Raw genomic sequence first — 57,671 nt, forward strand, 5'->3', positions numbered from 1 at the left:
AACAAATACTTACAAAGAGGAAAAGAGTCTCTGCTCTTTAGAGGTGACTTATCGAGTAGCAGCCTATTTAGATCACTCTTTGTCTTCTCATTCACTTCTCATTGTGCATAAGAATTTTTGAACTACAGAGTACATAGAGGCGCTTCGCGCTTCACAGAGAAAAACCAATACTTACAAAGAGGAAAAGAGACGCTGCGCTATATAGGTAAAAACTAATTGGCTTAACTAGTATCTCATTGTCTTCTCATTCACTTCTCTTTGTGCATAAGAATTTTTGAACCACAGAGATCACCGAGGCGCTACGCGCTGCACAGAGAAAAACAAATACTTACAAAGAGGAAAAGAGTCTCTGCTCTTTAGAGGTGACTTATCGAGTAGCAGCCTATTTAGATCACTCTTTGTCTTCTCATTCACTTCTCATTGTGCATAAGAATTTTTGAACCACAGAGGACACCGAGGCGCTTCGCGCTTCACAGAGAAAAACCAATACTTACAAAGAGACGCTGTGTTTTAGAGGAAAAGAACTAATTGGCTTAACTAGCATCTCATTGTCTTCTCGTTCACTTCTCTTTGTGAATAAAAATATTGGAACCACAGAGGTCACCGAGGATGCTTCATTTAATATAAGCATTCTTATCAAGGTGTTACGTTAACTATTTTTGATAATAAGAAACGATACATAGACAAATAATTGTTCCAAAGACCGAGATTAAGTGCGCAGCTCCAATAACTTTATCGATAGGCCGTGCGTACTTTGCTACAAAACGACCATCAAATAGTGGTGTTGGGATTCTTGAACGCTCAAAAAACATAGCAAATATATAAAACGAAACGCTTGCGCCGATGCCTTTATCCCAACCAGGCGGAGATACTCCATCTTTTTCCATATGCTTATCTATATACTTAACTGATACTCTATAAAACAGCACTCCTGAAGCAAAAGTAACTACTGTAAATATCAGTAATGAGTATCCAGCAAAATGAGATAAAGGCATTAAAATGCACCTTCAAATATAGGTTTCCTATCATAGATGTTTTCAGAAACTTTCTTAGAGAATTTGTTCATTTGTATGCTTGCAGTTAGTCCAGCAATTAAACTCAAGCCAATTGCAACCACCCAACCATAAGGTGTAAGTATTAAAACTGAGCTAAGTGCAGTTGTTAGAACTGTACCTGTGTAAATACCTACTGCTGTTGAAGCCCCAAAACTAGCTAGCTCTGTTGATAAACTTCGCTGCCAGTCCTTATTGTTTTTATAGTCGTTGTAAACTTTGTTAGCTCTAAACGCACCATCAAGTAAAATCATGCCATTTCCAAGCCAACGCCCGGTATTCTCAATTCGCTTAATTTTATTGAATTCAGCGGTGCTACTTATATCGAGCTTGGCAGAGTGCCTTGCTGATTTAGCGATATTGATTCCGCGATTCGGATTAGACCAAACCGTGCCACGACGGCTTGCACGGTTTACACTCATAAAACGTTGCAATTCTGCACGAAACTGACCGTTCAGCTCTTTGAATATACTGAATGCTTTTTGTTCTAATGCAACCATGTGATACTTGGGCATTCCTGATTTATGAGCCATGCGAATATCTCTTAAAGCGGCTTCATATTTGTTGGCATAAGTGGCGAACTTTGAGCTACGAGCCTGAATTGATGTTGCTCCAGCCCCTACAATTCCATGTGTGTTTTCAGCCAAAAATGGCATAACCTGATTTTGAAAATCAGAGATTGCCATAAGCGTTTCACTGCCAAAATCGCGAAGCATGTATGCAATGTTCCGGCGGGATTGCGCAGGTAATAAATCAAATTGACGAACTATACTTTGTTGTTCATTAGTAGGTGGAGTGTAAGAGTCTGAGTATTCTCTTCGCCATATATAAGGTGTGCCTGAAGTGATAACTTGGTTTTTTATATGGTTATTGTCTTTAGTAAAGGTGTCTTCTTTGTCTTCTTTACATTTCACAAATTCAGCTGTGACTGAATCAATACAAATTCTAATTTCTAATGCCATAAGTAGTATCCATACTAATTAATCATCCTTACTTGAAGGTTATCTTTATCACTGTAGTGAGTCAATGAAGAATAAATAAAATGGGTACATGTTATGTGGCAAATAATTTTAGCTAATGGTTTTTTCGTTCACTTCTTTTTGTGCAAAAAATATTGGAACCACAGAGGTCACCGAGGCGCTGCACAGAGAAAAACAAATACTTACAAAGAGGATAAGAGACGCTGCGCTTTAGAGAAGTAAGTTTTTATATCTCATTGTTTTCCTCTGTGCACTCTATGTCCTCTGTGGTTAGAGAAAATCTAATATTTCTATGAAAATATACTGGCAGTAAATACGATAACTCCTCAATGCCTTCTCATTCACTTCTCTTTGTGCATAAATAACCTACAGTAAATAAATGCCTGTTTGACACTATGTAAAACGGCAGCTACATATTTTCCCTATAGTTTTATACTTTTAACTCAACAACATTGCACAATTGGCAATTTACTAGCACTATTAAGTATTAAGAAGACTTTAGTCTGAGGTAAGCATGCACGACAAGCAAACTCATTGCCAGCCAACAGGTTGCAATAACTGTAAAGACAAATTAGAACTTGGTTTTGATTTTACAATGGCTTTTCAGCCAATTATTGATTGCACCGATAAACATATTTTTGGCTATGAGGCTTTAGTTAGAGGGCCTAATAATGAGTCGGCTTATTCTGTTATCTCACAAGTTAACGATGAGAACCGTTATACCTTCGACCAGCTTTGTCGTATTAAAGCTATTTCGCTTGCAGCTAAGCTGAAGCTTGATTCTATTTTGAGTATTAACTTTTTACCTAACGCGATTTACAAACCTGAGCGCTGTATTAGAACAACCCTTGAAGCTGCTAAGCAATATGACTTTCCGGTAGAACAAATTATGTTTGAGTTTACCGAGGTTGAAAAGGTTGAAGACAGTACGCACATCAAACGTGTTGTTGAGTATTACCAATCACTCGGTTTTATTACCGCAACCGACGACTTTGGCTCTGGGTATTCTGGTTTAAATTTATTGGCTGATTTTCAGAGCAATATTATTAAGCTCGATATGGAGCTGATACGCGATATTCACCTAAATAAAGCACGCCAAATCATAGTGAACCATTGCATTGCTATGTTTGAAGAACTTAACATCACCGCCCTTGCCGAAGGCATTGAAACAGTTGAAGAATATCAATGGTTACGCCAAGCCGGCGTGAGTTTAATGCAAGGGTATTTCTTCGCCCGCCCAGGGTTTGAGAGCCTGCCAGAAGTTGATTTTAGTAAGTTGGGGTAAGTCGATTAAGTCGTTAGATGTCAGGCATGCTGCGGGGTTGGTTAGTTCGAATGTTTTCTCTGCAATGACAACTCTGCAGGAGTTATTGTAGGAGGTACTTTAGTGCCGAATCGAACTTAAAAAAGAGCGGTCAGCTTTCAGCGATCAGGCGCGCGAAACAAGTTTCACGCCTACGGTGAAGACATTTGGTGCTAGGCTCTAGGACGCGATGTAAATTCGCTGGTTTCTTGTATCTCACATCTCGTCACTCGCACCTTTCCCCTTTACTCTTTCTCCTTAAAACTCGCTAACTTAAAACACTTCCCGGCTAAAGCCAGTCCTACGGGGGAAACATTTGGCTCTGGGTGCTAGGCTCTAGGACACGATGTAAAATCGCTGCTACCTGGCATCTCGTAACTTTACTCTTTCCCCTCGAAACTCATAACTCGCAACTTCCCCCACTTTTAGTACCGTTTTTGTGAAAAATAACGACTTATTCGTTGATGTAGTTACAATTTATCTGTAACTTGTGTCGCCCATTTCGCTACGCACGACTATAATATTAAGCGAAATCAACATTTTCATACTAAATACTAGGGATACACAATGAAAAAACTTCCTATTGCATTGGCTCTATGTGCTGCTTTTGTGTCTGCAAACACAATGGCAGAGGTTCGCATAAACGGCTTTGCTTCTATTGTTGGCGGTAAAGCCCTTGACGACGACGCAACTCTTTACGGTTACGATGACGATATTTCCTTTAAAAACGAAAGTATGTTCGCATTACAGCTTTCTGCAGATTTACAAGAAAAGCTAAGCGCTACTGCACAAATTGTGGCGCGTGGTAGTGATGATTTTGATGCTGAGTTTGAATGGGCTTATTTAACTTATGAGTTCAGCGATGAGCTACAAGTAAGTGCAGGTAAAATGCGTGTGCCGTTTTACCGTTATTCAGACTTCTTAGACGTTGGTTACACTTACCGTTGGGTTCGTCCGCCGCAATCGGTTTATAACCTTCCATTTTCAACGTATGAAGGCCTAAGCCTGTTACATAACACGCAATTAGGTGATTGGGATTCAACCGTTCAAGTTATTTACGGTAGCTTCGATGGCAACATTGCTGTGGTATCTGTTAATGGCGATACAGAGCTTAATGATATTGCTGGTATCAACTGGACGATGAGCTATGACTGGTTCAGCGCTCGTGCTGCGTACTTTGTAGCTGATACAACAATTGCAATTGAAAACGACACCGATGCAGGTGTTGCACTTAATGGCCTTGAGCAAACTCTTCGCGCTGCAGGCTTTGTTGATCAAGCTGATGATATTGCTGTAAACGAAGATGACGGTTCTTTCTTCGCTGTGGGCTTTTCAATTGATTACAACGACATTCTATTTGATGCTGAATACACTGAGTTTGAAGTAGAAAACAGTGCTCTTGCTAAACAAACTCAATACTACACGTCTGTTGGTTACCGTATGGATGAGTGGATTGTGCACTTAACTTACGAAAATAACGACGACAAACACGATAGCAACCGCTACAACGCACTACCTGCAGTACCAGCTTTAAACGCAGGTATTAATCAGGTGCTTGAAGGCGTTAGAGCAAAGAGCAACGTGTATACCATTGGTACGCGTTATGACTTCCACCCATCAGCTGCATTGAAAGTAGATTTCAGCCGCTTTAAAGATGACATTTCAGATACAGAAACCGACGTTGTTGCTGTTGCTGTTGATTTAGTTTTTTAATTGGAGTTAATAATGAAAAAATTATTAATCGCTACAGCAATGACTCTTTGCTCGCACGCTGCATTTGCTGAGGTTGCTGTTATTGTAAATCCTGCAAATGGCAATGCTATTGATGAAGGGACAATCAAAAAGATTTACCTTGGCAAGACAAAATCGTTTGACGATGGCACTAAAGTAAACCCGGTAAACCAAGACGGCAACAGCGTAAGCGATGAGTTTAACGATAAGGTGGTTGGTAAGTCAGGCAGCCAGCTTAACGCTTATTGGTCAAAACTGGTGTTTACTGGTAAAGGTACTCCGCCTGAGAAACTAGCAAACGATCAAGCTGTTATTGATTTTGTTGCAGCCAACGGCGACGCCATTGGTTATATCGATGCAGCAAAAGTAACTGATAAAGTTAAAGTAGTAGGTACTTTTTAAGTCCTTACTTTAGTTAATAAAAAACCAGGCAGTGCCTGGTTTTTTATTCGCTTAAATTACTCGACTTTAAATTTAGCTGTGGCGTCGAGTAACGAATCAGACAGGTAATGAAGGTTCTTCGCTACATCACGTACCGCCGACAATGAGTCCATTGTTTCTTCAAACGACATATGCATATTCGACACGTTATCAACAACCATACTAGCAACTGATGTTTGCTCTTCGGTAGCTGCGGCGATTTGCGAATTCATACCGTTAATTTCTAAAATCTGCTCAGAGATTTTATCAATCGACTGCCCTGTATTTTCTGCTGCTTCGGCATTGTTTGTGGCCATATCTCGGGCTGAGTTCATTGCATTTACCGCATGGCTTGCTGCGGTTGTCAACGTTGAAAGCAGCTCTCTGATTTCGTTGGTTGAGTGCGATGTTCTTGATGCAAGCTCACGTACTTCATCTGCTACAACAGCAAAGCCACGGCCTTGTTCACCTGCACGCGCAGCCTCAATAGCCGCGTTTAGTGCCAGTAAATTGGTTTGCTCTGCAATCGAAGTAATGACGTTTAAGATCTGAGTCACATTTTTAGTGTCATTTGCCAGCTGGTTAATTGTTGAAGCCGCTTGGTTTATTTCTTCACTTAATGTTTTTGACTCAGTAACAGAGCGCTGTATTTGCGTTCTGCTTTGCTCAACTTCGCGCTCGGCTGTTTGCGCAGCTTGTGATGCATTTGCCGCTGAATGTGAAATATCAGCAACACTTTGACGCATTTCTTCCATCGACTGCTTAACTATTTCGGCATCGGATGTTTGTTTCGTTGTAGCACGCTCAGCACGTTCCATACCTTGCACAAGTCGGGTTGAGTTCTCCATTAATGGTTCACACACAGCTATTACCTCAAGTACCGAGCCTTTTAATAGCTGAATAAACGCATTGAAGTTAATTGATACCTGACCAATTTCGTCTTTAGCGTGTACTTCAAGTTGTGTGCTTAACGAACCTTTACCGTCAGCTAATAAACGTAAGTTATCTGCCGCAGCACTAGCAGATGAGCCAATTCCACGGGCAATCCAAATTGAGGTAACCACCAATAAAATAAGTGATACAACAGACACAATAAGCATTAAGTTTAGTGCGTTGTCTGAACGGGCTTTAGTTGCTTGTACAAGTTCAAAAAAGCGGTCGTCTGCGCGGGTTTGTGCACGTTTAAATCCCGCTAAAACAGCTTCATATTGCTGTGTTTTTTGCTGTGCTTGCTGTTGAATTTTACTAAAGTCAGCGGTGCCGTTGATCATTGAAGTGGCAATACTCGACGAGGTTTGTGCATAAAGCTCTAATTGTTTTTTGGTATCGGCATGCACATAGCTGTCGTTGATACTGATGATATTTTGTAGATTTTCGTTAATCGCTTTATACGTTTGCGCAGCACTATCTACTAAGTCTGACTCACCAAAAGTGACTGCTTGAGTGTATAACTCATCTAGTTTTTCGAGTAATGCTACATTTTCTGAAGTAAGTTTTACTACCTGATAAGACGACTTTTCTAGCTCGTCGAGCGAGACCTTGTTGTCATTCATGGCTATAAAATTGGTTACTACTATGATCACGAATGCCGTTATGGCAATGCATGTTATGGCGTGTATTTTTTTTGTGATGCTCAAGTTATTGAATGAAATACTTGCAGACATTGAATCCACCTTTGCTGTCATATTACTTAGTATTATCGCCCGATTTCCCTAAAGTATTAACTATATTTATATATTTTCAGGTTTTTTTCTTATTTTGTGCCGTTTGTGGGAGGTCTTGTAGGAGGTACTTCAGTGCCGAACCAAAAATAAATAAGAGCCTTCAGCTTTCAGCTCTTAGACGCGCGAAACAAGTTTCACGCCTACGCATGAAACATAGGCGCTAGGACGCGATGTTAAATCGCTGCTACCTAGCATCTCATTACTCGCACCTTTCCCCTTTACTCTTTCTAACTCACTAACTTTCCCCTTGAAACTTTCTTTTTTAATAGCGTTATTAGGGGCTGATCTGTATAATCCGCGGCCTATTATTTACCCTATTGCTTGTTTATTTTCGCAGTTGCTGCGCCCATAACCCTGTCAGTATTTTTCTAGGAATAATTCGTTGATTTCAACCGCTAATATCACCATGCAGTTTGGTGCAGAGCCTCTGTTTGAGAACATTTCAGCTAAGTTTGGTAACGGTAACCGCTATGGTTTAATTGGCGCGAATGGCTGCGGCAAATCGACCTTTATGAAAATTCTAAGTGGTGCGCTTGTGCCAACGTCTGGCAATGTGTCGATTGCGCCGGGTTTAAAGCTAGGTACGCTAAGCCAAGATCAGTTTGCGTTTGAGCAATACACTGTGGTTGATGCGGTGATCATGGGTGATGCAGAACTTTGGAAAGTTAAACAAGAGCGCGACCGTATCTACTCACTACCAGAAATGAGTGAAGAAGACGGCATGAAAGTCGCTGAGCTTGAAAGCATTTTTGCCGAAATGGATGGCTACACGGCAGAAAGCCGTGCGGAAGAAATTTTGATCCAAGCGGGTATTGAGCAAGAGTTTCATTACGGCTTAATGGCAAACGTTGCGCCGGGCTGGAAGCTTCGTGTGCTTTTAGCACAAGCGCTGTTTGCAAATCCTGATATTTTGCTGCTTGATGAGCCAACCAATAACCTTGATATTCACACCATTACTTGGCTAGCTAACGAGCTTAACCAGCGTAAGTGTACGATGATTATTATCTCGCACGACCGTCACTTCTTAAACTCGGTATGTACACACATGGCCGATATCGATTACGGTGAGCTACGAATTTACCCTGGTAACTACGAAAAGTGGATCGAAGCTTCAAGCTTGCAACGCGAACAGCTGCTTGCTGAAAACGCAAAGAAGAGCGCTGAAATTGACGAGCTACAAGAATTCGTAAACCGCTTTGGTGCTAACGCATCAAAAGCAAAACTAGCGAGCTCTCGTGCTAAGCGCATGGATAAAATTAAGCTTGATGAAGTAAAAGCATCAAGCCGTATTAGCCCATCACTTCGTTTTGACGAAGGCAAAAAGATGTATCGCCAAGCATTAGAGCTTACTAAGCTAGGTCATGGCTTTGAGGGTGAAACCCTATTCAGTGGTGGTGACTTATTACTAGAAGCGGGTGCTAAGCTTGCGGTTATTGGTGAAAACGGTGTTGGTAAAACCACCCTATTACGCTGCCTAGTGAATGAATTACAAAGTAACGAAGGTGTGGTTAAGTGGTCTGAAAATGCCAGCATTGGTTATTGCCCGCAAGACAGCAGCAAAGAGTTTGATAACGACTTAACTCTATTTGATTGGATGTCGCAGTGGCGCACCGCTAAGCACAACGATTTAATGGTGCGTGCTATGTTAGGCCGTTTATTATTCACCGCAGACGACGCTAACAAAAAAGCACGTAACTGCTCGGGTGGTGAAAAAAACCGCCTGTTATTTGGTAAGTTAATGATGCAAGACATCAACGTGCTAATTATGGACGAGCCAACCAACCACATGGATATGGAAGCCATTGAAGCACTCAATAATGCATTAAAAGATTACCAAGGCACGCTGATTTTTGTGAGCCATGACCGTGAGTTTGTATCGTCTTTAGCGACTCGGATCATCGATATAAAAGATCAACAGCTTATCGATTTTCAGGGCACGTTTGACGAATATATGGACCATGTTGCGCAACAAGCGCAGTAACCCCTTCCAAGAAAAGGTGAGCAAGATAGCTCACCTTTTTTGTTTACGTTCAGTTACATATTCACTTTACTGAATTACCCATTTTAGGTAACTTAAATTTCTTTGACTTCAATAGAACAATAAATTTAAGGGACCTAAATGAAAAAGCTCCTCAGCGTATCGGCACTGACTCTGGCTCTAACAGCCTGTGGTGGCGGTTCATCAACAGACAAAAAACCAGATGTAAAAGTTGAGCAAAATACTGCGCCTACCCTCTCAGGCTCGCTCACTCTCTCAGCCAAAGCGCTTGAATCAGCTAATTTAGTTGTTGATTTAAAAGATGAGCAAAACGACAGTGTGACAACAACGATTATTGATAAGCCAGAATGGCTGACTGTAACCACCAGCAGTAATCAAGTAACTTTTAGTGCAGAGCCAAGCTTATTCGAAGTAGCCAACCACGCTTTTACTGTGGAAGTCTCTGATGGTAAAGCAAGTAACCAATATACCCTAACCGTTAATGTCGCTGAAAACCGTGCCGCATGGCAACCAATTGAGCTTAGCAATAGCGAAGTAATGGGGAATTGGCAGTCAAGCGATGGCAGCGTAGAGCTGGTATTTGCTACTGAAGATGCCGGGGTGATTGCTCAAAATGGTGAGCTAAGCCGTTTTGATTGGTCGAACCCTGATGTGATTGCATTAAATACCCAAGCGATTGATTGCTTGCATGAATGTAATCAACAAGCCCTTCTTGAAATGGAAGTGTTAGCTAAGCGCGATGACGCTATTCGTGTTGAGCTTTTTAATGTTTCAACCGATAAAGGCGAAGTAGTTACCCTTTATAAATCAAATACAGAGCTTAGCTCTGCGTATTATGTTGATATGGACGACAATACTTTTCACATGGTGAATCATTTAAACACCCAAGGTGAAGAAAGCTATTTTGAAGTATCGATAGCAAGCTATATTCCAACAGCTTCAGGCAGTACCACATCATTCCCTTATGCAGAGTTTTCGGCGACCTTAGAAGGTAAATCGTTAGCGATTAATGGCGACAAATTTATTACGAACAGCTATGCAAATCAGCTAAATAAAGAAGGCTACGAGGTGAATGTAGAGTTTGACCTTAACCTCGTTAATGCCGAAGTGGTTGCGCAGTTCGATGATTTTGCGGTGCTAAAACTGCAACATGTTCTTAGCTATCATGATGAAGCTGACGCTGCGAATATTGTTGAATCAGAAGAGCTAACTGAAGCTATGAAAGTGCAAACGTCGGTTGTTGCATTACAAAAACTGACACCGATTGCGGTACCTGAGCTTAAAGTGGGTAAAACGTATACTGGTCGCTTAAATAATAAAAATTCAGATACAGGTGAAGGATTAACGTTTCGCTATTTACCATCATTTTTCACTATCACTGCCGCCGACACTGCAACGGTAACATTCAATACGTCTATAAGTACCGACTCGTTCAAGTGGCATTACAACTTAGACAATAATGGCGACACCGTTAAGGTAACCGGCAATGGCCTAGATACCAGCTTACAATTTTTCACTCAACCTGATGGTAAAACTCTCATGGTGCGCGAGCGAAATAAAGAAGAGCGTCAGGCTCGCTTAGGGTATGAATTTTTAGAAGTGATTGATGATTCAACCATCACTCTTGATGACTATAAGCACCTATTTAGCTACTTACGTCAAGATTACACCAGCGGCAACCTGAAAACATACTGGTTTATAAATGATGATGGTAAAGGTAGCTTCTATTATGCTGATCAATATGGCCTTGAAAACAGAGCTAACTTTACGCCAAATACCTATTGGCAATTTGAAGCTGATAACAGTATTAGTTTTGCAATGATATCTCAGTGCCCAAGTGCATTTGATTACTCTAGCTGTAAGGATGAGGTGTTAGGCGATGATGAAAATTTATATGCCTCTTTAATTAATTTTAAAATTATTCATAAAGAAGCAGATAAATTCATTTTCGACCGCCTGTTTTGGCAGCGTATCTATAACTACAGCGATAAAGAAGTTGAAGAAAACATATACCAAAACAGTTTTTGGTTAGGGATTGAGAAGTAAAGGAGCTTGCAGCGGTCAGACGCGCGAAACAAGTTTCACGCCTACATGTAGCAGCGGGTTTATCCTGCGTCATCGGCACTAGGGTTTAGGTTCTAGGCGCTAGGACGCGATGTAAAATCGCTGCTACCTCGAATCTCGCATCTCGAACCTCGTAACTTTCCCCTTTCCCCTCGTAACTAAAAAAGGCCACACAGTTAAACTGTGAGGCCTTTGTACTTAACGGAATTTTAGATTAAATATCGAAGCGGTCGGCGTTCATTACTTTCACCCATGCGTCGACAAAGTCTTTTACAAAACGTTCGTTGTTGTCGTCTTGTGCGTAAAACTCTGCGTATGAGCGTAGGATTGAGTTTGAACCAAACACTAAATCAACGCGTGTTGCTGTCCATTTAGTTGCACCTGTGCTGCGCTCAACAATATCGTAAAGACCATTGCTTGTTGGCTTCCATGTGTAAGCCATGTCAGTTAGATTTACGAAAAAGTCTGTGCTAAGTGTGCCTACATTATCTGTAAACACGCCATGCTTAGAGCCGCCGTGGTTAGTGCCTAGTACACGCATACCACCAACAAGAGTTGTCATTTCTGGTGCTGTTAAGCCCATTAATTGCGTACGCTCTAGCATTAGCTCTTCTGCTGAAACCACATAGTCTTTCTTCAACCAGTTACGGAAACCATCGTGAATTGGCTCAAGTACGTCGAACGAGTCTGCATCTGTCATCTCGTCTGTGGCATCACCACGACCAGGCGCAAATGGCACGGTTATATCAACACCCGCCGCTTTTGCTGCTTGCTCAACCGCTGCAGAACCACCAAGTACAATTAAATCAGCGAGGCTTACTGGTTTGCTTAAACCCGCTTGTACTGATTCGAGTGCGCTTAATACTTTAGCTAAACGCTCAGGCTCGTTACCTTGCCAATCTTTTTGCGGTGCTAGGCGAATACGTGCACCATTTGCACCACCGCGATGGTCTGAACCACGGTAAGTGCGGGCGCTATCCCATGCTGTTGCGATTAAGTCTGCTTGGCTTACACCACAGTTAAGTAGCTTGGTTTTAAGTTCGCTAATTTCGCTGTCTGATAATGTATAATCAACCGCTGGGATCGGATCTTGCCAGATCAGATCCTCGCTTGGTACATCGGCACCTAAATAACGTGATTTAGGACCTAAGTCACGGTGCGTTAGTTTGAACCATGCACGTGCAAACACATCACTAAAGTATTCAAAATCATCGTTAAAACGCTCGATAATTTTACGATAGGTTGGGTCCATCTTCATCGCCATATCGGCGTCGGTCATAATAGGATTTAAACGAATTGATGGATCTTCTACATCAACTGGTTTGTCTTCTTCTTTAATGTCGATTGGTTCCCACTGCCACGCACCTGCCGGGCTCTTCTTAAGTTCCCACTCGTAGTTAAGCAGTAAGTAGCAATAGCCGTTATCCCACTTAGTTGGGTGGGTTGTCCATGCGCCTTCGATGCCCGACGTCATGGTATCGCGACCAATACCGCGTGAGTTGTGGTTGTTCCAGCCAAGGCCTTGCTCAAATACATCAGCGGCTTCTGGCTCAGGGCCTACGTTTTCTTCACTACCATTACCATGAGTTTTACCCACAGTGTGGCCACCGACTGTAAGCGCCGCAGTTTCTTCGTCATCCATTGCCATACGGGCAAATGTTTCGCGAACTTGTTCTGCCGTTTTAAGCGGGTCTGGATTACCATTCACCCCTTCTGGGTTTACATAAATTAAGCCCATTTGTACCGCTGCCAATGGGTTTTCCATAGTGTCTGGTTTGGCTACATTTGAATAGCGCTCATCACTTGGTGCTAACCATTCTTTTTCAGCGCCCCAGTAAACGTCTTTTTCTGGGTGCCAAATATCTTCGCGGCCACCGGCAAAGCCAAAGGTTTTTAAACCCATTGATTCATATGCCATATTACCGGCTAAAATCATTAAATCTGCCCAAGAAAGCTTGTTACCGTATTTCTTTTTGATTGGCCAAAGTAAGCGACGTGCTTTGTCTAAGTTAGCGTTATCTGGCCACGAATTTAATGGCGCAAAACGCTGATTACCTGTACCACCGCCACCACGGCCATCTTCTAAACGGTATGAACCCGCTGAGTGCCATGCCATACGGATCATTAAACCACCGTAATGACCCCAGTCAGCTGGCCACCACTCTTGGCTTTCGGTCATTAGATTTTTTAAATCGGTTTTAACGGCTTCAAGGTCAAGAGATTTGAAAGCTTCTGCGTAATTAAAGTCTTTGCCGTAAGGATTCGTTTTGCTGTCGTGTTGATGAAGAATGTCGAAATTGAGCGCGTTTGGCCACCAGTCGGTATTTGATTGAGCGGTGACAGTGTTACTACCATGCATTACCGGGCACTGGCCCGTTTTTCCATTACTCATTATGTGCTCCTCATAAGCTAAAAATATGACGAAATGCTAAAATGCGCTTTTATCCCTTTCGTCATAAAGAGAGATTTTCTAATAGTTATGAATAACTAATAGCGAATAAGTTCCTGTTGTTTAAAACTATAGGAGTTGTACTTTAATAAAGCTAGATCCAGAACATGGTTTTAAATCGATTGCACCGATAGAAAAATCTGATTTGATTCATTTTATAAAACCGTCCATTTTATAAGGGTATTTTTAAACAGCGAGTAGCCCTTATGAAAACCATTAATCCTGACGTTGCTAGACAACTAAGCATTAACTTTTTTATCGCCAATTTACCTATCTTGATGTTAACAGGGCTGGTCGTCGCATCGCTTGTGGGGCTAACCTTTAGAAGCTCGGTGTTGTTTTGGCTAGCGCTGTTAATCACACCATTGAGCATTAATTATTTATATTCTAAAAAACGCATAAAACAGTTTTGCAAAGACAACAAATGCACTGATATTTCTTGCCTTGCTAAGCAAACTGATTAATTTTTAATTTTATTACCCAGTCACCAGATTATTTAGTCAACAACTTGTATAAATATTAATTAGTTATGTGAGTTTTTGCGGCAATTTGAAGGTAACACTAACGCCGTTATCAGGTTTGCTATCGATGCTCACTTCGCCTTGCAGCGCTTGCGTTGCAAGGTTATAAACTATCGACATACCTAGACCACTGCCACCATTGCCTCGCTTGGTAGTGAAAAATGGCTCAAATACCTTGTACATTACATCTTCGGTCATGCCATGACCGTTGTCTTTATAGGTTATGGTGTAGCTATTGGCGTCGTTATCGATGCTTACACCTATATCTATGCGGTTTTGCTCACGGCCAACAAACCCGTGTACACAGCTATTATTTACAAGATTTAAGAATATTTGGCTAAGCGCCCCCGGAACGGTTATTAACGAAAAGTCATCAACACAGTTGATGTTTACTTCAACATTATGACTACGTGTAAGTGGCATTAAGCTATGTAGGATATTTTCAAAGTAATCTTTAATATTGGTTTCGAGTAAATTAAGCGATGATTGATCAACCGCCGTTTGTTTAAAGTCACTGATGAGCTTTGCAGCCCGCTCAAGGTTGGTAAACGATATTTTGATACACTCGTTTAAATGATTCATGCCTTCAAGTAGGGCCGCTTTTGTTAAGGTATTTGAATCTATGTGTTTATTAAGCGTATTTAGCTTATCTTTTGCCGAGCTATTTGCTGTGACTGCGATGCCGATAGGCGTATTTACCTCATGGGCAATCCCCGCAACAAGATTACCCAGTGAAGCCATTTTTTCGGCTTCAATGAGCTTTTCTTGCATTGCGGTGAGTTCTGATAAAGTTTTTTCAAGCGTACGAGTTCGTTCTGCAACACGTTGTTCTAGATGCTGATTGGCACGTTCAAGTTCAGCATTGATACGTTCATTTTCTTGTGCAGACAAGGCTCTGCCATAAAGATCTGCCAAAGCACCGATGAATGAGCATTCATCTTCTGTCCATTGCCGTTTACCACCTATATGCTCACAGCAAAATATACCGATCATTTTTCCTTTATAGCGAATTGGCGCATCGAGCATTGCACCTATATTAAGAGGTGTTAAGTAACTTTCGCTAAATTCAAAGGTGGCAGGGTCGGTATGAGCATCTACTGCGGTAATCGTACGTTGGGTGTCGAGTGCTTTGAAATAGGCAGGATATGCATCACGAGGGAGCACTAACATTTGGATTTCTTTGCCGTTTTCTCTATCGAGTAATAACCGGCATTCAATCTCCGTGTTTTCTTCATTTAACAGCCAGATCCCTGCACGGCCAATTTCTAGGCCATCAAGTACAGCATTCAGAATTAAGCGTTCAGCTAATTCAACATTGCCACTATCAAGATCAGAAGAAATCGATACTCCATACAGCAGTTGGACTAGTTGTTGGCGCATACTCTCACCTTTTAGTTTTACGACTCCTTAAGTCTAGACGAACATTGTGATTCTGACAGAACGAATATAAGTTTTTAAAAACTCATTAAGTATTAAGTAGTTGTTCAGATTAAAATGGGTATATTGTACCTAACTCCTGTTGATACCCCTTACGACTTTATGTTGTTTAAGCAGTTTGGCCAGCTCTCCCCCGAGCTGGTTTTTTTTTGCCTAGTCCACAATGCCCACGCATGTTACAGTTACCTCAGAAATCACTAAAAATTGATATGTCATGCGTTATACCTTAATTTTAATCACTTTTTTAATGAGCTTTAGTACATTTGCAGCAGCTCAAAATGAGCCAGAAAACCGCCCAGCTTTAACCGAAGCAGAGCAACAACAAGCTCTCGATAAGCTTCAAGAACCTATGTATAAGCCATTGTTAGAGCGCTATATTCTTGATGAATTAAAAGCTGTGCGCCAAGACCAACAAAAACTGCGCGAAGATGTGACAAAACAAGTTGCTCATACGCAACTTGATACTGCCGATCGAGCATTAACTTATACAACAGACACCATTAATAATGTGTTTTTCATTATCACGATTACTGCTTCAATTTTGGTTTTAGTTGGTTGGAATTCACTGCGTGATGTGAAAAACAAAGTAGAAGACATCGTAAACTCACGTGTAAGTGCGATTACACAAGAATACGAAGAGCGCCTAAAAGTACTTGAAGAAAAGCTACGTGAGCGATCTGAAGAGATCTTATTAAACCAACAAAAGATCTCAATCACCAATGAAGTTCATTCTTTATGGATGCGTGCCAATTTAGAAAGCGATGTCGCGAATAAGATTGAGATTTTTGACGAGATCTTAAAACGTAAACCAGAAGACGTAGAAGCCATTGCCTATAAAGCAGATGCACTGTTAGAGATAAACGAAACAGGTGAAGCTATCGAGCTTTGTAATCAAGCATTAGAAATTGATAGCGACTACGGCTACGCATACTGGCAACGTGCTTGTGCCTATGCGTTACTGCACAAACACGCCGATGCAATGGCTGATATTCGTATGGCTCTTGAGTATTCTCCTAACTTGCGTAACGAGCTATTACACGAAAGCGCGTTTGCCAGCCTACACGACAACGACAGCTTTAATTCGTTGCTAAGCGAAACGGCTTAGCCGAAACCCACGTAGCAGCGGGTTTATCCCGCGTCATAGGCGCTCGGGTTTAGGTTCTAGGATTTAGGCTCTGGGTTCTAGGTCCTAGGCGCTGGGACGCGATGTAAAATCGCTGGTTTCTAGTCTTTAGAGGTCAGATATTAGATGTCAGCCGAACTGCTGGGTTGGTTAGTTCGAGTGTTTTTCTCAGCATTCGACCTATTCACTTTCCAGGTAGGTTGGGTCGAGCGGAGCGACACCCAACATATAGAAGCCTTCAGCGGTCAGACGCGCGAAACAAGTTTCACGCCTGGTTTATCCCGCGTCATAGGCACTAGGGTTTAGGTTCTAGGACGCGATGTAAAATCGCTGCTACAGACTCGCACCTCGTTACTCGCACCTTTCCCCTTGAAACTCGCTAACTTGTAACTTTCACCCATAAAAAAGAGCAGCTGGGCTGCTCTTTTTTCTAACGGAAGAATAACACTTTGGTTATTTTTCCATTTTCTATTTTGTAGCTGGTAACGAACTCAGAGCGCTTGTCGACGACTTTTGGGTCTTGTGAACAGGTTTCTGACAGTTCATGATCAATCACGATGTTGCCAAGTACAATGCGTTTAATTGGCGATGATTTAATGCACTTTAGCTTTTTAAACATGATGCCGTATCGTGCAATAAGTTTTTCTTTACCGGTGAACATCAACTCATTCGGGAATGTATAAAACTCAACGTTTTCATCGTACATCTTGATAAAAGCATCAATGTTACGAGCATTATAAGCTGCAATCAGCTGTTCAATCACCGCCATCGATTCACGTGACTGACGTGCTTTTTCTTGCTGCTTCGCTGTTAGTGCTTCTTTAGCTTGGTTAACGGCTTTTTCTGCTTCTGCAACGGCTTGCTGTTTTTCGGCAACTGTTTTTGGTTGCTCTGCAGGTGCGGGAGTTTCTGTACCGAGTACCTTGCTATTATCAACTTCTGCAACCGCTTTTAAGGCTGCGGCTGTCGCTTTTTGTTCGTCGCTGCTTGTGGTTGTTTCACTCGTTGCCTTCGCAGCTTCTTCAGCTTTTTCTTCTACTTGAGCGGCTTCTGCAGTCGCTTTCTCAATTTCAGACGCTGATTTTTGCTCTGTAGCAGGCTTTTCTTCAATAAACTCTAAGCTAGGTACGTCCTTCTTTTCGGCTTTTTGTTCATTGCTCGTTTGAGGCTCAGTTTGTTCGGTGGTTTCGTCACTTGCAATTGACTGCCAAGAGAATAATAAACTGATTGCAAAAAATAACGGTTTCATAGTTTTCCTAAATGCATCATGCCTGATTTGGGCGCTAAGGTAGCAAATTCTAGCTGTTTGGCATAGTTTTTACCAATATTGCTCTACTGTGATCTGCCCAGGTTCACGGCGTCTGTTGCGGCTAAAACCAAGCTCTAGCAAAATAGCCGTAGTATCTTTTACCATTTGTGGGTTACCGCAAATCATAAATTGTGCGGTATCAGGTACAGTTGGGCGCCCTATTACATCAAATAAACGATGATCTTTAATTACGTCTGTGATCCGGCCATTAAAACCGATTGTGGCTGACTCTCGGCTGACTACCGGTGAATAACAAAGATTTGGGTACTGCTGCTGTAGCACTTTAATGCGCTCCTGATAACTTAAGTCCTCATTAAAGCGAACTCCATGCACTAAATGAACATGCTCAAACTTTTGCCACACTTCGCCCTGCTCTAATATTGAAATAAAAGGCCCAAGCGCAGTACCTGTACTCAGCATATAAAGCTGCTCACTGCTTGGTACTTCATCAAGGGTAAAAAAACCTGTCGCGCGGCGCTCTATAGTCACAGAGTCACCCGGCTTTAATTGTGCGAGTTGTTGAGAAAGTTGCCCGTCTTTCACATTAATAAGATAAAACTCGAGGTCGGGATTGTTCGGCGCATTCACATAAGAATATGCACGAGCTACACGTTTATCACCTACTTGCATAGCAAGCTTTGTAAACTGCCCCGCCGTGAATGGCTCAACATCGGCATTAACGATTAAGCTAAATAATGAGTCAGTCCACCATTTAACGTCTTTTACCTTAGCTTCAACCCAATTAGACATACACATCCTCAATTGTTGTTCCTCTATTAAAAGTGGCAACAATTAGTTGAATTTTCAAGTTTTAAAGGGCGGTTGCGAGATGCGGGCAGGATTTTACGCGAGGTAAATAAGTAGCTATAAAAAAAGCCGCATAAATGCGGCTTTGAGGTTAGTCTCACTTCACTTTGGGCGTGTTTCCAAATTTCAGTGAATACGTTACCAAGGAACTTATTTAAATTGATTCTAAAGCAATTTTAACCATTTCGTTAAAGGTGCTTTGACGCTCTTCACTTGGTGTCGCTTCACCAGTGATTACGTGGTCACTTACAGTAAATAGTGCCATCGCTTTTGCGCCATATTCAGCGGCTACGCCGTACATGCCAGCTGTTTCCATATCAACAGCAAGTACGCCTAGCTTGTCTAATTCTTGATAGAATGTGTTATCTGCTTGGTAGAATGTATCTGTTGTAAATACATTACCTACTTTCGCTTCAATGCCTAATTCTTTTGCTGCGTTTACGCCGTTAAGTAATAAACCAAAATCAGCAATTGCAGCAAAGTCGTAACCACGTACGCGCGCACGGTTTACGTTTGAATCTGTGCTTGCACCTTGTGCAAAGATAACGTCACGGATTTTGATATCGCTACCAATACCGCCACAGGTACCAATACGAATTAGATTTTTAACGCCGTAACTAACGATCAATTCACGGGCATAAATTGACATTGATGGAATACCCATCCCAGAGCCCATAATACTCACTGGTTTACCTTTGTAGGTACCGGTAAAACCATACATATTACGAACGCCTGTTACTTGTTTTGCGTCATCTAAAAAGTTTTCAGCAATGTATTGAGCACGAAGCGGATCACCCGGCATTAATACCGTTTCTGCAAATTCGCCTACATTGGCGCTGATATGAGGAGTACTCATTATTGGTTTCCTTTTTTGTTCGCTAATAGCTTGTCGTTAAAGCTATCACCGTATTCAAGTGCAGGAAGGTTAAACCACTGGGCAAGGGTTTGACCTATGTCTGCAAAACTAGCTCGTTCTCCAAGCGGGGTGTTTGTCATTCCCGGTTGGTATGCAAGTACTGGCACGTATTCACGTGTATGGTCAGTACCTGCTGCTGTTGGATCACATCCGTGATCGGCTGTGATAATTAACACATCATCACTATTTAGCTGATTTAAGATGGTCGGTAGATAATCATCAAACTCTTTTAATGCTTTAGCATAGCCAACTGCATTACGGCGATGACCGTACTTTTCATCAAAATCAACTAAGTTTGTAAAAATCAAACTATGGTCAGGTGCGCTTGCAATCACTTCTGAGGTTTTCTCAAGCAAGTTCATTAGCCCTGGCGCTTTGTGTTTTTGGGTGATGCCTTGGTGCGCATAGATATCGGCAATTTTACCAATACTGATCACTTCACCGCCGTCTTGCGATAATTTATCAAGCAAGGTTGGCGACGGTGGCAGCACCGAATAGTCACGACGATTGCCTGTACGGGCAAAATCGTCACGGCTCGAACCCAAAAATGGCCGCGCAATCACTCTTCCTATGTTCATTTCATCAAGCAGCGCCCGTGCGATTTCGCAAACCTGATAAAGTTTCTCCAGTCCAAATGATTCTTCGTGCGCGGCTATTTGAAACACGCTATCAACTGAGGTGTAGCAAATCGGCATACCGGTTTGCATGTGTTCTTCACCTAGCTGTTCTAAAATGGTTGTTCCTGAGGCATAGCAGTTACCTAAAATGCCAGGAATACCTGCGCGAGCAATTAGCTCATCAACAAATTCTTGTGGAAAACACGGCTGTGTATTAGGGAAGTAACCCCAATCAAATAACACAGGTACACCGGCCATTTCCCAGTGCCCTGAAGGCGTGTCTTTACCACTTGATAACTCTTTAGCGTAACCCCATGCGCCAATAGGTGCTTGGCGGTCACTAACTAAACAAGGCTCTTTGCCTGCGGCTTCGCATGCATCAGCTAAACCTAAACGGGTAAGATTAGGCAGCGATAAGTGCTCACCTGTTTCTTCTGCGTAGGCTTTAAGTAAATGAGCAAAGGTATTTGCGCCTACATCACCAAACTTCTCTGCGTCAGGTGCTGCGCCAATTCCTAGGCTATCTGCCATTAAGATGAGTGCTCTTGCCATGGGTACCTCGTTATCAATATGTGAATACTTTATATGCTCTTCGAATTTTTGGTACAGGACATAAGTCCTGTTTCATAAAACAGAAACATTATAAATTTGCATCTCTAAGCGAAGCAAAAGAGATTAATCGTGTCTTTTTTGCTATTGTGATCTACCTAACAATGTTTCCTTCTGTGTGGGCGAGAACTTTAGTGACACGAACAATTATAGCTATTGCTGGCGCATCTGCGTCGGGCAAGTCTCTTTTTAGCAAGACAATTTATAACGAATTAGTCAATGAGCTTGAACCGGGCGCGATCGCAGTGATCGAAGAAGATGCTTATTACAAAGACCAGTCGCATTTGCCGTTTGACCATCGAACGCAAACCAATTACGACCATCCTGATGCTTTCGAGCATGAGCTTTTGCATGAGCACTTACTTCAATTGCGCGCTGGAAAATCAGTAGACGTACCAACTTATGACTATGCAATGCATACCCGTAGCGATGAAACGCGTCGAGTGGCACCTGCAAAAGTACTTATCGTTGAAGGTATTTTGCTACTGAGTGATCCGGCACTTCGAAAAGAATTTGATATTAAGGTGTTCATTGATACACCGTTAGATATCTGCCTTATGCGCCGTATGCAACGAGATATGGAGCAGCGTGGCAGAACATTACAGTCCGTTGTTGATCAATATCAAGCGACAGTGCGACCTATGTTTTATCAGTTTATTGAGCCATCAAAGCACAAAGCTGATCTCGTAGTCACACGCGGCGGTATGAATCGCGTTGCCATTGATATAATTAAAAGTAAAATAAAATATTTACTGCAACAATAACAACGGGAAACAGTCAGTATGACAACATTTATGAGCTTAGTAGGCATTGTTGTGCTACTAGGCATTGCTTTTGCGGCTTCTACGAACCGTAAAGCAATTAATTTAAGAACTGTGGGCATCGCCTTTTTACTTCAAGTGTTAATTGGTGGCTTTGTCTTGTTCTTTGAAGTGGGCAAAAACGTACTGGCAAGTATGTCTCGAGGAGTCTCATCAGTTATTGGTTATGCCAATGACGGGATTAGCTTCTTATTTGGCTCACTGGCATCGCAAGATACTTTAGGGTTTATTTTTGCGATACAAGTATTGCCCGTTATCGTGTTCTTCTCAGCACTCGTTGCTGTGTTGTATCACATCGGGGTGATGGATTGGATAATCAAGATTCTAGGCGGTGGCTTACAAAAGCTATTGAAAACCTCGCGCCCTGAATCGCTTTCTGCAACCGCCAATATTTTCGTTGGCCAAACAGAAGCACCATTGATTGTTAAACCATTTATCGCCAGCATGACTAAGTCAGAGCTATTTGCGGTAATGGTAGGTGGCCTTGCTACCGTGGCCGGTTCTGTTATGGCAGGTTACGTAACAATTGGTGTAGAGCTTAAATACTTAATTGCAGCCAGCTTTATGGCAGCACCAGGTGGTTTCTTAATGGCAAAAATGATTGTGCCAGAGACCGAAACACCGAAAGAAGATTTAGCTGATTTAGACGTACAAGAAGAAAAACCGGTTAACGTAATTGATGCAGCCGCATCAGGTGCCGCAAACGGTATGCAACTAGCACTGAACGTAGGTGCGATGTTACTTGCTTTCGTAGCACTTATTGCACTTCTAAATGGGTTATTAGGCGGTATTGGTGGTTGGTTTGATCATCCAACATTAACGCTACAAGAAATTTTAGGTTATGTATTCGCTCCAGTTGCATGGTTATTAGGTGTACCGTGGAACGAAGCAGTAATCGCAGGCAGTTTTATAGGTCAGAAGGTTGTAGTTAACGAATTCGTTGCTTACCTCGACTTTATTAATTATCGCGATACGTTAAGTGCGCACACACAAGCGATTGTCACATTCGCGTTATGTGGGTTTGCTAACTTATCATCGATAGCAATTTTACTAGGTGGATTAGGCGGTATGGCGCCTAGTCGGCGAAAGGATATCGCACGCTTAGGGCTCAGGGCAGTGTTAGCAGGATCTATGGCTAACCTCATGAGTGCAGCAATTGCAGGTTTTTTCCTCTCGCTAGCTTAGAAACTTAATGAGATGAGCCGTAGTTGCAAAACAATAGGATAGGACTTTAAGGGGTTAAAGGTCTATCTGACTTGAACGATACTTCACCAAGGGCCGCAAGGCCCTTTTATCGTTTTATGTGCTAAGATTTAATTACTAAGTCCTTTTAAGTACATAAATGAACTATTTACGACTTTATTTGCTAATTCTTTTCTTTAGTTGGCCAGCACTGAGTAAGCCGACCCTAACCGTTGTGACTGAACTGTCACCACCTAACCAAACCCTAATCAATAACCAAGTTGCCGGTGAGAGCACCGAGCTGGTTAAAGCAATTTTTGCTAAAGCTAATTTGAACGCGAATATAGAGCTTTACCCTTGGGCCCGTGCTTACAATATGGCACTGAAGAAACCGAATATCTTTATTTATAGTATGGCGAAAACGGCTGAACGCGAAAAACATTTTCATTGGATTGGTGAAGTGGCAACCTACCAAATGGGCTTTGTTAAGTTGAGCTCTCGCAGCGATATAAACATCACTTCAAATGAGCAAGCCAAGCAATATAAGATAGCGGTACAACGTCATGACCTAGCAGCGCAGCGCTTAACAGAGCGTGGTTATACTGTGGTATATACCTCTGATATCAATAAGTCGTATCAACTGTTGATGTCGGGCAAGGTTGATTTAATCATTGATGATAAGAACTATATTGCGGCTATGGCTGAGCAATTAGCACTGGATGAAGCTCGTTTCAGCTTTGCTCATACTATCGACTTTTTAACTATGAAAGGCTATCTCGCAGCAAATATTAATACAGACCAGCGTTATATCGATGCCCTAAAAGCAGCCTTTAATGAGGTAATGAGAACACCAGAATACAATGCTGTGATGATGCTAGCACAACGTCCTTAATTCGCCTTATATTGCTCAATGTAAGTCTCTAATAGACCTTGCTTACTCAGCTTGTCATAACTTGCCTGTAACCGGCTTACAAGCTCTTCGGGTAATTCCTTATTTAACGCTAGAAAGTTACCAACCGTGCCATTAAGTGGCAACTCAACCAACTTAACCACTTCTCTACCTTGGTGACCATACTGCATTAATTGGTATTTAAACGACAGCTCCGAGCCAATAATGAGCTCTATTTTATTTTTGAAAAATAAATTAATACACTCGTAATAGTGACTCACTTTAAGAAGGTTTTTATCACCTTCAAAGCCAATGCTTTCTACAAACTTTTCGTAAATGCTATTTCTGACAACACATAAGCTATGATCTTTTACTTGCGATAAATCGATGGGATTAATGCGGTCATTTGATTGTAAACGATAAAAAAAGTTACGAGAGGAAGCCATTGGACCAATCCACTTGAATAAATCTTCGCGGTCGGGAATACGTGCTGTAGAGACCAAACCTGACAGCGGCTTTTGCTGGGCTAAGTGATACGCCCGAGACCAAGGTAAGAGCTCGAATTGACATTCAACGTCTGCATCAACACACATTGCTTTAACAAACTCGAGGTTTATGCCTTCTAAATGCCCTTTATTTGAGAAGTTATACGGCGGAAATTGCTCGGTGTAGATGGTGACACTATCTTTTGCCAATACTACAGGTGCAAAGCTTAGGCATGCTAACAACAAATATTTTAAGATAATTAATACACTCTAATGACATAGCTGCATTAAATATAGAAATATTCACTAGCTCAGTCAATTTTTAGGCATAAAAAAAGCAAGCCGTAGCTTGCTTCTTCTTAACTTTTACTAAAAGTAAAAATTATAACGGAGTGATGTTATCCGCTTGAGGACCTTTTTGACCTTGTGAAAGAGTGAACTCTACACGTTGGCCTTCAGCTAAAGTTTTGAAACCTTCGCTTTTGATAGCGCTGAAGTGAGCGAAAACGTCTGGACCATTTTCTTGCTCGATGAAACCAAAACCTTTAGATTCGTTAAACCACTTAACTGTACCTGATACGATGTTAGACATAGTATTATTCCTGATATAAAAAATTAAACATGCCCTGGTGGGCGGGTGTAGCAAAAAATGAGATGGTACTTAAAAACTTCAGGACGGTACTACAAGTATTACTTATACAACAACGAAATAAAGATTTATTAATTACACGCTTTCTTTCCAGCTGGTGCCCACTATATAGAGTTAGTTTGATAAGTCAAACACTATCGACATTAAAATTCAAACTCTAAAGCCAAGCGAAAGCTATGATCTTTGCCTGATTGGCTAAGCTCACTAATAAAACCTGCTTCCCATTTTAACTGGCGTTTAGGGCTAAATCTGTGTAAGCCAGTAAAGCCAGGACCTACTCCAATAAAGTCCTCACCCGCGTATATTTCGATCGATGGTTGAAAAGCCGAACGATAGCGATAACGATACTGTAAGCGAAACTCACTTTCCCACTCGTTTTCAATATCAGCCCCCCATTCATACACTAAAAATGCGTTCATAGTCAGGCTTGTACGGCCAAACTCTTTTTCCCATAAAAAGCCTGTCGTTGCTTCGTATGCATCAAGTGTATGCTGTTTTTCAAGCTCAAATAACGCTCCCCAATCGGCCCACAAGCGACCTTGTTCGACCAACTGCCAACGTAACTCCACTTCATACGAAGATAAACCAAAGTCACCGTTATCATCGCGCTCGCCAACTAAGTAGCCCTCAAGGCTCATGGTGTCGTTAATTGCGCCGCCAAAGCCTGCACGCTGTGCAAGCACATTGCCGCTATCTGTTTGTCTGGATACCAAACGCCACTCAACTTCACGCTCAAAAGGCAATACATAAGGGTGATACACTTTATCAACTACCATGCCATCAGCCTGAGCAACTTGGCTAATACTTAATAAAAACAAGCAACTTAAACTAACTATTAAGAACCGCATACTGGCTCCTTGGTCTTTTTAATTTTTAAAACGTGGGCTAAAGCGATAAACCCCAACGTAGCAATGATATACACCCATAGCGCGGTTTTGCTTGGCGTAGCTTCGTAACCTACTAAGGCTTTTAATACGCGCCCAAGCTCTGAGTTTTCAACTAAAAACCCACGCCAATCTAAATAATTTGAGGTCACATCGAGTAAATCGATCTGACTTGCTAAATCAAGAAATATCAATAGCTTTGCTGTTGCATTTAAGGCAAGCAACACAACCAATGGCTGCTCGCCTACGCGCTTAGCAATACTCTCAAGCAAAAAGAACAACAACACGCCAAAGCTAATACAAATGCCCACACCTAAAGATGTACCCAGTATCAATGGCTCAGCAGTATCTTTACTGTGCCAAAAACTGACTAAATAAATCATATAATGGCTTAAATACAAGGTCATGGTTGCAATCAAGGCCAGCGCAGCCGCTATGCTTCGTTGCTGACAGCTAATTAATGCAGCGATAAAGATGACAATACACAGTAGCATTTGAATAAACTCTAAGCCTCTGTGATCAAATAACTGACTCAGCCAAGCAGCGCCTTGCACAAACACTAAGCTTAGTAGCGTACCAATCACTGCATAAATACTCAGTTGGCGCTGACTTAAAGGCACAATTAAACTCAAAAGCACGGCTAAAATCACCACAGGCAAAAGCTGATTAATGCTCATTAATAAACTAGTTATCAGCATCATTCACCTCCGTAGCCACGACAGTTCCTCTGGCTGTATTAGGCGAAAATTCACCAAAAAAGTCATAACGCCCGGGGCTGAGTGGTCCGATATAAATGACACTTGTGCGCCCCGGATAAAGCACTTTTTCGCGGTTTAAGTCAAAGCTATCGAACTCTTCTGGCGTGTCATCTTGGTTTTCGATGAGTAAACGTAGCTTTTTATTGGCAGGAACTTTAATTTCAGCTGGGTAAAACAAGTGATCTTTTAAAATCAGCTTGTACTCTTTGGCATAGGCAAGCCAAGACGACATATATAGTAACAACATAGAAATTGCCAAAATCCATTTATTCACTGACATCTCCTTGCATAAAAGAGACACTCACCCGCAAGCCACCAAGGTGACTGTCAGCTAAAGCAATATCAGCGTTATAAATCGACACTATATGTTCAACAATGGCCATACCAAGCCCGGCTCCTTGTTCACCAGAGGGATGTTTATCGCCACCCATACGGTAAAAACGGTTAAAAATACGCTGTTTTTGAGCTTCATCAATACCGGGGCCCGAGTCATCTATTTGCCAGATAAAACGATTGTTTTCGGTTTTCAGAGTAATACAAATCTCTCCCGCAGCTGGGGTATATTTTATGGCGTTACTCAGTAAATTGCCAAACAAAGTAACTAAGGTGAATTCGTCACCGGCGATGATAAAATCATCGCCATCAATGCTAATTGTGTGCTCTTTTTCGTCAATACGATCATAAAGTTGTGAGGCAACCTGCTGGCTAATTTCTAACACCGACACGGGGCTAAATTGCGCTTGCCATTGCTCTGGATAGGTACGCCCCAAAATCAGCATTTGTTCAACGATATTGCTCAGCTTATCAACGCCTTTTTCCATCGCATCAAGCTCAATACTCTCAATACCTTGAGCTACTAAATTATGCACATTGATTTTTAAACTACTGAGCGGGGTACGCAGTTCATGGGCCGCATCTGAGGCAAAAAAGCGCTCTCGTAAATAAGCACTTTCAACTCGTTTGAATAGATCGTTTAAGCGGCTAATTACGGGTTTTATTTCTTGCTCTGGGGTTTGCCAAGGAATAGCTGTAAAGTCATTTGCTTGACGATGTTTGAGTTGATTTGATAACCGAGTTAGTGGCGCAAGCCCTTGTTTTACAAACACACTAATAAGGAGAGCAAGGATAGGCACACTCCATAACAGCGGCGTCATGGCCGACAAAATCACAGTTTCGGTTAGTGCCACACGTTTACTCAAAGGCTCTGCAATAAGCACCCGCTTATTGCCTTCGCTTAAGCGATACACTTTGACTCGTTGCCCAGCCAAGTTCTCAACACTAAACCCAGTTTGCCACTGACTTTGATTGCTAAGATTTTGCTGCAATGATTTTGAGCTTGAGGCCAAGCTATCATCAACCCAAACTTGAAACAATAACTGCGGTAAATCACTGGTATAAGCTGGGGTTTCTTTACTGAGTGGCTGCTCGATTAACACATGTGCCAGCGTTACCAGCTCGTTATCGAGCAGTGCTTCAGCCTGATTCATACTTTCACGGTAACCTTTAGTAAATGCCAAAAAGCAGGTTAAGATCACCATAGACAATATAAGTAGAGTCAGCCTTTTACGAATTGACACTAGCGTTTACCCACCACATAACCAATGCCGCGCAAGGTTTTAATAAACTCTTTTGGGAATTTTTTACGCAAGTGATGAATGTGTACTTCGATGGTATTAGACCCCACCTCTTCGCCCCATTCGTACAGTTTACTTTCTAACTGCTGTTTTGATTGCACGCGACCTTGGTTTTCTAGCAAGGCTTTAAGGAGCATAAACTCTTTGCGCGGCAAGTTTACTGGCTCACCTTGAAAGCTCACGGTAAAAGCGGCGGTGTCCATTTCAACATCACCAACTTTTAAAGTGCTGGTTTGTGCTTGGGTCACACGCCTGCTGGCAACCCGAAGACGGGCAAACAGCTCAGCGGGATCAAAGGGCTTTGCTAGGTAGTCATCAGCACCTAAATCAAGCCCCATGACTTTATCATCAATACTGCCCCGAGCAGTTAAAATCACCACGGGCAGGTTTTTACGATGCTTTTTGATGTGTTTTAAAATGTCGATACCATCACCGTCTGGTAGTCCTAAATCAAGGACTACCAGCTCAATTTCATCATTTTGCAGCCATTGCATCGCTGACTTAACGGTCGAACTATGTTCAACACTGTATCCTTGTTGACGTAAAGAACGACACAGGCCTTCTGCCACTAAATGGTCGTCTTCAACGAGCAATAAATGCATAGCTTATCTCTTTATTTTTTTCTCTACCTTAGCCAATAGTTTAGTAATTTCTTGTTGGCGGTAAAGATCTGCTTTGGGTCTTTCAGGGCGCGCTGGCGCTTGCTGTGCAACCAATAAAAACTCTCTAGCTGATTTATACTTGCGCTCGTCATATAGGAATGACGCATATAAATAGTTGCTATCGATACCACGCGGGTTTAGCTCAAGCGCTTGCTTAAACAGTTTTTTCGCTTCATCGTCATCACCAAAACCAATTGGCCAACCTGGTACTTTACCGTATAAGGTTGCAAGGCTTGTGTATGCCGAGCCATCAAGCGCTTTTGGATCTAGGCTTAGCGCTTTTTCAAATTGTGCTTTCGCATCTTTTGCAAGACCTAGCGCGCCTAAGCCCCCTTTTGCACCTGCATAGCTCGATAACACAATACCGTACCAAATATGGCTGGCTGCTTGCTGGTCGTTGGCTTTGCTAAACTCTGCGGTTTCGCTCGCTAACTTTTCGAATGCATCTAACTGCGCATCGTCAACTAATTCGTAATTAACCACTGCCCACTGCTTTTGCACCGAACTTAAATCGCTATTAAAGTCGGCTTTAGCAGGCGCAGCCATGATAACACCTAACATCATTAGGGCTTTTAAATTTAGTTTAGTCATAATCATTCACCTTGATCAATTTAGTTGGCAAAAAAACTTTTAATTTTAGGAAGTTGTTTTGCTATTGCGTTATCAACGAGTGATGGAAATGCGCCGTTAATACGGGCAAATAATGTTTCTGGAAAACCAATAAAACGACGACGTTTTTTTGATTTAATTAAATCTATTAATGCATCAGCCACTTTTTCTGGCGGATCCATGGTGTTACCCAGCTCTTTGTTCATCGCGCGTACTTGCGGCGAATTAATCGCGGTATCGGTGGCTCGAGGTGCTAAATACAATACTTTCACATCGCTGTGGCTGAGCTCTCTGGCAAGGGCTTCGGTCATCCCTCTTAGGCCAAACTTGCTTGCGCAGTACAAAGTTTGATACGGATAACCAATGCTGCCAAACGATGAACCAATATTGACAATCGTGCCTTTATTGCGGGTCACTTGTGGTAAAAACAGCTGACACAATTTAATAGGCACATGTAGGTTTATATTTAACAGATGATCAATTTGCTGTTCGCTAATTTCACTAAACCCCTGCATTACATTAACGCCTGCGTTATTGATTAGTAACGTTGCCCCGCCAATCTGCTGAGCAAACTTAGCTAGGTCATCGCGAGATTCACTGTTACTAAGGTCAGCCTGAAAATACTCAGCATCATTGCCACATTCCAATTGCAGTGCAGCAAGTTCCTTCACATTTCGACCAACGAGTAATAAACGCCAACCTTCTTTTGCAAGGCGAAGGGCAATAGCCCGGCCAATGCCCCCTGTTGCACCGGTTAGCACACAAACTGGGCTACTCATGCGCTTTGCTCCAAGTCAGCCTCGCTAAAGAAAGGTTCTGAATCGAGGTCACGGAAAATATTGCCGTACAATTTATAAAAACATTTTGCGGCGTGAATGATGGCTTGCTGGTCGTCCTCGTTATCAATTTTGTTCATGAGGTTTTCGAAAAACTTCACGTGTTCAATATCAAGTGCACCGTGCGAAGTAAGGTAGGTAAACGCCTTTTTAGGTAAACCTACAACCTCACGGATTTGCCCTGCTGCATTATCGGCTAATGCAATCGAAGTGCCTTCAAGCACATGAACCATGCCAAAGAATGCCAATGGGTTACCGCGATTAATTGCATCGTAGGCGTACGACACCATTAACTCGGTCGAAAACTGTGGACGAGAATGACGCACTTGCTCTTTATCAAAACCGCATGCTGCAATATCGTTTAGCACCCATTCTTGGTGGCCTAACTCTTCTTCGATGTATTCTGCAACAGCTTCGCGCAGCCACTCTTGTTTATCGCTCAGCTTTGCACCGACTGCCATCAACAGTGGTACAGTGTGCTTAACATGGTGATAAGCTTGCGTTAAGAACGATGCATATTCACTTAGGCTTACTTCACCTTTAAAAACGCGGCCAATAATCGGCGCAGCTAAAAGGTAGTCACGTTCTTTCTGTGTTTCGGCTTGTAATGTATTGAAAAATTGACTCATGCTGGTCGCCTCTTGATAAAGTGCTGAAATCTCTGTAGCAAAAAATTGATTAATAACATCGCGTTTAGGGCGATTATTGCTGGTTAATAAACCTTGCGTGTGGCTCATAGGCTCTGCCATTCGATGCCACTTTCTGATCTGTGCGTATTCGGGTAGTTGCGCGTTTTGTGCCATAATATGGGCAGCAAGTTCAGCGTCATTCATCGCTTGGTTTGCATAGATAAGCGCGACTAAAAATGCCTGACCTTCGCCAATCACCACTGCTTGTTGCACTTGGCTGTGGCTAAGCAATAACGACTCTGGCCACTCGGCGCTGATATTGCGCCCAAAGCTGGTGATCAGCTGATTTTTCAAGCGGCCCTGAATAACCAAGCGACCTGCTTGCTCAGTAACGAGATCGCCAGTTGCATACCAGTCATCAGCATCTTGTGCTGCTTGACCTAAATACCCCAAAAACAATGAGCCTTTGATATAAAGCTGGCCATTTTCAATTTTGTATTGAATGTGCTTAAGTACTCGCCCTGCGGTGTCAATGTCATCATCATCGCGAGTGTTTAAACTCACCACCGATGAAGATTCAGATAAACCATAACCTTGATAAACCGGCAAACCGAGCTCACGAGCTTGCTTAATAAGCGCTTGGCTTACAACTGCGCCACCTACTGCAATAAACTTTAAGCTTTTAGGTGCTTGCCAGCCTTGCTTTGCAAAAGCCACTAAACAAGTCAGTAGCTCAGGCACTAAAATAAGAGTGTTTGGCTCAGTACGTTCAATTGCGGCTATTAATTTATGTGGTTCAAGTAGCTGTGCACCTGAAAAACCAAGTTCAGCTAAAGGCACTAAGTTAACCGTGCCACCCGCTAATAGCGGCGCATACACACCGGCTAAATTCTCAAGCAAAACAGGTAGCGGCAGTAAACATAAATGGTTTGGTTTTTCTAAACCAATGCTTTGATAAAGTGATGTTGCCACCTGCAATTGGCTTTCAAGCGATAAACACACGCCTTTTGGTGTGCCCGTTGAGCCAGACGTAAAGGTAATCTTTTGCGTGTTTGCAAAATATGGCACAGGCTGTGTATTACTCAATTGGTAAACATATAAAGGGTAATGCTTACATACATCTACTAACGCCACTAACTTTGCATGCTCACCTTCGTAAGCACGGTCACATACAAATAGACCTGCTCCGCTATTTTGCAAACCAAACGCTACTTGCTGAGCCGTAAAAAACGTTGGTAGCGGAATAGCCACTCTTTTAAGCTCGCTAAGCGCAGCTTCTAATACCCACCAAGCAGGCGTGTTATCTAATTGATAAGCAACACCCTGGGCATCAAATTCTGCCAAGGTAGGTAGCAAGCGAGTCACTTGTTCAGTAAATTCTTGTTTAGTTAGTGAGCGCACACCATCGCTTTTGTGGCAAACCATTAAGGTATCGCTATCTTTATGTGGTAACTGTGTTAACCAACTCATAACGCCTCCAAAAATACAGCAAGCTCACGCGATGACTGCAAATACTGCTGTTTGATATTGAATAAAACTGGGGTGTTTAATACACGCTGATGAGCTTCGTTTAGGTCAACCACACAAATGGTTGGTTGATTGTCGTAATAGCTACCCCAGCTTGCTGGATCTTGTAGTGCTTGTGCATTGGCAACGCCGATTTCTTTGCAATTGACACCCAGCATTTTTAATAGCGCTCTCACTTTACGGGTTGCACAAAACACTAAATAATTTGCTCCTGCTTGATAGAGTGCTTCGTTCATTAAAACAAAATGTGCCAAGGTGGCTTTTCGATGCGTTGAGCATAAATTACCTAGCTCAAAAATGTGCTCACGCTTGGCACCAACAAAGTGCTCAATAGACGCAGGGAGGTATTGTTCAATAAACAAAGGTTGTGATGCAGAGCGAAGGCCTAACGTACATACTTCATCATCAACATTAAGCTCACAAAGAAGCGGCATGAACTGCGAAATTTTCGCGTCATAGGCTGCAGCAAAACCTTGCTTAATATTACGCTCAAGGCGGTCACGAAATTGGCCTCCTTCACGCATGCAAACAAAGGCAGGCTCTTGAACTTGAGTTTGATGTGATTGTTGAACTGAAAGCATAATTGTTCGCTCCACTTAGGTTATGTGTAAAATTTATCGAGCGAAACTTAAATAAAACTTAAGAAAAATTAATTTTTATAAATATTTTTCAACCTTATGAAATCCAGTACTTTTATTTTTATAAAAAACAAAAATGCCAGTCTGTTAGACTGGCATTTTAATGCTTAAATTAACGTTAAACTTAGATTACTTAACGATAGTCATCTCTTTAAGTAAGTTTTGAGCATTATCAACTTTATCCATCACCCATAACATGTATCGTGAATCAACGTGAATTGAGCGATTTAAGTTTTCATCATAATCCCAATCACCAATAATGCTTTCGTAAACACCATCAAATAACAAACCAACGAGCTCAGCATTACCGTTTAGCGTTGGTGAACCTGAGTTACCACCTGTGGTATCTACGTTCGATAAAAAGTTAACCGGAACCGTATTCATACCGCCGGTGTAATCACCATAAAGCTTTTGCTTAATTAACTCGTTTTGTTTCTCTGGTGAGTTGAATGGTTCAACACCGGTGTTTTTAGCAAGTAGTCCTTCTAAAGATGTAAAGGGGGTTGCCACTAAGCCATCTTGCGGTGAATAGCCGCCTACCGTACCGTAAGTTACACGCAAGGTGCTGTTAGCATCAGCATAAACTGGCTTATTAAGTGCCTTGTTATAAGCGATGATTGCTTCCATTAATGCAGGGCGAGCAGCTTGCTGTTTACCAGCCAGTTCTTTTTTCGCATCTTCAATATCTTTTGTGACCGCAAAGATTGCATGCGCATACTGAATGAATGGATCGCTACTTTGCTTTAACTGAGCAAGGTCAAGATCTGCCATCCATAAACGTTTGCTTTCATCTGCAAGAACCGATTTAGCATACATATCATCAAGCAAGGCTTGCTGCTTTTGTTTATCAAAACCGTTAGTTAGACCAAGAGCTTTATCAACCTCTGCAACTCGTTCGTCTTTAGGTAATGCAGCATATTGCTCAATAAAGTACAGTAAAATAGCTTTATCAACGGCTTCATCATAACGACGGCTCATGCTTTTTAAACGAGACTCGATACGTGGCATATCACGCTCTTGATAACCACTTTCGCGCTCAGCATCTGGCTTTTGTTTTTCGTAAGCTAAACGGTATAAACGTCGAGCAGTTGAGATCATTTGTGAGCGGTGTACGTAACCTAACATGCGGTCGCGCTGGTTATGCTCTTGCGACTGTGCAACTAGCGCAGATAAATCAGCAAGTACGTGTCCGTATTTGGCTTTGCGCTTACTATCTTCATTGATCCACCCAGTGAGATCTTTTTCGAATTGTTGCTTACGGCTATACATTGACCCTTTATTGAAGCTCTCAATCATTGAGCCATAGTTCTTAATATAGTTGTTATAACCCGCAATCGTGCTTTCATAAGCGATACGTGCCTCTGAGCCTTCAGGCGCATTTTCTTCAATTAACGAGACATATTTAGAGTTATATTTACGCGCTAATGGGTAAGCTGTGTTAAACACGTAATCAACTTCAGGCGAAATACGGTAACGGTTTGTGCTGCCCGGATAACCGGTAACCATCACAAAATCGCCTTCTTGTACGCCTTTAGCGCTTACTTTTAAAAACGCATCACTTTGGTACGGCACGTTATCTTCTGAATATTCAGCTGGCTTACCATCTTTGCCAACATAGGCGCGATAGAACGAGAAATCACCCGTGTGGCGCGGCCACATCCAGTTATCGATATCACCGCCGTATTTACCTACGCCCATAGCAGGTGCATACGCTAAACGTACATCTTTAATTTCTAGCGATTTAATAAGGTAATACTCAAGACCACCGTGGAAAGTATACACATTACAGCGGTAGCTCTTGTCTTGCTCACACTCACTAACAAGTGCTTTTTCATTTGCTTGAATTGCATCAAAACGTGCTTTACCGGTTAACTTTTCAGTCCCTTTATTTACTTTATCTGTAACGTCGGTTACTTGCTCTGTTACAAAAACACGAGAACCCGGCGCAGCAGGGACTTCTTCGCCGGTTGTTTTAGCTAAAAAGCCATTTTCTAAAATATTGTTTTCGGTAGTCGAGTTATATTGAATCGAACCATAGGCACAGTGATGATTTGTGACAACTAAGCCTTTTGGTGAAACAAACGAAGCAGTACAGCCACCAAGACTAATTACCGCATTCATCGGAAACTCTGTTAATTTTGAAATTGACTCTACATCAATGCTCAAGCCTTTCGCTTTTAACACTGATTCAAGCTCTGGTAGCTGGTGAGGTTGCCACATGCCTTCGTCGGCAACAGCAACACTTGCTACAGCGAGACCCACTGCAGCAGCAATAAATTTAAAACGCATAGTCGTCCTTTATCTTATTATGTTTATCATTTTTAGCGCTCGTATCATTATCATTGTGAAAATGAATAGCAATATTTTGCGACCGCTAATGTCAAAATTTGTAAACCATTTTAGGTTCATGAACCTAATATTTAGACTCATAAACCACGGCATTGTGGCCATGTAAGCTTTCTTGGTGCTCAACCTTAAATTGGTAATCAGCAATACCCGGCATGGTTTCGAAACACTGCTTTAATCGCCTTGCTGCATCTTCGCAAAACAGTAAGTTTTTTGCGTTAAGGGCAGCAAATGCTTGTTCATCTTCACGCTTTACGGCGGTTTGTACTGGGGTGCCTATGGCTTGCTCACATACTGTGATAAAGCCGCTAATATCAGGTAGCTTTTCACTACTAAAAGTGACATCGACATACGCATAAGAGCGCTGGCTATGGGGAGTTGCAATTGAGCCCTGTTCACTTGCAAGCCAATTGAGTAAAGAGGCTTTATCTATATGCTCATCACTAAATTGCTTATCGACCGCTTCGCTCAAAAGCTGCCTCGATAATGCCGCTGAGCATGGACAGGTGCTGCTGTAGGCAACATCGACTTTTAAGTTAATGGCAAGCGTTTGCTGCTTAGTAATCGTTAAAACGACAGGGTAAGCATTGTATCCGGCATGGTTGCTAAGTAGCGCTGGTTTTAGCTGTGGTAAATAAAAATGCAGCACCAATTTTGCGCCTTTACTTAAGCCTTTTTGTGATGCTAAAACGGCCTCCATAAACTCACTAACACGTTGACTCGTTAAGCTTTGTTTAGCCAACTGCTGATTAAGTAATAAATAAAGACGTGACATATGAATGCCTTTTGCATCGCTATCAAGGCTAACAAACACATCAGCTTTGGTATTCAGGTGCACATCAACATGAGTTTGTGCAAGCTTCAAAGGCAATGCTATTTTCTCCATGCCGACCCATTTTAAAGGTGACTGAAAATCTACATTAGAGTGCGAGGTAATATCGGGTAATTGCATATCGACTTCTTTTAACGATTGAATGTTAAGGCCATAGCGGCCTGCTTGTGCGGGGTCACTTGTTGCCCATCAAAGACACACTCACCATTTACAAAGGTATGTGTGATTCGGTGTGAAAAAGTGGTGCCATTGAAAGGAGTCCATTGGCATAAGTAATGTGTGTTTGTATGCTCAACGTGCTTTTCTGCGTTTGGGTCAACCAGAACTAAATCAGCAAAGTAGCCTTCTCTGATAAACCCCCGCTCTTTGATAGCAAATCGCTTTGCCACGTTATGCGCTGTTTTTTCAACGACTTGCTCAAGGCTCAACGCACCACGTTTTACCTGCTCAAGTAACGACAGTAATGCATGTTCGACTAATGGCAGACCAGCAGGTGCAGCGCTGTATTGTTGCTGCTTTTCTTGCCAAGTGTGAGGGGCATGATCGGTAGCAATGATATCAATGCGACCATCGCGTACTGCTGAGAGTAGCGCTTGGCGGTCTTGCTCTGATTTTATGGCAGGGTTACATTTAATTTGATTGCCAAAGTTTGCGTAATCATCTTGGTTAAACCATAAATGATGCACGCAAGCTTCGGCAGTTATGTGCTTTTGCTCTATGGGTGCGTTACTAAATAGCTCTAGTTCTTTTGCTGTTGTAAGGTGTAAAACATGTAACTGTGAGCCATAGCGTTTTGCCAGCGATACGGCATACGATGATGATGCATAACACGCTAACTCATTACGAATTAACGGGTGATGCTCTATTTGTAACTCGCCATAACGTTTTTCTAAACGGCGCTGATTTTGTTGAATAACTTCGCCTTGCTCACAATGGGTGGCAATGAGTACTGGGCTTTCCCGAAAAATGGCTTCAAGGGCATGAGGGTGTTCAACTAGTAAATCGCCTGTTGATGCTCCCATAAACACTTTAACGCCGCATACATTTTTAGCATCAAGAGCTTTAATTTCATCGAGGTTGTCTGGGGTCGCGCCAAAGTAAAACGCATAATTCGCAGCGCTCGTTTGCGCTGCTATCGCGTATTTATCAGCAAGTGCTTTTGCCGTGGTAGTCGAAGGTGAGACATTAGGCATTTCCATAAAACTTGTAATGCCACCAGCCACTGCGGCGGCGGATTCACTGGCGATCGTGCCTTTGTGGGTAAGGCCAGGCTCTCTAAAATGTACTTGATCGTCGATCATGCCTGGTAATAGCAACAGACCGCTTGCATCAATTACCTCATCATTGGCCTTGGCACTGATATCTGAGGCAATTTCAGCGATTCGATCACCAACAATTCTTACATCATTTAATGCGCGCTGCCCTTCATTAACAACGCAAGCGTGTTTGATTATGATAGCCATATGACTCCTTGCTTATTCAGCAACATTTGCAACTTATCGTAAAAAAATGCACTCCATGGCAAGATTGATTGCAGACCAAGTTGTTACAATATAACATACCACAAAGTTTTTATTTGGACACTGTTATGAGTCAAAAAGATCTATTAGGTCAGGCTATTTATATTTAAGCTGCAAAGTAACAATTGGCTTTCCAATCTTAGAGAATTTTAACGGCTTATCGCAGCCAATAATCACCTTATCGCAACGTATGAGGTCAATTGTAATAAGACACAGTATGCTGGGCTCATTGATAACATGGTGATACCGGCCTCATACAAGTGCATTTTTGTAATTCGTTTTACCCGCTATGCAAATCAAGAGCTCTTAAAACGTATGTACAAGGTTATATCGACACAATTTAATTTTAAAAATGACAAGAGAAAAACTATGAAACACCTAATCGCAACCGCGATCAGTTCTGCGCTGTTACTCACGGCCTGTTCAGAACCGCAAACAACAACATCAACGCCTAAATCAGAGCAATCAGCATCGGTTGCTGCAAAAGAGCAAGCTAACCCATTGTTTGTGAAAAGCGTATTACAATACGAAACGCCTGATTTCAGTGCGATTAAAGATGAACATTTCATGCCTGCATTTAATAAAGGCATGACTGAGCAAATGGCTGAAGTGCAAGCTATTATCAACAATCCAGCAAAGCCTGATTTTGCCAATACGATTGTTGCGCTTGAGAAAAGTGGTGAGCTATTAACACGCACACGCAGTATTTTTTATAACTTAGCGGGTACGGATTCAAACCCGGCACGTCGTGAATTACAAAAAGAGTTAGCGCCAAAATTAGCGGCTCATAGCGACAACATTTTCTTAAATAAAGCACTGTTTGAGAAAGTAGCGGCTATTCATAGCGAAGCTGACAGCCTTGCCTTAACTGCTGAAGAAAAGCGTTTATTAGACGTTTACTACAAACGTTTTGTGCGTGCTGGTGCAAAATTAAGTGCAGAGCAAAAACAACAAATTCGTGATATCAATACAAAGCACTCGAGCTTAACAACTCAGTTCTCACAAAACTTATTAGCGCTGACTAAAACAAATGTTGTTTTAGTGGATGACAAAGCAGAGCTTGAGGGCTTACCAGCAGGTCAAATTGAGCAGCTTGCCAATGCCGCAGCAGAAGCAGGTCACCCTGGTAAATACCTAATTAAGATCACAAACACCACACGTCAGCCTATTCTGGCAACACTGAAAAACCGTGATTTACGTGAAAAAGTATGGCGTGCATCGGCTGAGCGTGCATTATCGGGCGAAAATAGTAACCGTGATATCGTGGCAGAACTTGCTCAGTTACGTGCTCAAAAAGCGAAACTATTAGGTTACGACAGTTGGGCTGATTTTGGTTTAGAGTCACAAATGGCGAAAAAACCACAAGCTGTATTTGATATGTTTGCGAGTATGATCCCTGCATTAATGCAGAACGTCAACGCTGAAGCGGCGGCTATTCAAGCTAAGATTGATGAGTCAGGTGAACAATTTAAATTACAGCCATGGGATTGGTTATTCTACGCAGAGCAAGTACGTAAAGATAAATACAACCTTGACGAAAATGCAGTGAAAGAATATTTCGAGTTCAACCGCGTTTTAGAAGACGGCGTATTCTTCACCATGAACCGTTTATACGGCATCACCTTTAAACCACGTAACGATATTCCGGTTTACCACCCTGATGTAAAAGCCTATGAGTTATTTGATGAAAATGGAAAGAGCTTAGCCATTTTCTTTGCTGACTACTTTGCTCGTGAAGGTAAGCGTGGCGGTGCATGGATGAGCTCATTCGTTAAACAATCTGGCCTTAAAGAACAAAAGCCGGTTGTCGTAAACGTTATGAACATTCAAAAAGGCGCGAATGGCGAACCTACGCTTATCAGTTATGATGAAGCAACAACAATTTTCCACGAGCTGGGTCATGGCTTACACGGCATGTTCTCAAACGTGAAGTACCCGACTCTATCTGGCACCTCAGTATCACGCGACTTCGTTGAGTTCCCATCAACATTTGAAGAAGATTGGGCCATGTACCCTGAAGTTATCGCTAACTATGCAAAACACCATAAAACTGGCGAGCCGATTCCTGATGAGCTACTGAAAAAAGTAATTCAATCACGTAGCTTCAACCAAGGTTTTGATACCCTAGAGTACGTTGCAGCTGCATTACTTGATATGGAGTGGCATTCACTTTCTGCTGATGCACCATTACAAGACATTGAAAAGTTTGAGCAACAAGCGCTTGCTAAACATGGTGTTGATGTACCATTTGTACCACCACGTTATAAGTCAGCCTTCTTCTCACACTCAATGGGCGGCGGTTACTCAGCGGGTTACTATGCTTACATGTGGAGTGAAATCTTAGCGGCAGACGCCTTTGCATATGTTCAAGAGCAAGGTGGTTTAACTCGCGAAATGGGTAATAAATACCGTAAAGAAATTTTAGAAGTGGGTAACTCTCGTGACCTTATGGAATCGTTCAAAGCATTCCGTGGTCAAGAGCCAGACACCTCAGCGTTATTAAAACGCCGCGGCCTAAAAGCAACGGTTCAATAGCTTACCTTAAGCTTTAAGCTCTAAGCTGTAAGTCAGAAATGTGGGGTTATCGAGTATTTATAACCCCACAGCATTCAACCTGTTGACTCTTCACGTAGGTTGGGTAGAGCGCAGCGAAACCCAACGTTAAGAAGCTGTCAGCCGTCAGCGGTCAGACGCGCGAAACAAGTTTCACGCTTACAAAAAGGCGCTAGGCTATAGGTGTTAGGCGCTAGGTTCTAGGCGCTAGGACGCGATGTAAAATCGCTGCTAAGTCGCATCCCGTACCTCGCACCTCGCTAACTTAAAACACTTCCCGGCTAAAGCCAGTCCTACGCGGAAAACATCAGGCGCTAGGCTCTAGGACGCGATTTAAAATCGCTGCTACCTCGCATCTCGTATCTCGCACCTTTCCCCTCGCTAACTTTACTCTCGCTAACTTAAAACAAAAAAGCCCTTACAGCGAACTGTAAGGGCTTTGTTATCACTATTTAAAAGTCTTATTTACGTTTACGGCGACGGCCGATAAGCGCTAGTGGTGCAAGTAGTAGTGTTAAGAAACCAAAGCTACCGTTGCTAGATTTAGTTACTTTCTTCTCTTCTACTGGCTCAGCTTCGTTAGTTACGGCAACAGTGAACTGCTCTGATACAGAGTCTGTACCATCGCTTACTGTTACTTCAAACACTAACTCGTCATCGCTTGAGATAGCGCCTGGCGTGAAGCCTAGAGTTGCAGTGTCAGCACCTGTAAGTGTTGCTGTAGTACCGCTTAGTTGCGTCCAGGTGTAGCTTAGCGTGTCATCACTGTTACGGTCTGACGCTGTTGCCGTTAATGTGCCTGAAGCAGACTCAGAAACAGACTCATCACCCGATACAGAAAGTAATGGTAGTGCGTTATCACATGCTAATGCATCACCAGCAATCACGTTTGAGAAAATTGGTGACGTTACATTGCTAACAGTTACGTTATCAATCCACCAGCCGAACTCACGTACTGCGCTGTCTGATGACATACGGAAACGTAATTTTGCACGGTTACCGTTTAGTTCAGTACCGAAACGAATTGTTTCGTAGTTACCATAAACACCGTTACCATCAACATTGTTACCTGTGAAGGTATCGCGATCTTGTAGCGCTTGCGCATCGTTTTCGATTAGCGGGCCATCGTAACCAACATCAAATGTGCCGCCCATTTCAGTAACATCTACCCAGTTACCACCGTTTACGCTGATCTCTACAACACCACCATCCCATTCGTTTTCGATTAGGTAGAAGTGCCAGAATGAAACTTCAAAATCACCAGCAAAACCGATATCAAACTCTCTTGATTCAACCGCAACATCTGACTGGAAGTCATTGTTGTTTAGGTACATGGTTTGCTCGCCAAGACCAAAGCCAAAGCTGTTGAAGAAGTTAACATTACCGCCGGTTGCCATGCTTTGTGTGCCAACCGCTAAGTCATCACCTGTCATTACGTTTTCTTTCCAGTCACGTAATGAAGCGCCTGCTACTTCCATATCGTCAGCAGTTTGTGAGCTAACTGGTGCTTTATCTTCAAAGTCCATGTTCACAAGGTAAGATACTGTATCGCTTGCAGCTTCAACAATCTCGTCATCAGCAGAAAGCTCTGGGAATGACACTTCGATTTCAAGTGTATCAGCAGTGCCTGCATCATTTAGTGTAAACGTGATAGGTGCACTTGTTTGTGAAGCGTACGGGTTTGTATCGTCAAATGTGATTAAACCATCATTTTCGAACGTTACATCGTGACCACTAACAACCGTTAACTGTGCTTGAGTACCCGTTAGTACTTCACTACCTGTGTTCATGATGCTAACAGTTAATGTGCCTGTTTCACCTTTGTCTAGCACGTTATCGTTTGAACAATAACCTAGCTCTGCACCGTTGTAGTTTGGATTCATTGCCACATCTTTGAATGTGAAGCTAGCAAGTTTCATTTTGTCAGATTCAACAACACCTGTTAAATCTGTGCTGAAACGCTCTGGTGCTTCAGCACCTAAGCCCATACCACGCTTAGCAAATGCACCTAAGATTAGTTTGTAATCTTCTGGGTCAACTGCGTACGCTGCTGCTAAGATTGCATCACGAGCTTCTGTATATAGCGGAGCAACCGGAGTTAGCTTGTAACCAGCAACTAAGTAGTTAGCCATGCGGTTTTGTGCTTCTTCAAAGCCGTGCTCGTTGATAAGTGCTACATAGCTTTCCCAAAGCATAGTTGCCCAAATTTCACCTGCTGCGTGTGGTGAAGCAACACTTGTTGGTGCAATACCTACATCAGCACCTTCATTTTCAGTAATGTGGCGGAAAGACAGCGGGTTTACTTCCATATTTGTTGAATATGGAACACGACGAATACCATAGTAGAAATCTTCTACGAATGTACCGCTACCGTAAGCTTTTTGGAACTTGTCGTTACCAGGGATGTTAATGTCATCAGCTTTAGCAATGAACATCAGTGAGTGGAAATCACCCCAACCTTCGCCCATCGCACGGCCTTGGAAGTTGATAAGACCTGATGAGTTACCCACTAAACGGTTACTGATATAGTGACCCCATTCGTGAGCAATAATACCGTTATCTAACGTACCGTCTTTTAACGTTGCTTTGTTGAACATATTAACAGTAACAGTGTCGCCTGCAGCGATACCATCGTAAAGTGCGTGACCGTCAGCATAGTTCAGACCCATGTTAGGAATGATAACTGCATCGTCCTCACCGCCCATTGGCGCTGGCTCATCTGTATCTGGGTTGTTGTTTACAACGATAGCACCAATGGCACCCGCTTCTTGAGCGTGTAATACTTTTGCTGTGAAGTTACAAGAACCACGATCGACTAGCGCAATTTTGCCAGCCAGTTCAGCTGCATTTGTTGCAGGTTCACAGCCGTCTGTTACGCTACCAGAATCTACATCATTGCCATCAACTAAACGAACAACTTCGCCCGCGATATCAGCAAATTGCATTTGACCAAAGCCAGATACTTTAGAAGACTCAAGTAGACCAATTGTTTCATCTGATGTTACAACCACACCGAAATCTACACCCACTTTCGCATCTTTCGAATTGTATAAGTACATTTGCATGCGTGGGCTTGCACCGTCAGCAGGTGTTGCCATATTAGCGTTATTTAAACCGCTATTATCTTGCGCTTGTGCTTCGATTGGGTCGCCTTCTACACCACCACGGCCGTAGTTTGATACTTGTGCAACATTTGATGTTTCGTCAAAACCATGGTCATAGAAGAAATCGTGTAAGAAGTTGTTCATGTAGAACAAGTTAACAATTGCCGCTTTACGGTTGTCGTAGCTGTTTGCTACTTGATCAACTTGGTAAGGGTAATCGAATGTGTAATCTGATGTAGTTTCAGCAGTGAAGTCACCTTCAGTGTAACCTTGAGGTGCAATTACATCAGCATAAGCAAATACGTTGTTACCTGATGTTGTTGTAGCGTCATCAGCAAGCCACGGATCCATCGTGCTTAATTTTTTGTAGTAAGACAAGCTTACAAGTGGTGCATCTAGGATTTCAGTTTCATCAATTTGATCTGGACCATCAGCTGGGATCACGTCACCGTGTGGACCTTCCCACGGGTAACCATCTTCGTCAGCCCATACACGGTAGTTAAAGTCTGCCGCGTGTGCTTTTAAGTCTTTCTTGAAATAAACTTTGCTATTTTGCGCGCCAATAACGTAGCTGAAGTAATCGCTTTCTAGGCTGTTTTTATCAGCAACTTCTACTTCAACATAGTATGCAGATTGCAGCTCACCCGCCACTTCAAAGAATACTTTCTTAGCACGTGGCTGACCTAATACAACTTTGTCACCACTTTGGTTAGACACAGTGTACTTAACATAATCACCTTGCTCAGTTGATTTAGTTAAAGACACATTGATATCAGCAAGTTCTTTAATTGCACGTTTAATGCTTTGCTCAGCACCAACAAACTCAGCAAGTGGCGCGAACGACTGCGTTGCATTTGAGCTTGTGTTAGCGAAATAACCAGAACCTGCAACTAGGTTATATTCTTTATCCATGATCAGGTTGTATTCACGGTTGAATACTTCAATGTCATGAACTTTTTGCTTGTATTTAGCTGTAATTGAACCAAGCTTTTGCTCAGATAAATCTGCTAATACAGCGCTTGATACACCTTTTTTAGCTGTACTAACACCTGTTAAGGCATTCAAATAAAAATCTGCAGCGTAAGCATTGCGTTGCTCAGGAAGCACCATAGCCATATCTGGCTTCGCTTGACCTACTGCATTCCATAAGAACGTAGCTTTACCTAATTGCGCATCGAAAATAGATTTGTGACCCGAAACAGTGCGACGCTCAGCTAATGCACGTTGCTGAGATACTTGAGGATTAAATTGTACTTGAGAGCTAACGCTTGAAGCATTATAAAAGCGAGTTTGTTCACTTGCCTGTACTTGAGATGATGCCAAGATAGCCGTTACCATAGTAGCAACAGCTGTTACTTTGAATTGAGACATTCCTTACGTTCCCTATTGTTATATTTTTATTTTCGGTTAACAATCATAACCAAGCCCAATGTACCCAATACAGCAATTAAAAAATAGAATTAATTGTAAACAAAAGTAACAAACAAGCAGGAATGAAATGAACAAAACAATTAAAATACAAACACTTATACTAGCATTAGTACTAGTATCAGGCTGTCAAAAAAATGAAATAAGCGAGCAAAATACAACACAGCAGCCAACAACCAGTTCACAAAAAGAACAAAATTCAGTTAAGGATGTTAAAAAAGCAGTCGAAATCAACAAGCAAAAATCGACAAATGCTTTTAGTAATAATGGCGAAAAAATTACCTTTAATGCACCGACTTTAACCAAGGGCACAGAAGTCTTTAATCACGCAATGCAAGAGCGCGGAATCGCAACGGGTGCAATTTACTTAACGCTAAAAGAAAACAGCTTACCAGTAGCGCTTAGCAGCCAATATACGCTGAAAAAAATGACCAACAAAAGCTATCGCTACCTTGCTGAAAAAGACACTGATTTATTAAAAGTGCAAAACGCTTTTAAACAAAATGCCAATGTCGATATTGTTGAAATTAAAGTTGATTATTCGCCGATAAAAGAGGTGATGTAGAAGCTGTCAGCCTTCAGCTATCAGCCGTCAGACGCGAAACAAGTTTCACGCCTACTTGTAGCAGCGGGTTTATCCCGCGTCATCATGCGATAGGTTCTAGAAGGAGCTGTCAGCCTTCAGCTATCAGCCGTCAGACGCGTGAAACAAGTTTCACGCCTACATCAAACCGTAGGCGTCATGCTTGCATGGCGTGTCTAACATTCAACGCCATTTAATCAAGCTAACTCAACATTCAAAAACAACACTTTTCGGCTTAAAACTTACAGCTGAAAGCTTAAAGCTGTTTTACCTACTCCACCACAAAATCAAAATAGGTGGCGGGATATGCTTGCGGTTGGTAGGTAAAATGCCACCATTCCATTGAATAAGGGGCGAAACCGGCCTCAATCATCAGGCTTTTAAGTTTATATCGATTGGCTTTTTGCTCTGCACTGATGCGTGGATCGTCGGTGTTCGAAAGAGTATCGAACATATCAAACGGTGAGCCCATATCGAGCTCTTTGCCTTTTGCATCAACTAAGGTTAAATCAATCGTTGAACCACGGCTGTGACCCGATTTAGCGGCGATGTAATCACCTAGTAGCTTGTCTTTGCCTAAGTTTGGATAAAACTCAGCTTTAGTGCGGGTATCTTCTAAATCGTTAACCCAACGCACAAAGTGATCAACGGCGCGCTGCGGGCGATAACAATCAAATATTTTTAAGCTCAAACCTTGGGTTTGCGCTGCTATTTGCACATTTTTAAGAGCCGTAGCAGCAGTGCTATGCAATAAACATTTAGGTGCGTTGTAACCATCAACTGGTTTGCCAACAAAGTTATGATGACCAAAATAACGGATATCTAACACAGCATTCGGTAGCAAAGCCCCTACATCCACAAATTCGCTACGTTTATCATCGCTTGGGGTGGCACAAGCAGCGCTTGCACTCATAAGCGCAATACCTAACAAAGAAGTGGATTTAGTTAAACGAGCCAACAAAGTGAATGCCATTTTGATTTTCCATAAATAACTTAATAGCATCCACTATTGCACATTAAATAACTTATTCCAAGATTGAAGGCTCAGAAACTGGAGCAAGATCTTGGCTATATGTGGCATCGACAACTGAGCGGTTACGACCGGTTTTTTTAGCTTGATATAAAGCTTGGTCAGCAAGCTTAAATACTTCATCAATGCTTAATTGCTCAATTGGCCAGCCCGAAATACCAATCGATACATTAATGCAGCCAACCGGGTCAATGTAGCTTTCTGACACCCGCATACGTAAACGTTCAGCCAGTTGATACGCACGTTTTGCTTCGACTCTTGGCATGATCACAATGAATTCTTCACCACCGGTACGAGCAACCACATCACTATCACGAGTAACATCTAACAAAATTTTAGCCAACGACTGAAGTACTACATCACCAATGTCATGACCGAACTCGTCGTTAACCCGTTTAAAGTGATCGATGTCGATAGCCAATACAGCAAAAGGGCAACGTTGAGCGATCAAATGGCTAATTTGCATATCAAGGCTACGACGATTATGCAGACAAGTGAGGGGATCAGTTTGCGCTTCTTGGCGCAATAGCCCTATTTTACTTTGTAATAACCCTACCCCTTTTAACATGGCTTTTCTGAGTTCATTACTTTCAAAGTACCATGAGCGAATTTGTGTCAGCTCAAGTGACGTTGAAGGGCGATCTAAAGTATTTGCAGTTTCGGCTAACTGCCTTAAAGGCTGAGCAATTAAACGTGCTAACACCCAAATCAATATAAATGTGAATACACCTATTGGGGCGGTTTTGATAAACACTTGCCACATTAAATCATCAAGCGGAGCAAGCGTGCTTTCCAGTGGGCGCTGAGTGACGACTCCCCATGGAGCAACTGTCATAGGAGCGTAGCCTGCAAGCATCTCAACGCCTTTGCTGTTGGTAACAAGCTGGGTGCCGGCGTTTCCTTTTAGTACTTCTTCAATTACTTGGTTATCAAACACTTGCTCACCAATACGGCTTTTATCTGGGTGATAGAGTAAGCGATGGTTTTCATCAACCACATACAGATAAGAGCCATCTTGATAATAATGAACTTGCAGCAATTCATTTAAAATGCTGGCACGTTTTAAATACAAAGTGCCGCCAATATAACCAATGAAGTTACTTTGTTTATCGAATAAAGGCTGCGACATAAAAATCAGTAAATTGCCTGCCATCGAAATGTACGGCTCGCTGATCATTGGAGTACGATACGACAAAGCCGCTTTAGTGCCAAAGCTATCTACTTTACGGTTTTGTAGTTTCAATGACTTTGGAGAAACGCCTAAAATATCGCCTTGTGCATTAACAATAATGGTCGAATTAAAACTATTGGTTTGTAGCCTTAGTCGGTCAGCCTCAGCATTAATTAAGCCTTGATTATTAAAATCGTCTTCAAGTATTTTTCCAACATAAGCAAGCTGTTGCTGAGCAGTCAGTAAAAAGTTATCGGTCGCCGACACCAACTTAGCGGCGTATGCTTTATGGTTATTTAGGGTTTTATCTATTAGTTGTTGCTTCTGAACTTGATAGCTCGAGTAATAACTATTTAGAAAGGTAATAAGCGTTGTAGAAAACGCTAACACTAAAATTAAGCGGCGTAGATTTAAACCACGACTAAGACTATTAAGCACGATATTTCTCACATACAGGCCCAAAGTCCATATCGGGTACATCTAATACCTTTATACTAGCAAGATGTTCTGTGTACCTCTATAAAACTTTTGTCATAATTTGATTTAGCGCAAACAAATGAGTGCAATTACTCTAATTAATTAAAGTAACTCTGTTTAAAACTTCAGCTACCAAGCGCTCGTTGAATATGAACAACATCAAAGTTACTTATCAACAACCCTCGTAACTTAACATATTGAATTTAATGAACTATAAACTTAAGGCAGTTAAAATAACGACTAATACGTACGATTTATATTGTTCAGAAAGCAGCTTGCTTTGATGTAATAATTTATTACACTGTAAAAACAAAATTACAATAAAGTTTTCCTATGCGTCACCACTGTGCTGAAATCATCAACAAACTCCCTTCACATCGCCTCATGGCGTTAGATGTAATGCGAGGCTTGACTATTACTGCCATGATATTAGTGAATAACCCAGGTAGTTGGGGAGCGATGTATTGGCCTTTGAAACATGCACAGTGGCATGGTTGGACACCAACCGACTTAATTTTTCCGTTTTTTATTTTTATTGTCGGCATGTCTATCACGCTTTCAGTAAATAGCTTGCGTGCTAAAGGGGTCACTGCTCAACAAATACTAAAATCAGGGGTTATTCGTACCATTAAACTCATTGCCCTCGGTTGGTTTTTAGCCTTGTTTTATTACAACTTTCGAGATCCTTCTTTTAGCTGGCTTGATGACAAGTTATTGCAGTTGCGTGTGTTGGGCGTGCTGCAACGTATCGGTTTGGTCTATTTAGTTGCTCTGTGTTGTTATCTCTATTTATCGCCTAAGAAAATAGCCATTACTTGCATCGCTCTTTTATTGTTTTATGGCGCTGCCATGCTTTATATCCCGTATACCTTGCCAAACGGCGAGGTAGTCAGTGGCTTATGGTTACATGGCAATAACTTAAGTGCCTACATAGACAATGCCGTATTTGGTAGTCATCACCTGTATTATGCCAGTGCTAAGCCACTGCCATTTGACCCTGAAGGGCTATTTTCAACATTACCAGCCATTGCAAGTGCGCTTAGCGGCATCTTGACTGCGGTTTATTTAACTAAGCAACCCAACCTTAAAAAACAAGCCCGTACACTTATTTTTCTGGGTACATTAGCTGTTATTGCCGGCTATGCTATTGAACCAATAACGCCTATCAATAAAGCGTTATGGACGCCAAGCTATGTGCTACTCAGCTCAGGGCTGGCAGCGATTTTCTATGCGCTGTGCAGTGCTATTTTAGATATTTATAAGCTGCGTAGTTGGGGCGCTCCGTTTATTGTATTTGGTGCAAATGCGATATTATTTTTTATGTTTGCAGGCGTGTTTGCACGGCTATTAATTATGATCCCGCTTGGCGATAGCAGTTTAAAAGGCAGTATTTATGGCCTAATACAATTAGTGATCAGCAATGATTACCTCGCTTCTTTTAGCTTTTCACTGCTGTTTTTAGTGGTGTCTTATGGTGTGATGTACAGCTGCTACCGCAAAGGCATTTTTTGGAAAGTGTAAGCTTTAAAATAGATGAGCCAGTCAATCACTGGCTCATCAAATTAGCAATTACGCCCTGTTATATTGCATGGCTTTGTTTATCGAGTAGATACAAAATTGACTGATAACTGATGCCACCGTGTTCAGTTAAACCAATTTCGCAACTACGGCTATTAGACACACCCCGACTACAGTTTTTTGGTACTTGTTGTTTAAGGGTTTTTAGCGCGTTGCCATTGAGCTCTGGTAAGTTAAAGCCCTTATCACCGGCAAAACCACAGCACTCAATATCAGCTGGAATAATCACCTCATTACTACATGCCTTGGCAAGTGATACTAGGCTTTGCTCTTTACCTAATCGCTTAGAACTACAAGTAACATGGAGCATCACCGGCTCATTCACGGGGCTTACCTGCAAATTAGGCAGTAAATGCAGAGCTGCAAAATCAGCACTTTCATAAATTTTGAGTGCCGTATTTTGCGCGGCATTAAGAGTAGTAAGTGCACAAGGGCTGGCATCAAAAACAATGGGATATTGGCCATTATTTGAAAGCGTCTCGAGCTCAGTAAGTAATTGCTCACTTTTGTTTTTAGACTCTTTATTAAAGCCTTTGCTAGCAAATGGCATACCGCAACAAAGTGAATCGGCTTGTTTCGGAAGTATCACTTCATAGCCTGCTTTGGCAGCGAGTGAATAAATAACATCTAGCAGTGGGCGTTTATCATCGGCAAGATTATCAGCCGCAAAAATCCGGCTTGCGCAGCTTGGCATATACACCAACTTTTTCGCTTGTTGGGGTTGTTGAAGCTTTCTATTAATTGGTTGCTCAGCCCTTGGCCATGCCGAGTAATACAGCGGTGTACCAAGTAACTTATTAGCAGGTTTACTCAGGCTTCTTAGGTTACTGCTGCCGATTGCTTTTTCGAGCACCTGCATCACGGTTAAACCAAATCGTGCACCCATTGCAACAACCGCAAAATGCTTGCTAGCAAAGCGTGATAATGACCGTGCAACCTTGTTTGATAAGGCTTGCTTTGCTCTGAGCGATTTTATAAATTCGCCCGTGTTAATCCCCACCGGGCATTTAAGACCGCATAGACCCGTTGCCGCGCACGTATCAATACCAAGGTATTTAAAGTCGGCCTCGATAACACTGAGCTTTTGATTTAACTTCTGTTTGCTTGCTACATCTTCGGTTGTTAGTAATTGACTGTGTAGCTCTGTGCGGTGTCGCCATAAAGTAATACGCTGCCTCGGTGTTAAGCTAAGCCCTTTTGATGGGCAAACCACTTCGCAAAAGCCACATTCAATACAGGTATCGATAATATCATCACTTTTTGGCATGACTTTTAAATGCTGAGTGTGGGCATTTTTGTCGTGATTAATAATAACCCCTGGGTTAAGAATATTTTGTTTATCGAATAGTGCTTTAAGCGCAACCATCACCGCGAAGCCATCGTCTCCCCATTCAGTAGCAACAAACGGCGCCATGTTACGCCCAGTGCCATGCTCAGCTTTTAATGACCCTTTTAGTTCAACCGCCACTAAGTTCGCCACATCAGCCATAAATTGCTCGTATCGGCTTACTTGTTCAGGTGTATCAAAAGCTTGGGTGAATACAAAATGCAGATTTCCGGCAAGCGCATGGCCAAAAATAATGGCTTCATCATAACCATATTTAATAAATAATTGATGCAGCGCATTCACGCCCTCAGCTAATTTATCAAGAGCAAAGGCAACATCTTCAATAATTACAGTGGTGCCAGTTTCGCGCACTGCGCCAACCGCAGGAAACGTGCCTTTACGGATATTCCAAAGTGCCGCATTACGGGCGCTGTCTGCTGAAAACTCAATCGCTGCCAGTTGACTTTGCTTAAACTCAGCAAGAAGTTGCTCGGTGACCTTTGTGAGCGCATCAAGAGCCTGTGCATTTTCAGCTCTTAACTCAATTAGCAGTGCCGCTGATTGCTCAGGGTAGCTGGCCACTTCTTTTGGCATTATGGCATGCTCAGACACCGACATCAGAGCACGTTTATCTAGCAGCTCAACGGCAGCAACATCAAGTTCACTCAGCCTTTGTACCAGCTCACACACCTTGCTGATATCGTCAAAAATAAAGAAACCTGTGTGTTTGTACTGATGCTCAACCACGGTGTGGTAGGTGATATCAGCGATAAAAGCTAACGTACCTTCAGAGCCGATAATTAAGTGCTTAATGATTTCGATTGGATCAGAAAAATCCAGCAGCGCATTTAAACCATAACCCGTGGTATTTTTTAAACGGTATTTATGGGCGATGCGCTCACTCAAATCGGGGTTTTGCTTTACGCTCTCAACAAGGCTCATTAGCTCATCAACCCAAGGGCTATGGCTTTGCAAAAAGTCATTACAGCTTTGGCTATCAGCCGTATTAAGCACTGTGCCATCGGCAAAAATGAGGGTCATATCTTTTACAGTGTGGTAACTGTTTTGCGCCACTCCACAACACATGCCTGATGAATTATTTGCCGCCATCCCCGCTATTTTGCAGCTATTAATAGATGCGGGATCAGGGCCAATTTTTTTACCAAACGGGGCTAATACTTGATTTACTCGTGCACCAATGATCGCCGGTTGTAACCGTATTGCCTCGGCGTCATCAAGTATCTCAAACTTGCTCCAACTATCGCACAACAAAACCAATACCGAATCGGTAATTGCTTGCCCAGATAAACTCGTTCCGGCGGCGCGAAATGTGATGGGTACGTGTTGCTCGTTGGCAGCAATGATCACCTGCCTTGCTTGATTTTGATTGCTCACTAATACAATTAACTCAGGTATTAATCGATAAAAGCTGGCGTCTGTCCCGTACGCATAACGGCGCGAGTAATCTTCTATTAATGCTGACTCTGGTAAAAAAGGTTTAATTTGCTGTTTAAATGCGTGTAATCGAGTTAAAGCCATCTCGCCCCCAGGCTTGTCATATTTACGCTGATGATTATGGAATATATTATTACTTTAAATTGTACTAAAAAGCGACCCATTAAATTGATAAATTATCAACTTGCCACGCTTTTAATAAGTATAAAGGTTTGGTTATTTAAGCCTATTAGCCCTATTTGGTGATCTAACTTAGCTTTTTGCAGTCGGACTCAAAAACCGCTAGGGTAGCAAAAAAATACTGTATTTATATTTAAAAACCCATTAACATCAAGAATAATTTATTCTAAAAACTAAATAAGCGTTTTGCTTTGGAGCTTGCTGTGTTAAATAAGTTTGCACTATCGTCACTGGTTATCGGATTAGGATGTTTCATGCCATTACAATCATCATTTGCTGAGTCTGCATTAACTTTAAAACAACAGTTAGGGCAAAAGCTCATGCTTGACCTACGTTATTACTGCGAGCAAGACCCGGGTGAACAAAAATGCCGTACACCGGTGACAGAGCTGCCGGCCGATTTAGCGAATATCATCACTAAACATAATATTGGCGGGGTGATTTTGTTTGCAGAAAATATCGATACCGTGCCGCAAGTGATCAAACTTAATAATGACCTACAAAAAGCCGCTGCTAAGTCAGAGTTAGGCTTACCGCTGTTTATTTCGATAGACCAAGAGGGTGGCCGAGTTGCCCGTATACCTCGTGATGTTGGTACGTCGTTTACCGGTAACATGTCGATTGGCGCAACCTATAAAGAACATGGTACCCACTTCGCAACTGAATCTGCACGCATTATTGCCGACGAGCTATTGGCACTGGGTGTTAATGTTAACTATGCACCCACGGTTGATGTAAACATGAACCCAGATAACCCAGTTATTAACGTGCGTTCTTACGGTGAAGATCCGCAATTGGTTGCAAAACTAGGTGGTGCCCAAGTGGCAGGGTTTGAAAACAACGGCGTTATTTCATCGTTAAAGCACTTTCCGGGGCATGGCGATACCAATGTAGATAGCCACACAGGCCTGCCAAAAGTAATGCATGATAAAGAAACCATTTGGCAGCAAGACCTCCCCCCTTTTAAAGAAATTATTAAAAACCAACAACCGGGTATGATCATGACTGCACATATTCAATACCCTGCCCTCGACGACAGCACGTTTGTCAGTAAAGAAGGCAAAACCATGATCAAACCTGCAACGATGTCGCGCAAAATCATCACCGACTTATTACGTGATGAACTTGGTTATCAAGGTGTGGTGATCACAGATGCCCTCGATATGGCGGGGATCAGCCACTTTTTTGAACCAATTGAAGCGGTAGTAAATACCTTTGCAGCGGGTGTTGATATTGCCCTGATGCCAATCGAAATCAGAAGCCCTAAAGACTTAGCAGTACTTGAAGCCCTGATTGAGCGATTAGAGCAAGAAGTACAACGTGGCACGTTAAATGCCAACGAAATGAGTGCGTCTGCAACACGTATTTTAAAACTTAAAGAAAAGTTTAAACTTACCTCTTCACTTGATGACGAAGCAGCCATCAAAAAAGCGCAACTTTTACTGGGTGATCAAAGCCATAGAAAAGTAGAAGCGGAATTAGCATTGGCAGCTATCACCGAGGTGAAAAACGAGAAAAACACCCTACCGCTTAACATTAAATCGGGCAGCAAAGTGCATATTATTATGCCAGATACCCGCAAATGCTATGCTTTGCAGCAGGCGTTAATTGATAACACCGATAAGCTAATCAGCTTTAGCTGCACAAGTTTGCAAGGCTATGAGCCGCTTGCAACATTAAAAGAAATTAACGAAGCAGACATAATTATTGCCGCTAATGCGTCACCAAAACAAAGTGCTGTTGAAGTCGGCGGGATGGATGATTTAGCTGATAACCCTGAGTTTGCAATTGCTAAAGCAGATCAATCAGCGGCATTAGAGTCATTGTTAAAACAAGCAAAATTAGCCCATAAAAAGACCGTATTTGTCAGCTTACGAGCCCCTTACGATATTGCCCAATTTGGAAAATTTGGCGATGCTGTACTTGCCACCTATGCTTACAATATAGATGTAGATACAGATGAAAAGATTGCTGGCCCTGCTTTTACAGCGCTGGCAAACGTTTTACTAGGGAAAGCCCCTGCTAAAGGGCAGCTGCCCGTTACTATTAATGACCTAAACTGAGTGTTATTGTAGCAACAATGGGCAAGTGTTAATTTCAAGGAGAGTCACATGCAAAAAAATGCATCTTTAACCACTCCAGCGGCTATTCGTAAAATGGTACGTGAGGGTGACTACACTGGCAATACATCGGGATTTGCACCGGGCTTTGTGCAAGCTAATTTAGTGATTTTACCTAAACAATACGCGTTTGATTTTTTGCAGTTTAGCCAAGCAAACCCGAAAGCTTGCCCAATCATTGCAACTAGCCGTATACCGGGCGTTACCGATATGCCAACTGTTGGTGAAGACATTGATATTCGTAGCGACTTACCCCGTTACCGCGTCTTTAAACAAGGCCAAATGGTTGAAGAGGTTACCGATATTACGAGTCATTGGCGCGACGATTTAGTCACCTTTTTAATTGGTTGCTCGTTCTCATTTGAAGAAGCGCTGATTGCCGCGGGTCTTGAGATCAGAAACATCAGCGAACAAAAAAATGTGCCTATGTATGTGACCAATATGGCTTGCCAGAGTGCGGGGATTTTTCACGCCAATATGGTTGTAAGCATGCGCCCAATGAAACCTGCCGATGCCATTCGCGCGATCCAAATTTGCAGCCGTTTTCCAAGTGTACATGGTGCGCCTGTGCATTTTGGTGACCCTGCGGCAATTGGCATTAAAGATATCAACAAACCTGAGTTTGGTGATGCGGTAACCATTAACGATGGCGAAGTACCGGTATTTTGGGCCTGTGGTGTGACTCCACAAGTTGCAATTGCCAACGCGGCACCTGATTTTTGTATCACGCATAGCCCAGGGCATATGCTGATCACTGATATTCCAAATAGTAAAATGGCAGCGTTATAAATGACGATGAAACTAAACTGTGACCTTGGCGAAAGCTTTGGTATGTGGAAAATGGGCTTAGACGAGCAAGTTATGCCACATATTGATATGGCAAACATTGCTTGTGGCTTTCATGCTGGCGATGCCGATGTGATGGCAAACACCCTAGCCCTCGCCAAGCAGCACAAAGTAATGGTTGGCGCACATCCAAGTTACCCAGATAAGCAAGGCTTTGGTCGCCGCTCAATGGCTATGAGCGAAAAAGAGCTGACCAATTGCCTGCATTATCAAATTGCTGCAATTAATGGTATGGCTGCAGTACATGGTTTAACGCTCGAATACGTTAAGCCGCATGGTGCATTGTATAACGATATGATGAGTGACGAGCAAACGCTGAATATCGTTATGCGTGCAGTGGCAAGTTATGCAAAGCCATTAAAATTAATGATTTTAGCTACCAACCAAGCAGCCAAACACAAAGTACAAGCAAACGATCTTCAACTAGAACTCATTTTAGAAGCGTTTGCCGACCGTCAATACACAGACGAAGGTAAGCTTGTTGCACGTTCTTTAGCCGGCAGCGTACATGACAAACCGGCGCTAATGGCGCAGGTTAAACAGTTAATAGCACATGGCACAGTTACAACGCGAAGTGGTCAGCAGCTGGCACTTAATGCCGACAGCCTGTGTGTACATGGCGATAATGAAGCGGGTATTGCGCTCATTCAAGAGATCAAAGCACTATGTCAGCAAGCCTAAGCGACGCAGCGCTAAGCCAACAAATTGAAACCATGATGGTTGAACAAAACCCGCGTGGTATGCAGCATTTATACGCAAAACAACTAACGGGTACGTATTTACGTGCAGCAAAATACCTTTATAAAGCACAAGGTACTGTGTTGATAGGTACGGGCTTTGCGGTCAACAATACCTTCGAAACCGATGGTCCGGTTGGTGCAATTGCACTTTACAAGGTGCTCGAAAAGCTTGGTAAACAGCCTATTTTGGTTACTGGCAACCCCCTTTACAGTGCCTTGAAAAATGACTTTAACTGTTTTGAGCTGCCAATTAATAGCATTGATAATGCGCACACTTTTAGCATTAAAGCCCTTGAGCAGCTAAAACCTGATTGTGTTTTATCAATAGAACGCCCGGGGCTTAACGAGCATCAGCGTTATTATAATATGCGCGGTATTGATATTTCGGAGCATTGCGGCTGCTTTGATTTTTTTGTAACAGAAGCACCTTGCCCCACCATAGCGATTGGTGATGGCGGTAACGAAATAGGCATGGGTAACCTTGCACAGCATATGCAAGCGCTAAACATCACTCCTTGTTTAACTCCTTGCGATGAGCTGTTACTCGCCGATGTATCTAACTGGGCAGCATACGGACTCATTGCCTTTTTAAGTCGCTGGTATAACACCGATTTGCTGGCTGATATTGAGCCACTCAACATTTTGCATTACCTAAGTGAGCGCGGTAGTGTCGATGGCGTCACCCATAAAAATGAGCTCACCGAAGACGGCCTGCATGCAATGCATGGTCAACAATTAATAACTCGGCTTCGCCAACTTGGCGGCTTTACGACAGAGAATGAGGTTTAACAATGGGAACGGTATACCTAAACGGTGAATACCTTGGCGCTGATGAAGCAAAGATTTCACCAATGGATCGCGGCTTCTTATTTGGCGATGGCATCTATGAAGTGATCCCATCATACCAAGGCAAAATGCTTGGCTTTGGCGCACATATTGAGCGTATGAATAACGGTTTAAACGAACTTGAAATTAAGCTCGATTACAGTGCCGATACATGGCGTAAAATCTGTAATGATTTATGCGAGAAAAACAAAGGTGACAACCTAGGGATTTATTTGCACGTTAGCCGCGGCGCCGACACTAAGCGTGCCCACGGTTACCCAACTAATATTAC

The 57,671-nt window shown here is 42.4% G+C and carries 45 protein-coding genes and 1 pseudogene (1 of these 46 cut by a window edge); 18 read left to right on the plus strand and 28 right to left on the minus strand.

Features of this window, described 5'->3' with window-relative positions; all coding sequences use genetic code 11:
- Nucleotides 1–653 precede the first annotated feature (653 nt).
- Both NFU46_RS11975 and NFU46_RS11980 read right to left on the minus strand, forming a co-directional pair.
- On the minus strand, nt 654–995 hold the full coding sequence (locus tag NFU46_RS11975; protein WP_251602142.1) for a hypothetical protein: 342 nt from the start codon (nt 993–995) through the stop codon (nt 654–656).
- Nucleotides 995–2,014, minus strand: a complete 1,020-nt coding sequence (locus NFU46_RS11980; protein WP_251602144.1) for a hypothetical protein — start codon at nt 2,012–2,014, stop codon at nt 995–997. The genes NFU46_RS11975 and NFU46_RS11980 overlap by 1 nt, the downstream gene beginning before the upstream one ends.
- 532 nt (nt 2,015–2,546) lie before the next feature.
- Here NFU46_RS11980 and NFU46_RS11985 point away from each other — a divergent pair.
- The 3 genes from NFU46_RS11985 (at nt 2,547) to NFU46_RS11995 (ending at nt 5,468) form a co-directional block, all read left to right on the plus strand.
- Nucleotides 2,547–3,317, plus strand: a complete 771-nt coding sequence (locus NFU46_RS11985) for an EAL domain-containing protein (RefSeq protein ID WP_054563209.1) — start codon at nt 2,547–2,549, stop codon at nt 3,315–3,317.
- A gap of 585 nt (nt 3,318–3,902) precedes the next feature.
- A complete protein-coding gene (locus NFU46_RS11990; RefSeq protein WP_063703955.1) occupies nt 3,903–5,048 on the plus strand; it encodes a porin in 1,146 nt (381 codons plus the stop codon).
- 12 nt (nt 5,049–5,060) lie between these two features.
- The gene (locus NFU46_RS11995; protein WP_054563206.1) at nt 5,061–5,468 is read left to right on the plus strand and encodes a hypothetical protein; all 408 of its coding nucleotides are present in this window, start codon (nt 5,061–5,063) and stop codon (nt 5,466–5,468) included.
- 56 nt (nt 5,469–5,524) lie between these two features.
- Here NFU46_RS11995 and NFU46_RS12000 read toward each other — a convergent pair whose 3' ends face one another.
- A complete protein-coding gene (locus NFU46_RS12000; protein ID WP_251602146.1) occupies nt 5,525–7,150 on the minus strand; it encodes a methyl-accepting chemotaxis protein in 1,626 nt (541 codons plus the stop codon).
- Nucleotides 7,151–7,592: 442 nt separating this feature from the next.
- On the opposite strand from NFU46_RS12000, the gene NFU46_RS12005 reads away from it, so the two are divergent.
- Nucleotides 7,593–9,191: an ABC-F family ATPase gene (locus NFU46_RS12005; RefSeq protein ID WP_082874043.1), complete on the plus strand. Its 1,599-nt coding sequence runs from the start codon at nt 7,593–7,595 to the stop codon at nt 9,189–9,191.
- Between the two features lie 138 nt (nt 9,192–9,329).
- On the plus strand, nt 9,330–11,255 hold the full coding sequence (locus NFU46_RS12010; RefSeq protein WP_251602148.1) for a hypothetical protein: 1,926 nt from the start codon (nt 9,330–9,332) through the stop codon (nt 11,253–11,255).
- 232 nt (nt 11,256–11,487) lie between these two features.
- Here the strand turns inward: NFU46_RS12010 and katG are convergent, their stop codons facing one another.
- On the minus strand, nt 11,488–13,665 hold the full coding sequence (gene katG, locus NFU46_RS12015; protein ID WP_251602150.1) for a catalase/peroxidase HPI: 2,178 nt from the start codon (nt 13,663–13,665) through the stop codon (nt 11,488–11,490).
- 263 nt (nt 13,666–13,928) lie between these two features.
- On the opposite strand from katG, the gene NFU46_RS12020 reads away from it, so the two are divergent.
- Complete coding sequence (locus NFU46_RS12020; protein ID WP_054563202.1) at nt 13,929–14,186, plus strand: hypothetical protein; 258 nt, start codon at nt 13,929–13,931, stop codon at nt 14,184–14,186.
- 63 nt (nt 14,187–14,249) lie between these two features.
- On the opposite strand, the gene NFU46_RS12025 is transcribed toward NFU46_RS12020, so the two are convergent.
- Nucleotides 14,250–15,623 carry a GAF domain-containing sensor histidine kinase gene (locus NFU46_RS12025; protein ID WP_251602152.1) on the minus strand — a complete coding sequence of 458 codons (1,374 nt, stop codon included), beginning with the start codon at nt 15,621–15,623 and terminating at the stop codon, nt 14,250–14,252.
- 271 nt (nt 15,624–15,894) lie between these two features.
- On the opposite strand from NFU46_RS12025, the gene NFU46_RS12030 reads away from it, so the two are divergent.
- Nucleotides 15,895–16,785 (plus strand): TPR end-of-group domain-containing protein, encoded by an 891-nt coding sequence (locus NFU46_RS12030; RefSeq protein ID WP_251602154.1) that lies wholly within the window; start codon nt 15,895–15,897, stop codon nt 16,783–16,785.
- Nucleotides 16,786–17,233: 448 nt separating this feature from the next.
- Here the strand turns inward: NFU46_RS12030 and NFU46_RS12035 are convergent, their stop codons facing one another.
- From NFU46_RS12035 to NFU46_RS12050, 4 genes are all read right to left on the minus strand, one after another.
- Nucleotides 17,234–18,052 (minus strand): nuclear transport factor 2 family protein, encoded by an 819-nt coding sequence (locus NFU46_RS12035; protein WP_251602156.1) that lies wholly within the window; start codon nt 18,050–18,052, stop codon nt 17,234–17,236.
- A 69-nt stretch (nt 18,053–18,121) separates the two neighbouring features.
- Entirely contained in the window at nt 18,122–18,862 is a 741-nt protein-coding gene (locus NFU46_RS12040) for a ferredoxin--NADP reductase (RefSeq protein WP_251602158.1), read from the minus strand.
- 211 nt (nt 18,863–19,073) lie between these two features.
- Nucleotides 19,074–19,775: a purine-nucleoside phosphorylase gene (gene deoD / locus NFU46_RS12045; protein WP_036972525.1), complete on the minus strand. Its 702-nt coding sequence runs from the start codon at nt 19,773–19,775 to the stop codon at nt 19,074–19,076.
- A complete protein-coding gene (locus NFU46_RS12050) occupies nt 19,775–21,004 on the minus strand; it encodes a phosphopentomutase (protein ID WP_063528418.1) in 1,230 nt (409 codons plus the stop codon). The genes deoD and NFU46_RS12050 overlap by 1 nt, the downstream gene beginning before the upstream one ends.
- Before the next feature lie 191 nt (nt 21,005–21,195).
- Here NFU46_RS12050 and udk point away from each other — a divergent pair, with 191 nt between their 5' ends.
- The 3 genes from udk to NFU46_RS12065 all read left to right on the plus strand — a co-directional run bounded on the left by udk (nt 21,196) and on the right by NFU46_RS12065 (nt 23,956).
- Nucleotides 21,196–21,825, plus strand: coding sequence for a uridine kinase (gene udk / locus NFU46_RS12055; RefSeq protein WP_054553619.1), 630 nt, complete (start codon nt 21,196–21,198; stop codon nt 21,823–21,825).
- A gap of 18 nt (nt 21,826–21,843) precedes the next feature.
- Nucleotides 21,844–23,067 carry a NupC/NupG family nucleoside CNT transporter gene (locus NFU46_RS12060; protein ID WP_054563193.1) on the plus strand — a complete coding sequence of 408 codons (1,224 nt, stop codon included), beginning with the start codon at nt 21,844–21,846 and terminating at the stop codon, nt 23,065–23,067.
- 157 nt (nt 23,068–23,224) lie between these two features.
- Nucleotides 23,225–23,956: an ABC transporter substrate-binding protein gene (locus NFU46_RS12065; protein ID WP_251602160.1), complete on the plus strand. Its 732-nt coding sequence runs from the start codon at nt 23,225–23,227 to the stop codon at nt 23,954–23,956.
- Here NFU46_RS12065 and NFU46_RS12070 read toward each other — a convergent pair.
- The 15 genes and pseudogenes from NFU46_RS12070 to NFU46_RS12140 form a co-directional block, all read right to left on the minus strand.
- The gene (locus NFU46_RS12070; protein ID WP_251602162.1) at nt 23,953–24,648 is read right to left on the minus strand and encodes an ABC transporter substrate-binding protein; all 696 of its coding nucleotides are present in this window, start codon (nt 24,646–24,648) and stop codon (nt 23,953–23,955) included. The two genes, NFU46_RS12065 and NFU46_RS12070, sit on opposite strands and share 4 nt — an antisense overlap.
- 172 nt (nt 24,649–24,820) lie before the next feature.
- Nucleotides 24,821–25,030 (minus strand): cold-shock protein, encoded by a 210-nt coding sequence (locus NFU46_RS12075; RefSeq protein WP_004587186.1) that lies wholly within the window; start codon nt 25,028–25,030, stop codon nt 24,821–24,823.
- 200 nt (nt 25,031–25,230) lie between these two features.
- Nucleotides 25,231–25,935 carry a hypothetical protein gene (locus NFU46_RS12080; protein ID WP_251602164.1) on the minus strand — a complete coding sequence of 235 codons (705 nt, stop codon included), beginning with the start codon at nt 25,933–25,935 and terminating at the stop codon, nt 25,231–25,233.
- Nucleotides 25,923–26,672, minus strand: coding sequence for an iron transporter (locus tag NFU46_RS12085; protein ID WP_251602166.1), 750 nt, complete (start codon nt 26,670–26,672; stop codon nt 25,923–25,925). The genes NFU46_RS12080 and NFU46_RS12085 overlap by 13 nt, the downstream gene beginning before the upstream one ends.
- On the minus strand, nt 26,656–26,976 hold the full coding sequence (locus tag NFU46_RS12090) for a cupredoxin domain-containing protein (protein WP_082710931.1): 321 nt from the start codon (nt 26,974–26,976) through the stop codon (nt 26,656–26,658). The genes NFU46_RS12085 and NFU46_RS12090 overlap by 17 nt, the downstream gene beginning before the upstream one ends.
- A gap of 19 nt (nt 26,977–26,995) precedes the next feature.
- Complete coding sequence (locus NFU46_RS12095; protein ID WP_251602168.1) at nt 26,996–28,306, minus strand: ATP-binding protein; 1,311 nt, start codon at nt 28,304–28,306, stop codon at nt 26,996–26,998.
- Complete coding sequence (locus NFU46_RS12100) at nt 28,306–28,965, minus strand: response regulator transcription factor (protein ID WP_063528423.1); 660 nt, start codon at nt 28,963–28,965, stop codon at nt 28,306–28,308. Before NFU46_RS12100 ends, NFU46_RS12095 begins: the two co-directional genes overlap by 1 nt.
- A 3-nt stretch (nt 28,966–28,968) precedes the next feature.
- Entirely contained in the window at nt 28,969–29,616 is a 648-nt protein-coding gene (locus tag NFU46_RS12105; RefSeq protein ID WP_062565412.1) for a tetratricopeptide repeat protein, read from the minus strand.
- A gap of 20 nt (nt 29,617–29,636) precedes the next feature.
- The gene (locus NFU46_RS12110; RefSeq protein WP_175081362.1) at nt 29,637–30,413 is read right to left on the minus strand and encodes an SDR family oxidoreductase; all 777 of its coding nucleotides are present in this window, start codon (nt 30,411–30,413) and stop codon (nt 29,637–29,639) included.
- The gene (locus NFU46_RS12115) at nt 30,410–31,099 is read right to left on the minus strand and encodes a TenA family transcriptional regulator (protein ID WP_208855495.1); all 690 of its coding nucleotides are present in this window, start codon (nt 31,097–31,099) and stop codon (nt 30,410–30,412) included. The genes NFU46_RS12110 and NFU46_RS12115 overlap by 4 nt, the downstream gene beginning before the upstream one ends.
- Nucleotides 31,100–31,111: 12 nt before the next feature.
- A pseudogene (locus NFU46_RS12120) lies at nt 31,112–32,569 on the minus strand (AMP-binding protein); the annotation flags it as partial.
- A complete protein-coding gene (locus tag NFU46_RS12125) occupies nt 32,566–33,207 on the minus strand; it encodes a thermostable hemolysin (RefSeq protein WP_175081364.1) in 642 nt (213 codons plus the stop codon). The pseudogene NFU46_RS12120 and the gene NFU46_RS12125, both read right to left, overlap by 4 nt.
- A 186-nt stretch (nt 33,208–33,393) precedes the next feature.
- Nucleotides 33,394–35,553, minus strand: a complete 2,160-nt coding sequence (locus NFU46_RS12130; RefSeq protein ID WP_251602170.1) for a S46 family peptidase — start codon at nt 35,551–35,553, stop codon at nt 33,394–33,396.
- Nucleotides 35,554–35,677: 124 nt separating this feature from the next.
- The gene (gene folE2, locus NFU46_RS12135) at nt 35,678–36,562 is read right to left on the minus strand and encodes a GTP cyclohydrolase FolE2 (RefSeq protein WP_251602172.1); all 885 of its coding nucleotides are present in this window, start codon (nt 36,560–36,562) and stop codon (nt 35,678–35,680) included.
- An 11-nt stretch (nt 36,563–36,573) separates the two neighbouring features.
- Complete coding sequence (locus tag NFU46_RS12140) at nt 36,574–37,905, minus strand: dihydroorotase (protein WP_251602174.1); 1,332 nt, start codon at nt 37,903–37,905, stop codon at nt 36,574–36,576.
- Between the two features lie 426 nt (nt 37,906–38,331).
- Between NFU46_RS12140 and NFU46_RS12145 the strand changes: the two genes are divergently transcribed.
- Entirely contained in the window at nt 38,332–40,497 is a 2,166-nt protein-coding gene (locus tag NFU46_RS12145; protein ID WP_251602176.1) for a M3 family metallopeptidase, read from the plus strand.
- Nucleotides 40,498–40,976: 479 nt separating this feature from the next.
- Here NFU46_RS12145 and NFU46_RS12150 read toward each other — a convergent pair whose 3' ends face one another.
- On the minus strand, nt 40,977–44,990 hold the full coding sequence (locus NFU46_RS12150; RefSeq protein ID WP_175081369.1) for a rhombosortase-dependent M36 family metallopeptidase: 4,014 nt from the start codon (nt 44,988–44,990) through the stop codon (nt 40,977–40,979).
- 127 nt (nt 44,991–45,117) lie between these two features.
- On the opposite strand from NFU46_RS12150, the gene NFU46_RS12155 reads away from it, so the two are divergent.
- A complete protein-coding gene (locus tag NFU46_RS12155) occupies nt 45,118–45,612 on the plus strand; it encodes a hypothetical protein (RefSeq protein ID WP_251602178.1) in 495 nt (164 codons plus the stop codon).
- 289 nt (nt 45,613–45,901) lie between these two features.
- On the opposite strand, the gene NFU46_RS12160 is transcribed toward NFU46_RS12155, so the two are convergent.
- Nucleotides 45,902–46,603 (minus strand): M15 family metallopeptidase, encoded by a 702-nt coding sequence (locus NFU46_RS12160; RefSeq protein ID WP_175081371.1) that lies wholly within the window; start codon nt 46,601–46,603, stop codon nt 45,902–45,904.
- 52 nt (nt 46,604–46,655) lie between these two features.
- Complete coding sequence (locus NFU46_RS12165) at nt 46,656–48,281, minus strand: sensor domain-containing diguanylate cyclase (protein WP_251602180.1); 1,626 nt, start codon at nt 48,279–48,281, stop codon at nt 46,656–46,658.
- Nucleotides 48,282–48,641: 360 nt separating this feature from the next.
- Between NFU46_RS12165 and NFU46_RS12170 the strand changes: the two genes are divergently transcribed.
- A complete protein-coding gene (locus NFU46_RS12170) occupies nt 48,642–49,829 on the plus strand; it encodes an acyltransferase family protein (protein WP_251602182.1) in 1,188 nt (395 codons plus the stop codon).
- A gap of 58 nt (nt 49,830–49,887) precedes the next feature.
- On the opposite strand, the gene NFU46_RS12175 is transcribed toward NFU46_RS12170, so the two are convergent.
- Nucleotides 49,888–52,752 (minus strand): FAD-binding and (Fe-S)-binding domain-containing protein, encoded by a 2,865-nt coding sequence (locus NFU46_RS12175; protein ID WP_251602185.1) that lies wholly within the window; start codon nt 52,750–52,752, stop codon nt 49,888–49,890.
- Between the two features lie 350 nt (nt 52,753–53,102).
- Here NFU46_RS12175 and NFU46_RS12180 point away from each other — a divergent pair, with 350 nt between their 5' ends.
- The 5 genes in view from NFU46_RS12180 to NFU46_RS12200 are tightly spaced (at most 48 nt apart) and all read left to right on the plus strand, a layout consistent with a single transcriptional unit that may run on beyond the window.
- Nucleotides 53,103–54,911 carry a glycoside hydrolase family 3 protein gene (locus NFU46_RS12180; RefSeq protein ID WP_251602187.1) on the plus strand — a complete coding sequence of 603 codons (1,809 nt, stop codon included), beginning with the start codon at nt 53,103–53,105 and terminating at the stop codon, nt 54,909–54,911.
- A gap of 48 nt (nt 54,912–54,959) precedes the next feature.
- A complete protein-coding gene (locus NFU46_RS12185) occupies nt 54,960–55,757 on the plus strand; it encodes a putative hydro-lyase (protein ID WP_251602189.1) in 798 nt (265 codons plus the stop codon).
- 6 nt (nt 55,758–55,763) lie between these two features.
- Nucleotides 55,764–56,495 (plus strand): 5-oxoprolinase subunit PxpA, encoded by a 732-nt coding sequence (locus NFU46_RS12190; protein WP_251602386.1) that lies wholly within the window; start codon nt 55,764–55,766, stop codon nt 56,493–56,495.
- Nucleotides 56,480–57,343, plus strand: coding sequence for a glutamate cyclase domain-containing protein (locus NFU46_RS12195; protein ID WP_251602191.1), 864 nt, complete (start codon nt 56,480–56,482; stop codon nt 57,341–57,343). The genes NFU46_RS12190 and NFU46_RS12195 overlap by 16 nt, the downstream gene beginning before the upstream one ends.
- Nucleotides 57,344–57,345: 2 nt before the next feature.
- A protein-coding gene (locus tag NFU46_RS12200) for an aminotransferase class IV (protein ID WP_175081377.1) crosses the window boundary here: on the plus strand, nt 57,346–57,671 show its start. Its footprint extends 532 nt past the window's final position; 326 of the gene's 858 nt are visible here — the first part of the coding sequence; it begins with the start codon at nt 57,346–57,348; its stop codon lies beyond the right edge, outside the window.

Source organism: Pseudoalteromonas sp. NCCP-2140 (genome assembly GCF_023708065.1).
GTDB lineage: Bacteria > Pseudomonadota > Gammaproteobacteria > Enterobacterales > Alteromonadaceae > Pseudoalteromonas.

Bases quoted from the DNA above. Each gene is read 5' to 3' on its own strand.
- NFU46_RS12115 (WP_208855495.1), bottom strand. From the start codon at position 31,099: ATGAGTCAATTTTTCAATACATTACAAGCCGAAACACAGAAAGAACGT.
- NFU46_RS11975 (WP_251602142.1), bottom strand. From the start codon at position 995: ATGCCTTTATCTCATTTTGCTGGATACTCATTACTGATATTTACAGTA.
- NFU46_RS12080 (WP_251602164.1), bottom strand. From the start codon at position 25,935: ATGCGGTTCTTAATAGTTAGTTTAAGTTGCTTGTTTTTATTAAGTATT.
- NFU46_RS12025 (WP_251602152.1), bottom strand. From the start codon at position 15,623: ATGCGCCAACAACTAGTCCAACTGCTGTATGGAGTATCGATTTCTTCT.
- NFU46_RS12150 (WP_175081369.1), bottom strand. From the start codon at position 44,990: ATGTCTCAATTCAAAGTAACAGCTGTTGCTACTATGGTAACGGCTATC.
- NFU46_RS11985 (WP_054563209.1), top strand. From the start codon at position 2,547: ATGCACGACAAGCAAACTCATTGCCAGCCAACAGGTTGCAATAACTGT.
- NFU46_RS12065 (WP_251602160.1), top strand. From the start codon at position 23,225: ATGAACTATTTACGACTTTATTTGCTAATTCTTTTCTTTAGTTGGCCA.
- NFU46_RS12020 (WP_054563202.1), top strand. From the start codon at position 13,929: ATGAAAACCATTAATCCTGACGTTGCTAGACAACTAAGCATTAACTTT.
- NFU46_RS12145 (WP_251602176.1), top strand. From the start codon at position 38,332: ATGAAACACCTAATCGCAACCGCGATCAGTTCTGCGCTGTTACTCACG.
- NFU46_RS12125 (WP_175081364.1), bottom strand. From the start codon at position 33,207: ATGCTTTCAGTTCAACAATCACATCAAACTCAAGTTCAAGAGCCTGCC.
- NFU46_RS12075 (WP_004587186.1), bottom strand. From the start codon at position 25,030: ATGTCTAACATCGTATCAGGTACAGTTAAGTGGTTTAACGAATCTAAA.
- NFU46_RS12180 (WP_251602187.1), top strand. From the start codon at position 53,103: ATGCCATTACAATCATCATTTGCTGAGTCTGCATTAACTTTAAAACAA.
- NFU46_RS12155 (WP_251602178.1), top strand. From the start codon at position 45,118: ATGAACAAAACAATTAAAATACAAACACTTATACTAGCATTAGTACTA.
- katG (WP_251602150.1), bottom strand. From the start codon at position 13,665: ATGAGTAATGGAAAAACGGGCCAGTGCCCGGTAATGCATGGTAGTAAC.
- deoD (WP_036972525.1), bottom strand. From the start codon at position 19,775: ATGAGTACTCCTCATATCAGCGCCAATGTAGGCGAATTTGCAGAAACG.
- NFU46_RS12160 (WP_175081371.1), bottom strand. From the start codon at position 46,603: ATGGCATTCACTTTGTTGGCTCGTTTAACTAAATCCACTTCTTTGTTA.
- NFU46_RS12030 (WP_251602154.1), top strand. From the start codon at position 15,895: ATGCGTTATACCTTAATTTTAATCACTTTTTTAATGAGCTTTAGTACA.
- NFU46_RS12130 (WP_251602170.1), bottom strand. From the start codon at position 35,553: ATGCGTTTTAAATTTATTGCTGCTGCAGTGGGTCTCGCTGTAGCAAGT.
- NFU46_RS12170 (WP_251602182.1), top strand. From the start codon at position 48,642: ATGCGTCACCACTGTGCTGAAATCATCAACAAACTCCCTTCACATCGC.
- NFU46_RS12105 (WP_062565412.1), bottom strand. From the start codon at position 29,616: ATGACTAAACTAAATTTAAAAGCCCTAATGATGTTAGGTGTTATCATG.
- NFU46_RS12140 (WP_251602174.1), bottom strand. From the start codon at position 37,905: ATGGCTATCATAATCAAACACGCTTGCGTTGTTAATGAAGGGCAGCGC.
- NFU46_RS12000 (WP_251602146.1), bottom strand. From the start codon at position 7,150: ATGTCTGCAAGTATTTCATTCAATAACTTGAGCATCACAAAAAAAATA.
- NFU46_RS12085 (WP_251602166.1), bottom strand. From the start codon at position 26,672: ATGATGCTGATAACTAGTTTATTAATGAGCATTAATCAGCTTTTGCCT.
- NFU46_RS12190 (WP_251602386.1), top strand. From the start codon at position 55,764: ATGAAACTAAACTGTGACCTTGGCGAAAGCTTTGGTATGTGGAAAATG.
- NFU46_RS12175 (WP_251602185.1), bottom strand. From the start codon at position 52,752: ATGGCTTTAACTCGATTACACGCATTTAAACAGCAAATTAAACCTTTT.
- NFU46_RS12110 (WP_175081362.1), bottom strand. From the start codon at position 30,413: ATGAGTAGCCCAGTTTGTGTGCTAACCGGTGCAACAGGGGGCATTGGC.
- NFU46_RS12185 (WP_251602189.1), top strand. From the start codon at position 54,960: ATGCAAAAAAATGCATCTTTAACCACTCCAGCGGCTATTCGTAAAATG.
- NFU46_RS12050 (WP_063528418.1), bottom strand. From the start codon at position 21,004: ATGGCAAGAGCACTCATCTTAATGGCAGATAGCCTAGGAATTGGCGCA.
- NFU46_RS12195 (WP_251602191.1), top strand. From the start codon at position 56,480: ATGTCAGCAAGCCTAAGCGACGCAGCGCTAAGCCAACAAATTGAAACC.
- NFU46_RS12060 (WP_054563193.1), top strand. From the start codon at position 21,844: ATGACAACATTTATGAGCTTAGTAGGCATTGTTGTGCTACTAGGCATT.
- NFU46_RS11990 (WP_063703955.1), top strand. From the start codon at position 3,903: ATGAAAAAACTTCCTATTGCATTGGCTCTATGTGCTGCTTTTGTGTCT.
- NFU46_RS11995 (WP_054563206.1), top strand. From the start codon at position 5,061: ATGAAAAAATTATTAATCGCTACAGCAATGACTCTTTGCTCGCACGCT.
- NFU46_RS12040 (WP_251602158.1), bottom strand. From the start codon at position 18,862: ATGTCTAATTGGGTTGAAGCTAAGGTAAAAGACGTTAAATGGTGGACT.
- NFU46_RS12010 (WP_251602148.1), top strand. From the start codon at position 9,330: ATGAAAAAGCTCCTCAGCGTATCGGCACTGACTCTGGCTCTAACAGCC.
- NFU46_RS12100 (WP_063528423.1), bottom strand. From the start codon at position 28,965: ATGCATTTATTGCTCGTTGAAGACGACCATTTAGTGGCAGAAGGCCTG.
- NFU46_RS12090 (WP_082710931.1), bottom strand. From the start codon at position 26,976: ATGTTGTTACTATATATGTCGTCTTGGCTTGCCTATGCCAAAGAGTAC.
- folE2 (WP_251602172.1), bottom strand. From the start codon at position 36,562: ATGCAATTACCCGATATTACCTCGCACTCTAATGTAGATTTTCAGTCA.
- NFU46_RS11980 (WP_251602144.1), bottom strand. From the start codon at position 2,014: ATGGCATTAGAAATTAGAATTTGTATTGATTCAGTCACAGCTGAATTT.
- NFU46_RS12035 (WP_251602156.1), bottom strand. From the start codon at position 18,052: ATGAAACCGTTATTTTTTGCAATCAGTTTATTATTCTCTTGGCAGTCA.